This window comes from Bombilactobacillus thymidiniphilus (assembly GCF_023380245.1).
GTDB classification, from domain to species: Bacteria; Bacillota; Bacilli; order Lactobacillales; family Lactobacillaceae; genus Bombilactobacillus; species Bombilactobacillus thymidiniphilus.
Genome location: NZ_CP093365.1, coordinates 1,440,746 through 1,494,436 on the forward strand (window position 1 = coordinate 1,440,746; position 53,691 = coordinate 1,494,436).

Here is a 53,691-nt window from a genome sequence, read left to right on the forward strand (position 1 = left end):
ATTATTATTTTCAGGAATTGAGAAAGTCAGCTATGCTGGCTTTTATCGTTATTCGCAACAGGAATTAGTGCTAGGACCATTTCAAGGTCCGGTGGCATGTATGCATATTTCCTTAGGGACAGGTGTTTGTGGTGTGGCGGCTCAAACACAACAAACGCAAATTGTGCCTAATGTTCATGAATTTGCGGGACATATTGCTTGTGACGCGCAAACTAATTCAGAAATTGTCTTGCCTATTGTGTTTAAAGAAAAATTATGGGGAGTTTTAGACTTAGACAGTCCTGAACTAAACAATTTTGACGAAATTGACGCGAGGTATTTAAAGAAATTTTTGGCAATAACTTTTCATTAGTCGTTAATTTCTATATATCAAAAAAACACAGCTTTGATTAAATCTGTGTTTTTTTTTGAACAAAATAGTCATTTTTTCGCTAATTACTTGTGTTACGTTTAAGTATCTACAGGTACTAAAATGATACGTTTTACTACTGCTAAATCCTTAAGGGTACAAAAACCTCAAATCATAAAATAATCGTCATTATTTTTATTGAAAAGTGATTTTTGTACGTATAGAATCATAAAATATAATGCATAATTAGCTTTCTATAAGAATTATGAATCCATTATCAAGGTCATGATAGCAAAAATCATGTTATAAACCAACTGATTTTGCACAATAAAAAGTCCAACAGAGTACAATTCTCTATTGGACTTTTAATATAAACAAAACTCACTTAATTGCCATTTGCTTGGTTAGGATTGCTACTGGAATTATTTCCATTATTGTTAGCGGGTGGGTTAACAGGCTGTTGGTTAATGTTACCACTGTTATTGTTGTCAGCAGGTTGATTAGTGGCTTGTTGATTATTATTGTTATTTGGTTGTTGACTAGGGGCATTGTTGCCATCCGTAGTTGTAGTATTGTCACTAGTTTCGTTATCACGATCATTAGTATTACTGTGATTACGATTAGTGTTAATTTCTGCATTATCTCGATTAGTAGTAGTACCGCGCTGAATGGTATTATTTTTTGGTAAATTGGCTGGTTGAGTTCCACGAACATATAAAATATTTGTACCAGGGGCTTGCACGACACTATGCGGTCTTTTCCAGTCTGGATTAGACTTGTTAGTCGCTAGATAGCGCATCATATGCTGGTATATTTGACCAGCTATTTCTTGTTGCTTAGCGTTAATGCCTGCTTCAGTAGGATTATCATAACCTGTCCAAATGCCAATTGAATAGTGCTTGGTGAATCCTGCAAATAAAGCATCCTTGGCAGTGCCAGCTAGTCCAGGATTTTTGGCTAATTCAGCATTGCTATAATTAGTTGTTCCTGTTTTGCCGGCTTGATGTAAGCCACTGATATAAGCTTGCGAGCCCATACCATTAGGTTTAACAACATCTTTTAAAATATCGGTGATCATATAAGCAGTGGAAGTTTTCATAACACGATGCGATTTAGTATCATAATTGTGAACCAGACCATCTGTCGTTTGGATTTTAGAGACATATTGTGGCTTATAATAAGTGCCACCGTTGGCAAAACTACTATATGCAGCCGCCATTTGCAACGAAGACACATCACTACCAATACCAGCAGACAAACCTTGTTTTTGAGGCACGTTAATATCTAACTTTTGTGCAAATTTACGTGCTCTATTAAAACCAACGGTTTGCAAGGTTTTAACAGCAGGAATATTACGGGATTGGGCAAGCGCTGAACGCATTGAAATAGCACCTTGATACGTATGATCCCAATTTTGTAACGTTAAATCAGTCCCTGGGTAGGTATATGGGCTATCTTCTAAAGTATGGTTAGTATTCCATTTTAAATACTCTATTGCTGGCGCATAATCTAAAATTGGTTTCATCGTCGATCCGTTACTGCGAGTATTTTGCACGGCGCGATTCAAACCTAGCTGGACATTATCTAACTGACGTCCGCCAATCATAGCGACAACGGCACCATTATTTGGATCCACTACTGAAACGCCAGTTTGTAATTTATTATTAGGAAAGACAACGCTGTTATTATTGTTTACTAAGTTATATAAATATTTTTGGGCATCTAAATCCATATTAACGGTGATTTTTAAATTATCGCGATATGGATCATAGCCTTTCTTTTTAACATCTTGAATTACTTCTTTGATGTAAGGATCAACAATTATTTTGTTTTCACCCACTCCTGAGTTAGGCTTATATGGCTTTAAACCGTCATTAATAGGTGTTGCAATAGCTTGTTGTGCTTGTATTTGGGAAATTTTATGATTGTTTAGCATTGCCTTGATTACCAAATCTCTTCTTGATTTAGCAGCAGTGGGGTTTGCGTAGGGATTATAAGTGTTTGGTGCTTGAGGCATACCTGCCAATAGAGCCATTTGCGATAAATCTAGTTGTTTTAAATTTTTGCCAAAATAGTAATGTGCAGCAGTTTGAAAACCGTAAACACCATTAGCCATGTAAACTTTGTTCATGTAGAATTCTAGAATTTGATCTTTGGAAAAATCGCGTTCTACTTTGGCAGCAAGCCAGACCTCTTGCATTTTTCGTTTCATGGTTTGATCCGATTTTTTAGTAGAAAACACTGATAATTTAATTAATTGCTGGGTCAATGTACTGCCACCTTGCAGGTCACCCCCCCGCAAATTGTTCACAGCCGCCATTAAAATGCGTAATGGATTAACGCCAAAATGTTCTTTATAAAAATGACGATCTTCTGTTGAGACAACCGCGTTGCGCATTTGTTTAGGTACTTTATCAATCGTTACATAGGTACGATTTTGGTTACCTAAGGTAGTTATTTCGTGTCCTTTTTGATCATAAATACTAGAAGAACCGCCACTTTGTAAAACTTCCGAGCTGATATGTGGTGCGCTCATACCAAAGTACAAAAAGATACCGGAAAATCCTAAAATGACTAGTAAAAGGATACTTAATAACCATTTCCAAAAGCGATGTTTAGATTTTTTTTTGCGATTTTTTTCTTGTAGTGCGCGTTGGACACGTGAATCAGACATTATTTATCTCCTTGAATGAGTTGCTCACAAGCTGTTAAATATGGCAAAATAGGGTTGTAACCAGCATGTATTTCGATTGCTTTATTAGTAATAAATTGGAGTGACATAGATTTTTTACCACCTTGTTTAGCACGCTGCCAAAAATTAATTAGGTCGCTAGCAGGCAAGACAAAATATCTTTGTAAAGTTACAAATTTAATAATTACAAAGCAGATGCCCTTTTGGTCTAGACATTGTTGTAAATGTGTAATTTGATGCTCATGAAAATTGCTTAAAGGAATAGAAGTTTTATGTCTGGTTTCCTTAGCTTCAAAATCAATATAATAACCGCGGTAAACGCCGTTATAATCTGTAGTTGAAGCTTGCCTAAAATAAGCTTCTTTGATGACAGCACGACTTCTTTTAGGATAATCTACTTTTACGATTTGAATCGGCGTAGGCTTTTTATAGATAACGCCTAATTGATGATTACGATAGTAATTATTGCTTTCGTTAATTTCTTGTTCTAAAGTCATTCCGCGATCACCAAAAATAATCGGTTCTTTGTTAGTTTTAGCAGTTGTGGAATAACGGGATTGTCCCTTAGGGAAGTTAATGGTCAAAATATGCTCCTCCTGACTTTTAAACATTATATCATGGTAAGCTAAAAAGCGTGGTTTGGAGAAATAGCAAATGGAAACTATTAAGAATCTGTGGGTTACCGGTTATCGTTCCTATGAGTTGAATATTTTTCAAAAAGATGATCTTAAAGAAAAAGTTATTGCAGATTATTTGGAACAAACTCTGATAGAGTACTGTGAGCGTGGCTTACAGTGGGTTTTGACTGGTGGACAACTGGGAATTGATCAATGGGTTGTTCAAGTCGTTAAACGTCCAACTTTACAAGTTTATCAACTGCAGGTAGCCGTAATTTTGCCGTTTTTGAATATGGCACAAAAATGGAATGAAAAAAATCAACAAGTTTTTGAAAAAACTTTACAATTGGCGGATTTTACGACTAATTTGAGTACAACTAATTATACTAGTCCACAACAATTTAAGCAGTGGCAAATGTTTATGTTGACACATACTGCGGGGAGCTTATTAGTCTATGATCCTGAATTTCCTGGAAAATGTCAGCATGAGTATCAAGCGATGCTTAATTATCAACAAAATCATGCTTATCACTTGCAACTATTGACTTTTTATGATTTGCAAGATTTTGCTGATAATCAAACTAAATTTTAATGACTGGTGTTTTAATCGTTTAAGCTAAGCAATATTTTGCTATAATTATAGTAGTTGAATAGGAGTGCTATTAAAATGAAAGAAATTAATTTGGATCCAAAACAAATAGTTGAAAAACAATTTAAGCCTACTATGCGCGGTTATAATGGCAAGGAAGTTGATACTTTCTTAGACCAAATTATTAAGGATTATGAATCATTTGCTGATAATATTTCGGAGTTGAAAGCAGAAAATGAACGTTTAACAGCTGAAATTAAATCGCTAAAAAGTGCACCACGGCAAGTTGAACCAACTCCAGTAGAACAAGTTACGCCTGCACAGTCTGTTAGTACGCCTGATACCAATGAAAGTTCTCTGCCTGGAACCACTAATTATGACATTTTGAAGCGTCTTTCCAATCTAGAAAGACATGTTTTTGGTCAAAGTGTAGATAATAATTATACAACTACGCAAAAATCGGTTCCTAATTCTAATGATTAACTTTAAATACTAATAGTGGTGTTTTGTTATTTAACGGAGTATAATACAAAAGGCAGGTTTTGAGTAATCGCGGTTTGCTGTTGCAAATTGAGGAAAGTCCACGCCGGCATAAGCTGCAATGCTTATAGTGATCGTGTTCAGCCCAATAAGCTGGAGCATCTTTTCAGATGACGGCGACTAAAGCGCTAAGGTTCTTTATGGGACTAAGTGTGAGTAGTCATAAAGTGCCACAGAGACGCATACTTTTGGAAACAAAAGTTTGGAACGGGTAAACCCCGCGAGCAGGAAACCCAAACTTTGGTAGGGGAGTTTCGATAACGAGGAATTAAACTCAAATCGAAGACACTTTTGTGTAGATAGATGATTACTGAAGGTTGAACATAGGCCATTCAACTGGAACAAAACGTGGCTTATAGAAATCTGTTGGGCTAAAAAGACGGACATTGGTCCGTCTTTTTTTAAATTAAGGAGAGTTTTAATGAAATTATTAGCAACAATGGCTAGTGGCTTTGAAGCCGTCACTAAACAAGAATTGCATGACTTAAATTATCAGTCATTGAATGTGGAAAATGGGAAGGTTTATTTTGAAGGTGACTTTAATGATGTTGTGAAAACTAATTTATGGTTGCGTAGTGCTGATCGTATTAAGATTGTTTTAGCTGAATTTAGCGCGGTCACATTTGAGGAATTATTTGAACAGGTCAAGGCAATTGCTTGGGATCAATGGTTGCCTTTGGATGCTAGTTTTCCAGTAAAAGGTCGTAGTGTACGTTCACAGTTACATTCTGAACCAGATGTTCAAGCAATTACTAAAAAGGCCATTGTAGATAAAATGGCAAGTATCTATCATCGACGCGGTCGTTTGCCAGAAACTGGGAATTTATTTCAATTAGAAGTGCGAATTGTCAAAGATCAAGTTGAGATTACTTTAGATACTACTGGAGATTCATTGTTTAAGCGTGGTTATCGCGTAGAACATGGTGGGGCACCCTTAAAAGAAAATTTTGCAGCGGCTTTAGTTTTATTAACCCCTTGGCGCGCTACAGATCCTTTTCATGATCCAACCACCGGATCTGGCACAATTGCGATTGAAGCAGCTTTAATTGGTCGGCATATTGCACCAGGTTTGCAGCGCCATTTTGCTTTTGAAAATTTTGATTGGTTTGATCCAACAAGTTTATCGATTGCTCAAGAAGAAGCCCGAGCTAAAATTTTACCAGCTGGTCAAATGAATATTACGGCTTGTGATATTGATGGCACTATGATAGACGTGGCTAAGATAAACGCCAATAATGCTGGTGTTTTGCACGATATAATTTTTAAGCAATTAGCAGTCAAAGACAATCATCTTAGTGATCAAAATGGTATTTTAGTTGCCAACCCACCGTACGGTAAACGGATGCAGGATGCACAAAAAGTCCATCAGCTGTATCGCCAAATGGGGCAATCCTTTGGTAAATTAACAACCTGGAGTAAGTACTATCTTTCCAGTGATTTGGATTTTGCAAAATATTACGGTCAAAAGCCGACAAAGCGCCGCAAATTATATAATGGTGCCTTGCAAACTGATCTTTTTCAATATTGGGGACACCCAACTTACAAGAAATGACGGCGAATCATGTCTAAAATCAAGATGATGCACAAAATTGCAGTAATTCCAATTGAAAAAATCCATGACCATCCTGAATTGGCTAGTGGCAATTTCATGTTCATACCATAAAAGCCGACAACAATAGTCGGGATAGTTAATATTAAGGAATACACTGTTAAATAACGCATTACATCATTAGTTTCGTTATTTAATATGTTGTTATAAGTTACAGATAATTGTTGGGCAATGTCATTAATTAATTGAAAATTTTTCAAGGCTTGATTGGATTCAATTCGAGCGTTTTCTAGGTGACGTCGTGTACGGTTATCCAAGTTTAGATCATTATCATCACTATCAAAAAAATTGTAAATTTCGTCAACTAAATCGTCATTACCAGAAGTAGAGGTAACTCCAAAAGTAATGTTAGTTTGCAATTGTGCCAGCCGCCCAATAGTTTGTGTACGGTGGCTGCGATGCTGAAATCTCATTTCAATTTTTTCTTGTTCGTTGTAATGTTTCTTAACTTCGTCCAAAAAATTATCTGAAATTGTAGCAATTAAGTCAGCGAAAATTCGAAAAATTAAATTAGTTTTATCCTTGTAAAGAGTTAGAAAATGGTCGATATAGGCCATCACGTCTTCACTATAGCTATTGGTAAAGCAAATCAAATCCTGTTCATTAGCCAGTAAAGTTACTGATTGAATACTATTGGCTAATCCTTGAGCAGCACTAGGTAAGGATAAAACCATCAAATAGCTATGTGTCAAACTGTTATAAGTAACGCGTGGACGCTCAAATTTATCTAAAGCATAATTGATGATTTCGCGGGTAACGCCATATTCGCTCATTAATTGATCTTGTTCGGTAGGAGTAATATTATTCGCATTAATAATCCGCGTATGAAAGCGAGTTTGATAACTTCTAATCATTATTTTTCTCCATTATCGTCTAATTATTTAAGTTTTAATAAACATGATAAAGGCTGTGACAAAGTTTGTCACTTATCCTGAATTGGGATTATTTATGTAATATGGTAAAATAACAGCGTCTAATTTTAGCAAAATGAGGTCAGAATTATCAAAAAAATTCATTATCAATTAGCCAATGCCACCGGCGTAATTATTTGGTGTTGGGTTTTGTTCTGTTTTTTCATTGCCGGTATTATGCAACTAGAAAGTGAAACAATCAATTATTGGGCAATAGCATTATTTGTGATAGCTATTATCCTAGCCAGTTATATTTTGTTGAAGTCGACTTTGACAATTGATGCTGAACAAAAAGTCATAGTCCTTCAAGGAATCCTTCCTTTTAGTGAGCAAAAGATAGACTTGCAGCAAGTGCAAACAATTGATGTTAAGCATTTTTGTTGCAGTATTACATTTAAACATGATAATTATTTAGCTTTACATTTGTTAATTAGTTCAAAAGCAGCACGTTTTTTAGCTGATTTAAAATAGGAGCTGAGGATATGGGAACAGATATTGCTATTGCACAGTCTAATAAAATGTTGCCTATTACACAAATAGGGCAAAAGCTAGGTTTATCCGCGGATGATTTAGAACTTTATGGTAACTATAAGGCCAAATTAAGTACTAATGCCTTAGCTAAAAATGCTTCTAAGCCATTAGGTAAATTAGTTTTAATTACCGCGATGAATCCAACTCCTGCAGGCGAAGGTAAGTCGACAATTATGATTGGATTAGCAGATGCGCTCCAAAAAATTGGTCAAAAATCTATGGTTGCCATGCGTGAACCATCTTTAGGACCAGTGATGGGAATTAAAGGTGGCGCTGCTGGCGGTGGTTATGCGCAAGTAGTACCAATGGAAGATATTAATCTACATTTTACAGGTGATATGCATGCCTTGACGGCTGCTATTAACACTTTGGCAGCTTTGATTGATAGTCATTTGCAACATGGAAATCAACTACAAATAGATCCACGTACAATAACTTGGCAGAGGGCTTTGGACGTTAATGATCGAGCGTTACGCAATACGGTGATTGGCATGGGCGGAGCTACTTCTGGAGTAGTGCGGGAAGAACATTTTCAAATTACCGTAGCTTCAGAAATGATGGCAGTTTTATGTTTAGCAAAAGATCGGTCTGATTTAAAACAACGGATTAGTAACGTTTTGATTGGATATACTTTTAATAAACAGCCTGTTTTTGTGCGTGATTTAAGAGCTCAAGGAGCTTTGACGCTACTATTGAAGGATGCCATTAAACCTAATTTAGTGCAAACACTAGAACATACCCCGGTCTTAATTCACGGGGGACCGTTTGCCAATATTGCTCACGGTTGTAATAGTATTATTGCGACTGATGCGGCATTACATTTGAGCGATTATGTTTTGACTGAAGCCGGTTTTGGGGCTGATTTAGGAGCAGAGAAGTTTTTAGATATTGTGACACCTAAGCTGGCTAAAAAACCAGATGCTAGCGTTTTAGTGGCTACTATTCGTTCCTTAAAATACAATGGTGGACAAACTTTAGATCATACCCAAGAAGAAGATTTAACAGCGTTACGGGCTGGTTTTGCTAACTTGCAACGCCATATCTTGAATTTACAAAAATTTGGTTTGCCAGTTTTAGTAGCTATTAACCAATTTGCCGGCGATACACCTGCGGAAATTGACTTGCTACAAAAATTATGTAGTCAATTAGATGTTAAAGCCTATCCAGTCACCGTTTATCAAGATGGCAGTTTGGGTGCTACTGAACTAGCACAGGCGCTAGTTGATTTGCCTGACACTGCTCAATATCACCGTATGTACAGTGATCAAGAAGATATTTCGACTAAGATTAACAAAGTGGCCCGTGAAATTTATGGTGCAAAAAGTGTAGCTTTCAGCAAAAAAGCTTTGCGACAAATTAAACAAATTGAGCAACAACAGTGGTCTGATTTGCCCATTTGTATTGCTAAGACACAATATTCGTTTAGTGATGATCCAAAATTGTTGGGTGCACCAACTGATTTTGTTTTAAATGTACAAGAGGTTAATGCTAATTTGGGAGCTGGATTTTTAGTTATTTTGACCAATAACGTATTAACTATGCCTGGTTTACCAAGTCAGCCAGCGGCTTTAAAAATGGATATTGCTGCTGATGATACGATCACGGGATTGTTTTAGGTGGTAAATAAATGTCATTATATATAGTTTTATTAGTAGCGGGTATTATTATTGATCAGCTTGTTAAATGGTGGACTGTAGCTCAAGTGATGTTAGGACAAAATATTAGTATAATTCCTAACGTATTAGCAATTGATCATGTTAATAATTATGGTGCAGCTTATAATATTTTGAATAATAAGCGGTGGTTGTTTTATATTATTACGATAATTGCAGTAATTATTTTTAGTTATTTGCTGTTAAAAGGCAAGGAACGACGTCCATTGTTTTTAACTAGTATAACTTTGCTGTTGGCAGGTACGATTGGGAATGCAATTGATCGAGTATTTCGTGGGCATGTTGTGGACATGATTGCGATTAATTTGTTTAATTTACCTTTTTTGAATTTTGTCTGTAATATTGCAGATATTTTAATTACAAGTGGCGTAATTTTATTAATTGTTTATCTACTAAAGGATGAACAAAAAAAGTAGGTGTTTTTTATCGAGTCTTTTTCCTTTGTTAATCAACAGCCGGGCTTGCGATTGGATAAAGCAATCGTAAAACATGAATCTAATTATCCGCGGGCCCAAATCCAAAAATGGATTAAGAATGGTCAAGTAAAAGTGGCAGATGCAATAGTTACTAAAACTGGTTTTAATGTAAAAGTTAATGATCTAGTGATCGTTCAACCAACGGCACCACCTGCTTTAAAGGCTTATCCACAGGATATTCCTTTGGATGTCGTATATGAAGATCATGATGTTTTAGTAGTTAATAAACCGCAAGGTATGGTTGTGCATCCGGCTGCTGGACATCCGGATCAAACACTAGTTAATGCTATTTTGTATCATACTCAAATCCAAAGTAACAATGAATATCGACCGGGTATTGTACATCGCATTGATCAGGATACTTCGGGATTATTAATGATTGCTAAAACTGCTTTAGCACAAGAGTCACTTGGTCGACAATTAAAAGATAAAACGAATTTACGGCGTTATGTGGCTATTGTACATCAGCCTTTTACGGAAAAATCTGGTACAATTGAGGCGCCTATTGGTCGCAATCCACAAAATCGTAAGCAACAAGCTGTTATTGAAAATGGCAGAGCTGCTGTAACTCATTTTAAAGTTTTGCATAATTTTGCCGATTATGCTTTAATTGAGTGCCAATTAGAGACTGGACGGACGCATCAAATTCGCGTCCATCTAAAATATATTGGTCATCCAGTGGCCGGCGATCCACTTTATGGACCACGTAAGACTTTAGCTGGTAAAGGACAGTTTTTGCACGCGCAGACCTTAGGATTTTATCATCCACGGACTAATAAATGGATGGAATTTAGCATTGATCCACCTGCTATTTTTCAACAAAGATTGCAAGAGTTGCAAAGTTAAGTAGATTGACAATTGGGTAATAAATATCTAATCTTAGACTATAAACCTTTAAACTGGTTCTGTGAAACTGACAAGGTCGATTGTCGTACATTGTTGCATTCACTGAAGACTAGTGAATGCTTTTTTATTTAACTGGAGGAGTACAGGATGTGTAAGGAAATTGTTGACGGTAAAACCATGAAACGAACTCTGACACGGATTACTTATGAAATAATTGAAAAAAATAAGGGTAAGCAAGATTTGATTTTAGTTGGTATAAGAACGCGTGGCGCTTATTTGGCTCAGAGAATCCAAACTCGCTTGCGTCAATTAGAAGATTACGAGGTACCAGCTTTTTCACTAGATGTAACTAACTTTCGGGATGATGTGCAAGAAAAAAATGGGCAGCAATTAGAATTTACTGCGGATGATATTAATAATAAAAACGTTGTCTTAGTGGATGATGTTTTATATACAGGCAGAACTATTCGTGCTGCTTTAGATGCAATTATGAGTATTGGTCGTCCAGAAAAAATTTCGCTGGCTGTTTTAGTCGATCGTGGACATCGTGAATTGCCAATTCGTGCCGATTATGTGGGAAAAAATATTCCAACATCACATCAAGAGGTCATTAAGGTAGCAGTAGCAGAAGTAGATGATGGGGATAGCATCAGCATAGTTAATAGTGAGGTCTAATGACAAGATATTTAATTTTAGAAGATGGCACAGTCTTTAAGGGCGATGCTGTCGGAGCAGCAACTACTTCAACTGGGGAGTTAGTAATTACCAACAATATAGGTGGCTTTGAGCATGTCATTACGGATCAAACCTATAATGATCAAATTATTGTGTTTATGAGTCCTATGATCAGTAATCAAAGTTTAAATCGTGACGATTATGAGTCCATCACACCAAGTTGTAAGGGGGCTATTTTTAATAGCGTACCTTATCAACAAATAACATCCACTGCTAGTAACTCAATTGACACTTTTTTGAGAAAACGTCGAATACCTGGGATTACTAATGTTAATGTGCAACGTTTAGCCAGACATATTAAAGAATATGGCGCAATGAAAGCTAGTATTATGGATACGGATGACGAACATGCTATTGATCAAATTCGTGCCTTAGTTATTCCACGTGATCGCGTTAAAACTGTATCCACCAAACAACCTTATCCTAATCCAAATGTTGGTTTCAAAATTGTGGTCATTGATTTAGGATTGAAATTTTCGATTTTACGTCAGTTATCCATTCGTAAATGTGACTCTATCATTTTGCCATATAACACTACAGCTGAAGATATTTTAGAATTAGCTCCTGATGCTGTACTTTATACTAGCGGTCCGGGAAGTCCTTTGGAAATTAGTGATACCATCGAAACTTGTCGACAGATTGAAGGTAAGGTTCCAATTATGGGGATCGGTTTGGGGCATTTGGTAGTTTCTTTAGCTAATGGGGCGCAAGTTAGTCAATTAAGCGTGGGACATCATGGTTCTAACATACCAACTTTAGAAATTGCCACTGAAAATATTGAATTTTCCAATCATAATCATAATTATACGGTAGAACTGACAAAACAAGCGCGGACTAATTTTTTTATTACCTACCGTTGCGTAGTTGATAATTCGATTGAAGGCCTGCGTCATCGTTTTGATCCAACAATGACTGTACAGTTTCAACCAGAATCAGCACCTGGTACACATGATGCATTGTATATTTTTGATGAATTTATTGAAATGATCAATTCATTTTGGCAAGGTAAACAACTATGACAAAAACAATTTTAATAACTGGCACGATTACAGGCTTAATTACTAATGAAAAATTAGAACAAGAGAAAGCTTTATCAGTAGCAGTAGATTCTTTTATTAATGAGGGCTATGAAGTCTTATTATTAACAGAAAATCGTGAATCGTTATTTGATTTGCATAAAGAACATTTTCAAGTTATTTTTGCGGAATTTTCAGTATCTACTTTGCTGGCATTGGATAAGACTTATGATATTGATTTGATTTTTCCTGCTTTCAGTAGCCTTAATACTTTGAATGTTTTTCGAAACTTGCTGAGAAATGAAGAGTTTTTGGCAAGTAAGACGCATTTATTGAATTTCAATATGCAAAATTTGGATCTAAGCCTAAGCAAACGTTCCTTAAATCATTATTTGGCAAATTTTGGTTTCCGCTTAATTGAACATCAAAATGTGCATAATTTAGAAGAAGCACAACTTTTTGCAAAAGATCACAATTTTCCGATTGTTATTCGTGCTAATGATGTCGAACAAAGGATGTATTGGAATACAATTGATAATTTAGCACAGTTGCAAGACTTTTTTGTTGCGGCAGTCGAAATGAAAGAAGATAGTTTTGAGGTGGAGCGCGGAATTAAATCTTTTAAAGAAATCACTTTGGCTACTGTGCGCGATAAATTTGATAATAAGGCCTTAATTTATTCATCAGAAGATATGGATCCAATTGGCATTCACTCCAATGATTCTACTAGTATTTCGCCAATATTTTCGCTAAGTAATCATTTATTGCAGCGTTTGCGCGATGCTGTTTTGAAGTTAACTTCATTGTTGCAAACCGTTGGTATATGTACTTTTCATTTAGCAGTAGATGAAGTGACTAATGCTTTTTATGTTTTGGAAATATCGCCAATTTTCCAAAGTAAAATTTTACCGATTATTGAAAATAGTGGTTATCCATTATTAGAAGTAATTTGCCAGGTTAGTATTGGTAAACAGTTGCAAAATATTACTACTTTGTCAGGTGATCAAATTAATGCCGCTTTAGAATTGACGCCCAATCATTTAACGGCGCGTGTACCGGTTTGGCAAACACACAATAAAAAAGATTTAAATATTAATTTAGGTCCGCATCAATCTTCAACTGGTGCCATTGTTGTAAATGGCAATAATTTAGAAACTGTTGCAATGAAAGGATTTAAAGCGTTAGATTTAGTAAAAGACATCTTTTTGGAACATCCACTACACGCTTTGAGTGATGAACAATTAGAAGCAGAACTTTTTAGTAACAAAATTTCACGTATTTTGGTGATCTGTGAATCGTTGGATCGCGGTTTTGATTTAAGTGCCATTCGCAGTTTTACGCATTATAATTTGACTTATTTAGAGGCGATAGCGCATTTGTTAACTTTGGCTCGGGAATTGGCAATAAATAAAGGTGATTTACAGTTATTTACACAAAGTAAAATTTATGGCTTTACCAATTATTTGATTGCAAAGTTATGGAAGATTACGGTTCCACAAACAGAACAAATTACAGCCCAGTTAGAGAATAATACTGTACAATTAACTACACCAGCTTCTTTTGGTCTTACGGAGTCTGGACAAGTTAAAAGCTATTATACAGCTTTTTTGAATGATCAATTGACGACAAAAAAATATCAAATATTAGTCGATAATTACCAAAATGCTGATGTTATTTCGAACTATGAAATGGTGATGTTGGCACATAATTTATTGCATTCTTTTCGCAAATATGGTTATAGTGTGGCTGCTCGTGGTAATTTATTGAGCAAAATTGATTCGAAAACTACAATTGATTTTTATACTGATTCTCCCGCACTGCACTCTCACTTATATCAAAAGCATAATATAACTAATGTAAGTATTAATACTGCCGAGAATAATAAGAATTATCCAATCAGTATTTTGAATATTGGCAGTTATTTGCGTGAATTGCCTGCTAACGAAGTGTATGAAATAGTTTTTATTCAAGATACTGATCAGAAAATTTGGCTATCAGTGCCTATTCAAACTACTTTTAAAGCTTTAGGTTCTAAAAAGATAGAAATTAATTCGCTTCCTGTTTTGGCGACTGCTACTCTTAATAAAGTGGTGAACAATTATTTAAAAGAGCAACTACTTAAACTTCAGTATGGAACCATTGTGACTGATGGAAAAAAAGTTCTACATTTATTACCCGGTTTTTCAACTAATGTCGGTTTAGTTAGTCAAATTAATACGGATTTTATTACGACATTATGCCATGTCATGATTGGTGTTGATGCGCAAAATCCTAGGCAAGAAAGTAATTATTTTGGTCGAAAAGTAACAATTTTGCATCAAAATAATGGTATTTACAATAATCGCGTTAATTATTTTTCGCTAGATTAGATTTATGATTCCAACGATCTTTTTACAAGGTTGTTGGTATTTTTTTGTCTAAAAATTTAAGATAACAGTCTTTTGATGTAGCATACACAATCGACAACTAATATTTTTGTGTGTTTTTATAAGCAAATTATTTTTATTTTTTTTGTAAGCGCTATATTATGGCTTTGGATTTGGTAAATGTGTCACTTATAAATGGAGGGATAGTATGACAAAGTATCAACAAGAACAAAAAGTTCACTATAAAATGTATAAAGCAAAAAAGCACTGGGTTTTCGCGGCAATTACAACATCAACTATTTTCTTCTTTGGTGCTAATTTAAATAACATTACGACACGGGCAGCGACCTTAACTGATGGGGCGTCGGAGGATAGCAATCAAGCGACTTTGAATAATGATGATATATCGCCGACTAATACCGTAACTACCAAACAGGCGCCTGTTGCTAATGTTAACAATTCGCAAATGACTACTAGTCAATCAGCAGCAACGGCAGATTTCACAGCCGCAAATACGCCACAAAATAATGTTGCTGTCGATCCTGCTACATCTAAAACGACTAATTATTCTGCTAGTACTAGTTCTATCAACCAAACTGATACGACGTCTACCAATAATCAAACTAATTCGAGCCCAGCCTCGACAAATTTCACAAAGAATAGTTTAGGGCGTGATAACAGATATACTCCGTCAATCAAGCAAGTTTCATACAAAGATGTATTGCGTGAATCTGGTCTTGATGAAAATGGCATGGCTAATGTAACCAAAGATAATTTTTTAGATTATTTTGATTACAATGGTAGTGGCACTTACGATCCCAACACTGGCTTATTTACGTTTACACCAGACGATCGTTCACACGTTGGTAGTTTTAGTTTAAAAAATAAAATTGATTTAAGTCATGACTTTTCGTTGAATGGTCAAGTTCGTTTAGGTAGTAAACCTAGTTACTATGGTGGCGCTGATGGTGTTAGTTTTGCCTTGCATACAGGCAATACGAATGATATCGGAGCTTTTGGTGGTAACTTAGGAATTGGTGGTTTACAAAATGCACAAGGTTTCAAACTTGATACCTTCCCGAATGATGCCCAAAAACCAGATCCCACCAATAGTGATAATGAATTTGGTTGGGATGCTGATCCAGTGCCTCAAGGTTATTATGCATATGGTGGTTTTGTGACAACCGATTTTCGACCAGCTGTGGAAGGAACTGACGGGAATACTTATCCACGTTGGTGGGCTACAGTTGATAAAGATTCAGTGCAAGGCTTAGATTATACGGACATGGATAATCAGTTGCACGATTTTACAGTGACTTATACGGCAAGTACGCGCGAATTAAAAGTGACTTTTAAGCAATATAGTGGCCAGACTTTGACTTGGACTAAAACAATTCCAGATACTGATATGTATAAATCAGTTTCACTGATGATGGCAGCTTCGACTGGTTGGAATACGAATTTACAAGAGTTCAAGATTAATCAATTCCAATTCACGCCAGCACCCTTTGTGAATTTACAATATGTGGATTTAAATGGCAATCCGATTGGTGATGGAACTGTAGAACAAAAGGTGACTATCAGTAACGACGGAACAACATATAGTGCACAAAACCCACCCGAAATTTCTGGTTATGAATTTGTGAAAGTAGATGAGTCACAGGGCATCCCTGCAAGTGGTGACTTGGATGATGATACCAATGGTAAAACGGTTACCTATGTTTATAAACCAGTAGCTAAAAGTGGGACCCACATTATCACGTATGATGATAATTTAGTAGCGGGAGCCACGATTCCAGATACTGATGTCACAGTTCCAGATGAAGCAGCATCAGATCAGTTGCGTGTTACTGTGAAACGGACGATTCACTATGTCGATGGATCAACAGGTAAAAAAATTGCTGATGATAAACCGCAAACGGTTGATTATTATTTAGTTGCTGTAGTCAATGATGACGGCACATTTTTAGGTTATGATACCGATGGTGATGGAAAAGTTGATCAAACAGATCGTGATGCAGCGTTAACAGACATTGGGGCACAAGGTGATACAACCAATACTAATATTAAGAATTTTGCAGAAGTAACATCACCTAGTATTGATGGTTACAATGCGCCAGATAAGGCAACAGTTGATGCGGCTCCTGCGCAGATAAAAGATGATGATTCCAGTGATGTGACGGTTTATTATAGCAAAGCTAATCAAACAGAGTCAGGCTATGGAGTTGTAACAGGCGGTGATAATAATAATGCTTTGCCTGATGGAGTGAACGAAGATGATTTGGTAGATACAGTAACGCGGACCATTCATTATCAAGATCAAGCTCAACCAGGGATTGCAATCAGTCCAGATGTTGTTCAAAGGGTTGATTACAATTTGACGGGAATTATCGATAAAACAGATGGTAATAAATTAATCGGTTATGATACTGACAATGATGGTATCCCAGATGTTTTGATTAGTGATTATTCTAGTGTCCAAGATGCTAAAGATGCTGCGGTGACAAAAGTTGCTCAAAATTTCCAACAGCAAGAGTCGCCCAGTGTTTATGGTTATTCGACGCCTGATCATCCGTATGTTAACAGTTCCAGTGCTGTTCCAGGTGCTAGTGATGTGACAGTTTATTATGCTAAGTTACCAGTTTTGAGCAATGATGTAGTACAAATTGGTGCTGATGCAGGAATTAAAGAAGGTTATACAATTGATCCACGGGACCCTGATGGTGTCACTTGGCCAGAAGAGGCTTATGCCACTAATTTAAAGAGTGAAACGACCCGGACTATTAATTATGTGGATGCTGATAATACTGATCAAGTAGTTGCCAAACCTATCGTTCAGACCATTGATTATCAAGTGCAAGCGCAATTTACTTTGCAAGAAACTGATGGGAAAGTAACGGGCATTACTTTTGACGGTTATGTCAAACCTGATGGTTCCACAACTAAAGACAAAGATGAAGCTATTCAAGCTAATTATCCGCAAGATTTAACAGCTTCTGAAGTTATTTCACCTAATTTAAGTGCGCAAGATTATGGTGATCCAGATATTTCGACGGTGGAAGCTACTGATATTCCTTATGGTAGCCAAAATCAAACGGTTACTGTCAAATATACTAAAAATAAGATGATCTCAGTTACGGATAATCCTGATGCTGATCCAATTACTGGTAAGACACCTGTATCAGAGAACAGTGAAGTAACGATGCCTGAAGAGGCTTGGCAGATTAATTCTACAGGTAATGTTCAGCGGACGATTAATTATGTAACATCGGATGGCTCTACTCTCCCTAATGATGAAAATGGTAATAAAGTTGAGTCGGTCATTCAAACAGTGCCATATAGTTTGACGGCCATTGTCAATGAAAAGACTGGCGATTTTGTTGGTTACGATACTGATGGTGATGGTTGGGCTGATACTAAAGATAAAAAAGCGGCAGTGGAAGCTTATTTAAAGGATAATAATAGAACATTTTATGTTCAAGACTCTCCTGTGGTTCCGGGATATACGGCTGATTTGACAACGGTGCCAGTAGTAGATGCTGAACTAAATACTCCGGATGTGAAAGTTAAGTATACACCTAATAAGACCGTAACGGTTTCGGGTGAGGGTCATCAAACAGGCGATCCGATTGATGGTAGTGAGGCTACTTTACCTGCCGAAGCTGCCAGTGATGCATTGGATGGCTCAGTTGATCGGACCATTAGTTATCAATTTTCGGATGGTACACAAGCAGTGAATAATGGAGTTGCGGTTTCATCAGTACCGCAAAGTGTTGAGTATCATTTGAAGGGCATTGTTGATCAAACGACGGGTGATTTCTTAGGTTATGATACGAACGGTGATGACAAAGTAGATACAACTGATAAAACTACGGCGATTCAGGCGGCTTTGAAAAATACGCAATTTCCTAGTCAAGATTCACCGACCATTGCTGGCTATACTGCTAGTCAGGATAAGGTACCGGCTAGTCAAGAAGACAAAGATGTAATCGTTTATTATACGCATGATGATGTAGTAGCAGTAGATGGAAACGATTTAAATACTGACCAAACGACTATCGATGATGGGAATGGCGGAACAATTGATTTATCTGCTGATGCTCAATTTGATGCATTAAACGGTAAAGTTCAACAAACCATTAGTTATGTAGCTGATGATGGCTCACTGCCTGATGCCAATGCTGCTAAGTCTGATGTTCAAACACATCCGTATCATTTGGTCGCCATTGTTGATGCTAATGGTACTTTCTTGGGCTATGATACCGACGGTGATAAAACCGTGGATACTAAAGACAAGAATGAAGCCATCGATGCTTATTTCAAGCAAAATTCAGAATCATATTCCTCAATCAAGTCGCCAAAGCAATTAGGTTATACACCAAATCAAAAAGCAGTTGAAGGTAATCAAGTCGATCATGAGTCGCCGACAGTGACTGTAACTTATACTAAAGATGGTACGATACCGATTTCTGGTGGGGCTGCTCATACAGCAGATGATCCGATTGAACCTGGTAGTGACATTAAGACACCTGAAAAAGCAACGAAAGATGCTTTGACGGGTAATGCAACGCGAACCATCACTTATATAATCAGTGATGGTAAGACAAGCGCTCCTCAAAAGGTTGTTCAAACGGTGCCATATAGTTTGACCGCAATTGTGGATGAAACCAATGGTGATTTCTTAGGTTATGATACTGATGGCGATGGCGCTGTTGATACGCAAGATAAAGACACTGCTATTAACGCAGTGATTAGTAAGAAAAAATTTGTAGCAGTGAAATCACCGACAGTGCCAAATTATAGTCCAGATCAAGTATCGGTTGCTGAAACAGGAGCAACTTTTAATGCTGATCCTGTAACTGTCACTTATACACCACAGGCCACCAAGCCCTTTACTGCTAGCGATGGCAAGCAACAAAATAGTTTGATTGACGATAATAATGATGGTAGTCCTAAAGTGCCAGCACCAGCTTGGTCGACTAATTTAAAGGGTGAAGTGAAAGAAGTTGTTAATTATGTTACGCCTAATGGTGTGCAAACTCCCGATCCTGCTAACCAAACAATTGAGTATAATTTGACAGCCATTGTGAATACTGAAACAGGTGAATTCTTAGGTTATGATACAAATAGTGATGGGACAGTTGACACTGATAATCGACAAGAGGCGATTAGAGCATCTTTGGGTAATAATCAATTTTCAAGTGTTACATCACCGACAATAGATGGTTATGCTCCTGATAAGAATACAGTTGAGGATATGGATCCAACAATTAATGGCAGTGATAATACGTTAACAATTACTGTCACTTATACACCAAACAGCACTGACGGAGGGAGCGGTGACACGACGCCACCAACGCCAACACCAAATCCTACTCCTAATCCAACACCAGATTTATCATTAGTTCCTGTTCACAGTCAAGATGGAAAAACAATCACAGCACCTGATGGAACAACGATTACTTTGCCTGAAGATGCACAACCACAAGCTTTAAAACAAACTTATACTAGAACCATCAAATATCAATATGGCGATGGTACTCAAGTTAAACCTGATGAAGTGCAAACTGTGACTTATGATTTGATTGCAATGGTTAATCCAAATACGGGTGAGTTAGTTGGTTATAATACTGATGGTACTGGTCAAAATGTTAATATTCGTATTGGTAATTTCAGTAGTCCGTTTGCTGCTAAAATGGCTGCTATTCAAGATTATTTCGCTAAGAATAATTTGCAGTGGGATAAAGCTTCAGCGCCAGTTGTGGCAGGTTTTATACCCGATCAAGAGGTATCTGCCAATACTAATCCAACCGGTGATGACGCGGTAACGGTCACCTATACACGTGGTGATAACGGAATTGTAGAAGTTCAACCAAGTGATAACGTGAAGCCCGGCCAATCTATTGACAGCAGTAACCCAAGTGTTGTTTGGCCAATGGGTGTTTCGCAAGCAGATTTACAAAAAACAGTTATAAGAATTATTAAGTATCAAGATCAAGCTGGTAACACCTTGAGTGCGCCAACCGTGCAACAAGTTGTTTATCAAATTCAGGCAATTGTGAATAAAACAACAGGTGCATTGTTGGGTTATGATACAAATGGTGATGGTCAAGTTGATGCTACTGATTTGGCAAGTGCATTTGCCAAAATCAATCAAACTCAAAGCTTTGCCGCACAAAGAATACCTGATTTAAGCGCACAAGGTTATTATCCGGTCGATACCAAAGAGGTTGCTAGTGCGGTGGCAGATGCCAATGATCCAGATGTGATTACGATTGTTAACTATGCAAGAACGCAATCGAGTGATAGTTCTAATGCCGGCTTGATGCCTAGTGCTTCAAATAATAGTGGTGCCAATGGCGATGGTTCCGAAATAACAGGATCTGGTTCGATGGGATCAACGAATCAACTAAAATTTGATCCAAATGCTAAAGTTGCTGATCCAGCATTGAATAGTTCGAATCAGAAATTACCGCAAATGTCAGATAATCAACAACAAGATCGTGCAACTGCTTTGATCGGTGTTGGTTTGTTGAGTAGTTTGCTCGGTATGATCGGTTTGGATCGCAAAAAGAGAAAAGATGAAAGAGGGGAATAATTAAGCAATTATCTTGGATTTTAACGGCACTCGACCAATATTATTATTGGTTGAGTGCTTTTTTTGAGCAGTTTTATAGATTGTCCAAGCAACTAATGTTGAATCAGCTGGTAAATTAGTTGGTAAGAGAGCATTAACTTTTTTGTATCTATAAGCAATAATTAAAGAATCTATGTTGATATTAAATTAATTTAGAGAAATATTATTCGAATCAAAAAACACCTGAACAATCAATTTCGAGTATTTTTTGATTTTGTAGGTAATAGTTTAGCATCAACTAGTAATGTTTTTTGATCTGTATAGATGACAAATCCTGGTTTAGCACTATTTGGTTTATGAACGTGTTTGACCAAAGTGTAATCAATTGGAACCTTAGTTCCTTGCGCACCGACTTTGGAAAAATAAGCTGCTAGTTGAGCTGCTTGTAGTAGTGTTTCGTGACTAGGATTTAAACTTTCGATAATAACGTGTGAACCAGGTAAATTTTTGATGTGCAGCCAAGTATAGCGTTTGTCAGCCAACTTATTAGTGATGTAATCATTTTGTAAATTATTTTTACCTACGCGAATATTAGTACCATCACTCGCTACAAATAACTCGCCGGGGCGAGTTTTAACTTTTTTCTTTTTAGTATTTTTATTTTTCAAATACCCCTGCTGTTGCAGCTCCAAGATAATCTCTGCTAAATCATCCAGTCGGACATAATCCAGCTGGGCTAACAAACCTTGAAAATAGTTTAACTCCGTAGTTGCCAATTGTAATTGTTCTTGTAAATGTTTAGTGGAGTTTTTCAATTTTTGATAAGTTTTAAAATATTTTTGTGCATTTTTACTAGGTGAAAGATCGGGATGTAATTTGATTTCCAATAAATTATTGTTATCATAGTAATTCGGTAATTTAATACTGTTAAGACCACGATCTACTCTACTTAAATAAGCAGTTAATAATTCGCCCTCAATCCGATATTTTTCAGCATCTTTGGTTTTATCTAAATCTTTATTTAAACGCTTAATTTTAGTCTGGGAACGCTTAATATAACGTTTAGCAATTTGAATAATTGTACTAGCTTTTTGGCGCAAACGTTCTTGATGTGCACTTTGTTGATAAAAATTGTCCAACATGGAAGCGAAATTTGAAAAAGATTGCTCTTTATATCCGGCGCTTACTAAAGAATGGTAAGCAATTGCTGTGAAAATTTGCTGGTTTTGGCGCGTGTAAATCATGGGTTGCGGGGTATTAAAGGCAGTAAAGAAAGTATTCACTATATATAAAATGGCATTATAATCGGTTGCGCCATTTAACCTAAAGCTAAGTTCTTGGGCACTTTCTTTACTTAAGCCCATAAAATATTGTCTGATGAAAATGGCGCGTTCTGCAGTAGACATGATGTTAATTTGATTAACATGAAATTTGACGAATCTTTCACGTTCAAAGCTGTCAAAAGGATTTACTTTATCAGGTTGCGGTGGTAAACAATACTTAACTTTCGACAGCAATTCGCGATAACGATTTTGGGATTCATCAATGTGTTTAATAGCATCAACAATAATATTCTGATCTTTTTTAACTAAAATTATATTACTGTGCCGACTCATGATTTCCACGTAAAGCAAAAAAGTTTGTAAATCCCCCAGCTCATTGCGACTAACTAATTCTAATACCAAAATGCGATCGTTTTCAATTTGATAAATTTGCTTAATTACGGCACTATCTAAGTTCTTACGTAGCGCAATTAGGAAATTGGCTGGGGTCGGCGGGTTAATTGTTTTAATCTGCGTTATTTGAATGCGTGGATAAGTAGAGTTAGCAGACAGTAACAAATTATACTTTTCATGATGATTACGAATTGTTAGTAGTACTTCTTGCGCAAAAGGTTGTTGAATTTTACTAATGCGACCACCAACTAGGGTTTGTTGTAATTCATGTTGTAAAGCATGGATAAAAACACCGTCAAACGACATAAATGTAGAACTCCAATAACTAGATTTATTTTCTAAGTATCAATTTTACACTATTAGTAGTAATATGGTACAATATTTTCTATTAAAATTTGAATTATGGTTTGGTAAAAAAATGTTTGATGAAAATAATATGCGAATTGCTGTTGTTACTGACAGTTCTTCATATCTATCAAAGCAAGAAGCGCAAGAATATGGTGTTCATATTGTTTCATTACCAGTAATAATGGAGGGGCATACTTATCATGAAGGCGTAGATATTAGCACTGCCGATTTTTATGAAAAGATGCGCAATATGGATGAATTGCCGAAGACCTCACAACCTAGCTTAGGTGAAATGGACAAATTGTATGACCAGTTGGCTGATGAAGGTTATGATATTGTTATTTCAATTCATCTCGCAGCAACGATTTCTGGCTTTATTAACAGCTTACATACTTTGGCTGCTTCTAAAACCAATATTAAACTTGTTCCCTATGATTCACAAATAACGATTAGATTAATGGGTTATTTAGCTTTGCAGGCTGGTAAAATGGCACAAGAAGGTCTTAATTTAGATACGATTTTGTCGCGTTTAGATATGCTACGCGCAACAATTGATGAGAATTTCATTGTTAAGGATTTGACTAACTTGGTGAAGGGAGGACGATTATCAAATGCTTCTGCAGTAATCGGTAATATGCTCAATATCAAACCTTTATTAACTTTTGATGATGAAACAGATGAAATTGTTGCTTATGGTAAAGTTCGTTCAGAGAAGAAAGCTTACTTGAAAAGTGAAGAACGTTTTCGAAGAGCACAAGCTGAAGCTAAGTTTCCTTATCGTTTAGTAGTCTTAGATGCTAATGATCCAAAAGAAAATGATCGCTGGACGGCGCATTTACGTGAAGAATTTCCCGACATTACAATTGAGCAGAGCTATTTTGGTCCAGTTATTGGAACTCATTTAGGTGAAAAAGCAATGGCGATTGCTTGGATGAAAGATTTTGATCGAGTGTAAGCAACTAGTTAGCTAGTTGCTTTTTTGCTACCCATAGTTATTGACAAATTATTTGTACTTGTTAAGATGAGATTATATTAATTTTGGAGGTTTCTGTAATGTATAAGCCCCGTAAATTGGCGGCACTTCAGCTGTCACCTACTGCTTTGAAAGTGTTGACAGCTTGGTTAATCGAAGCTGCCAACCGTAAACAAATTGTTGAACAGACTGACTTGACTAAGAGTTCATTATTTCGTTATATCAAGCAAATTAAATCCGGCGAAAAACAAATTAGCGAATTGTTTACATTTCAGCAAATGCAGCAATTAATTGCTTTGCAAAATTCTGAGTGGAATAATTACAAAAAAGTTAAAGAAGATCCAGCTAATACTGATTTAAGCAAACAAGAAAAGCAAGTTGCTCATACACTTAAGAAACGAGGATGGTCCCTTTCGCAAAATAATCTTGATTTCGCAAAAGTCTTGCGTTTACAGGCTGGTAATCAAACAGAACAAACTAAAGGTAATGAGTTATTAGCAAGTTGGACATCAGCTAAGCGGGCACATTATCAAGAATATAAAAAGCAGGTTACTGGAAATGAGTGAATGGCAAGCAATTATTCCGCTAGCACCGTTAGCAACGCCACGACCGCAGTTTCGTCATGTTACTAGTGGTTCAAAGAGCAAGACAATCACATATTATCCTGCAAAATATACAGAATATATGAATGATGTCCAAACTTTTTTGACTGATCATCATTTGTACAATGATACTTTTGAGCAAGTTATCCATGCTCCTTTTGGTATTCTAGCGGAGATAGCCTTTTATTTACCTGTACCTAAGAATCAAAAAGACGTGAAGCAACTCATGCGCAAAACAGCACCAGATATTGACAATTTGCAAAAAGCAATTTTTGATAGTATTTTCAAAGATTTAAAGGTCCGTGATAGTCGTATAGTTGGTGTTAGTGCTATTAAAATGAATGAAAAGAATTATCCCCGTACCGAAATAAAATTAATAGGGATTGAAGATCATGAACGATAATAATACTAAAATTAAGTATCTTTTACAATGCGAGCCTGAATTACAGTTGTTGGTTAATAAGTATTTGCAATCTTTGAAGCAGTATCAAATTTTAGTGAAAATAGATCGTAAACATTATCAGCAGTTAAAAAATGATTTACAACCATTTATTGAAAAGCCTGTGGTTAAGGAGTTGTTATCGACCAGTTTAGTTGATTATAAGCATTTCCAAAAGACACCCCGTAAACCATTGACTACTAAAATTCAACATTTAGCTACGGATGATCTGGATTTTTTGGCGCAGGTTCATGTGGATCAGATTATGCCATTGCCGATTTTTCCAGAAGGAACTGAGATTATTAATTATTTACATCAAATTCGTAAACGGACCATGTATATTAAGCGCGGTTATACTATTTTGCAGTATGTGCAACCGGTTTACAAAGCACTCACTCGTCTACGACGTGGGGTTGTTAAACAGTCTGGTTATAAGGCGATGAGCAATGCTTGGCAAGCTTATCTTAAGGCATTTGATGATTTGCAGACTTACTATGAACAACATTATTTGCAAGCTGGCGGTACACCACGCAATTATCACGGACATAGCGCACATGAAAAGTAATGATTTTCTAAGATGATGCTTATCTGTAATTATAAGTTATGTGAAGTAGGCAATAGTGGATGTGATTATGTTATTTTTTGTATAAAAAGCATGTTTTAATAAAAATAATGATGATTACTTTTTGATTTGAGGTTTTTGTACCCTTAAAGATTTATCAGTAGTAAAACCGGTAAGCGATCAGATCGCAATATGCCTACGTTTTTGTATCCTTAAGGATTTATCAGTAGTAAAACATTAGCAATTATAAGACAATGTTTTGGATTATTTAATTATCTGAAATATTGTCTTTTTTATTTTTAGATTTAGATGCTAATTAATTTACTCATTTTGTATTTACAAAATGCACTTATTGGATTAAAATTCATCCTATTGGGTTAAATATAATGAATATATTTTTACTAAATAATACATAATTAACTGATAAAACAAATTATAAATCTTAATTATGAGTTGTATTAACAATTTATTGGAGGAGGGCAATATTGAGGGATAAATTGCAGAAATGGACCTGCTTTAAAAAAGCATCGTCCATTATTTTAATTTTGGATTTTTTATTATTTGGCTTACTTGGCTATTGGATGCCATTAGTAGGTGACGACCTGAATTGGTGGAGTACATGGGGACAGAATTATTTTTTTAATGGCACTTTTTTGAACTATGATGGACGCTATTTAGGCGATTTATTAATTATTTTGATGAGTCATTTACCAATTATTAGTTTTTTAATTTACGGTTTTTGTGGGAGTTTATTAGCATATCTAATAGCCAGAATTTTACGAATTATTTTCCCGCATAGCAATTATTATTTAAGATTGGTACTCAGTTCACTTGCTTTGTTGTTACTACCAAGAAGTATTTTTCGACAAATTTGGGGTTGGCATGCTGGTTTTGCTAATTATGGTCCGTCACTAATTTTTCCACTTTTTTTTATTGCTTTGACTTTAAAATATTGGAATAATAAACAACATCCGCAATTTAATCATTCTTGGCTTTTGTTCATAAGTGCTATTGCCGCACAATTTTTAGCTGAACATATTACGTTACTTAATTGTTTGAATATTGTATTGGTACTTATTTTAGGCCGGCAGCATTTGACCTCCTCATTTAAAAAGCAATATTTAAAGCCATTGGCATTGGGAAATTTTCTTGGAGCCATTTTAATGTTTTGCAATGGTGCTTATGTGCGTGTTTTAATGGGAAAAGATACTTATCGCAGTGTTGGTCAAGTACAACAAGATACACTAATTAATTACCTAAAAAATTTATTTGTGGGACGCCCACACCTTATGTTAGCTATGTTAATTTTTGTATTTGTTTTAGTAGTCTTGTGCTGGCTGAATTGGCAAAGATTCCACAATAGACTTTTGCTGGTGACAAATTGTTGGTTACTTTTATCAGCGACTGTTTCTCAAGCACCATTTATCGTAATTTCACCTTATGGACCACGTTGTCAATTTGTCTTTGTAATTTTTTTATGGCTGATAATATTGTTAAATATCTTGCCATGGTTAAATTTGGCACCACGTATTTTTTCTGTGTTAGTAACATTATTCTTCTTATTTACAGGAATTAAGTTTGATCATATTGCTTATGATTATCATCAAACTTTCGTAGTTGCAACAGCTTTAAGTATAGAGCAAGGTCGACAACATGTTAAACACACTTATGTACTGAATTATCGTGATGTTAATTTTATTTGGGCAACTAACAGTAGTTGGGATGCTAATTTCAAGGCCTATTTTGTCAATCCAGAGAGTAAAGTTGTGCCGGTTGACTATCAGACTTGGCAAGATTTAAGTCAAGGATTGAATTTAAAACAAAAGCACGATCGTTCTATATTATTGCAACGATTGAATAAATAAAATAGCTAATCCTTTGGATTGGCTATTTTTGTGAAATTAATTATACTTGTTGATTACTTTCCAGTTTTAACAAGGCTTTTTTACGGGTGAGACCGCCAGCATAGCCAGTTAATGAACCATCTTTGCCTAAAACGCGATGGCCAAGGGATGATTAAACTAATTGGATTGTGCCCTGTGGCATTGCCAACTGCGCGTGCTTTATTAATTTTAATTGCTAGTTCAGATTGTAAGCAATCAGACAACTGCTAATAAGTTGTTGCTTGCCCGTAAGGTATTTTGCTGTCTAAAAAATGTTACTTCCGGTTTAATAGGAACTGAATGTATATCAGGTTTTTGTCCTTGAAAATACCTTTATAGCCAGTTGATAGCTAGCCTAATAGGGCGGCTTTTAGATTTTTTGGCTGCAGCAAGATCATAATGGGCACCATAATTTTTTTGGTTATTAAACCATAAGCCTAACAAAGCTTTTTCATCACTTAGTAAAACGATTTTACCTAATGGGGATTGATAAATTGCTGAGTACAACATATTAGTTTTTTCCTTTACATTAAATTTGGACAAAATTAATTGACCTGAAGTGAACTTTAAGTAATATAATTTAGGCGTTGAAACGTTATGTTTTAAAATTGATCTATGTAAGGAGTGCAAAGTATGACTATTCTTGATGAAACTTATACGTTAGCTAATGGTGTTAAAATCCCTAAGTTAGGTTTTGGAACTTGGTTAATTGATAATGATAAGGTTCAAGAGCCGGTAAAGCAAGCTCTAACAGCTGGGTATTGTCATATTGATACTGCGGAGGCCTACGGCAATGAAAAAGGAATTGGTGTGGCTTTACGCGAAAGTGATATCTCTCGCGATAAGCTCTTTATAACGACTAAATTAGCGGCTGATATTAAATCTTATCCTGAAGCAGTTGAAGCTATTGATCAGTCATTGACCGATTTGGGTTTAGATTATGTTGATTTGATGATCATTCATTCACCACAACCTTGGGATAAATTTCGCAATGGTGAGCATTACTTTGCGGGAAATTTAGCTGCTTGGCAAGCTTTGGAAGATGCTTATAAGGTCGGGAAAATTAGAGCGATTGGTGTTTCCAATTTTGAAAAAACTGATTTAGACAATATTTTGACTAATGGAACAGTTAAACCGGTGGTGAATCAAGTGTTAGCACATGTTTCCAATACTCCATTTGATTTATTAGATTATTGCCAACAACATGATATATTAGTTGAAGCTTATTCACCAGTTGCACACGGAGCCATTCTCCAGAATCCAATTTTACAGCAAATGGCAGCTAAGTATGATGTCAGTGTGGCGCAGTTATGTTTGCGCTATTGTCTAGACTTAGGTATGTTGCCCTTACCTAAGTCAACAACTTCGAGTCATATTATTGCTAACACTCAGTTGAATTTTATGATTAAACAAGAAGGTCTTAAACAACTGAAGCAAATTGATCATATTCAAGATTACGGTGAGTTCAATGGCTTTCCCGTATATGAAAAGACTGACAAGTAACTGGGAGGATTATAATGGCTAAAAAACAAACTGCTGGCAGAGAACAGCTTGGTGATTTTGCACCACAATTTGCGCAACTCAATGATGATGTGTTATTTGGCGAAGTGTGGGATAAAGAAGATGAACTTAGTGCGCATGATCGTTCTTTAATTACGATTGCGGCACTAATTACGATGGGTAATACTGAGCAAATAGCAACTCATTTACAAATTGGTAAAAATAATGGTATCACTAGGCAAGAAATTGTCGCTGAAATTACGCACTTAGCTTTTTATGTTGGTTGGCCTAAAGCTTGGTCGACTTTCAATCGTGCTAAAGAAATCTGGCAATAATTAGGAGGATTCATTATGGCAGAAGATAACATTGAACAACCTGGAGTGTTCGCGACCGGATCAATGAATGATGCTTATGCGCAATATTTTATTGGACAAAGTTATAATAATTCTTTGGTGACACCTTCGGATGATGTCAGTGTTCCTGTTGCTAATGTGACTTTTGAACCGGGATGTCGCAATAATTGGCATATTCATCATCATGGCAGTCAGATTTTATTAGTAACTGGTGGTCAAGGCTGGTATCAAGAAGAAGGTAAGCCTGCTCAGTTATTAAATCCTGGTGATGTAGTGATCGCCCATGATGGTGTCAAGCATTGGCATGGGGCAACTAAAGATTCTTGGTTTAGCCATCTAGCAATTACGACTGGGGATGCTGAGTGGTTGGAACAAGTGACGGATGAATTTTATGACACTTTAGATTCGACTGTTCCAAAGGAAGGTTAATTAATTAAATGGACTATTAAGCTTTTCAAAATAGTATTTGTTTAAAGATGATAAGTGAGCTATAAATTTAAATAGCTCACTTACTACATATTTATTAAAATGTTTGACGGCAACCGGTTTACTCACAAGAGGCGATAGCGTATAAGAAAATTACGGCTTATTTTTGATATACTAATGATGGTTCTTTCATGTATGAAATATTACTTACTTAGTGTGTTGGCAGAAATTTAAAATGTATTACTTTTTTACTTACGGATAAATTCATCATTTTTAGCGGGGTGTATCGTCTTGGTAACGTTCTACATGCATGTGTAAATCATATTTTTCTCGTAATTTAGCTAAGTCTTGCATCATTTGAGAAGCATGATGCTTATCCAACGCTGCTTGATTAGACCAACTATCAATTAAGAGAATTGTTTCTGGATCGGTTAACGAGACAAAATAACCGTATTTCATATTACCAATTTCTTGTTTAATTCGCGCTACGATGCCGCTAGCAATCATTTCTTGAGCAAATTTTTGCGCTGAACCATTTTCCCAGTGTAGTATAAATTAACTGTTAAACTCATTGTTATTTACTTTACCTCCCTAATTAAATTACACTAATTATACTTTCTTAGAGTTACTTTAAGTCAACAATAATTCACAAAAAAATCAGAGATCCTAAGATAAGATATTCATAGGGGCACTTTTAATGAATCAACCACAATTTACTACAAAAATGACAGTCAGTACATTTCAAAAATATTGTTGGTATAAAAATGAGTTGGTCGCAATTTGTCAAAAATATCATTTGCCAACTTACGGTACTAAGTATGAATTAGTACAATATATAATTAGTTTTCTTGAAGGAAAATCAGCTATACAAATTAAACCATTACGTAAAAAACAACTGTGAAGCGTCTCCACTAATGTAATTACGCCTACAACTAAAATATTGGAGTCAGGTTTTAGTTTGAATCAATTGGAAAGATCTTGAAGTTTTGCTAGAAAAAAATCAGAAAGACATTATATTTTTACCAGAGTGGATCGACTACTAATGAGCTATGCACCAGGATCAGGAGTACGTCGTTGTATGAATTGAACAAATTCTATTGCATATGATGTTCATGTAAATTGGTAACAGTTTTTCTTTGTGATTATCTTCAATTTTGGCAGAAGTATTGCCATAAGGGGTATCAATAAATGGAACTAACGGACTATCAGCACCAATACTTTGCAGTTAGAAGTTACGTTCCATTTTGGAGTCAAAACCTAATAATCGTAAAGTTAATTTATCTTGAAAGTCTGGATTAACTTGGCGAACTTTTAAAACTTTACTTTCCCATAAAATAAACCCTAGATCTTGACGATCATGATATTTACCTTTGCTCATACTAGAATTTTCAATCCAAGTTGGTTCGGATAAGCTAGTGATACTTTGTGTTCACTCCATTTTTAAAGAATAGAATGACCATTATATTTGCAAAAATCAAAATGTTAAAATATTTATTTTGATAATGATGAAAAATTTTGAGCTTATAAAAATAAAAATACAGAGCTAAGTAATAAAAAAAGAGTGCAGCAGGGTATGATTCAGCAAAATTGAATTTTGTGATTTTTTAAAAATTATGCTAAAAAGTAATCTTATTTTTAATTGTTCTTCTCATTAATAAAGCTTAAATCTAAAATATTTTATTATTTTTGGTAAATATTGATAGTTTATTTATAATAATTTGATTATTTTATGCTTTAATTATTGCTAAAATTCTTCTTGATGATAAATTTTGCGTTTTATTAAAGTACAATTATTTAAAAAAAATAATTGCTGTAAAAAGAGTTTATGCAGTAACTAATCTTCAAATAATAGTGATAGTTTCAAAAAGAAATAAACGATAGTCTAACTTAAGTTCACATTTCCCCCGATGAGTCAGCTTCCTGCAGAAATTATTTCTTAATTGTGATACGTATATATTAAATTCAGTGTCACTCTTAAATTTTGCTATTCATGGCAATTAATAGTGGTAGTTAACTTTTTTATTTCAACAAGTTTTACCGAGTTTAGCCAGTATTATTATTGATGGAATAAATAATAATCCACTGAAAATTAGCACAACTAACCAGCTGCCACCGCTACTGTTGCCCGTAATATTAGGGGTGAAGTCGATCAGAGCGTGAATAATAATGGGGAGCGTTAGTCCGTTGGCGAGCACTCTAATCAAAGAAAAAAGAGTTCCAATAGCAGTAGCATAAACAATTTGTTGTAAAGTTACTTGCAAGTTTTGGTGATGAAAGAAATAATTGCTGAAGTGCAAGAGAGCAAAGATACCACTATTGTAAATTGCTGCTAATACTAGATTATTTTGCCGTTTGCTGATTAATTGAAGAAAAATATTGAATAACAATCCACGACAATAAACTTCTTCAAAAATTCCCGCAGCTAGCGCGATCAATAAAAAGTTGATTTGTTGTGGTAGCGAATACTGAAAAGTGAGCACAATATCTTCCGGAATATTTTGTACGAAAGAAATTAATACAATGAGAATTAAGACGACTAAATAACTACCCCAATGTCTGTGTTGGGGCGATGTAAGTACTAATTTAGTTGTTTTAATAATGTATAAAGCAATTAAAGCCAAAAAAACTTCAAATAAAAATCTGCTGATCCCGTAGCGTAGTGAATTTTCGGCAACGTGATGAATCAAAACATGTCCAACCATAAAATAAACCAGAATCAAGATAATTGCAGCAGTAATTTTCTTTTTTAAACTCATTATGTTTTCGCTCCAGTGTAATATTTATTACTAATTTAAAAAAATCAGCCTGCAAAATATTGCGAGCTAATTTCGCATTATTTTACTTCCGTTCAGTTATTAATATTGAGTATTCTAATAAATATAAAAAAAGAAGTGCAAGCTGATTATTTAAGACTTGTATAAAATCTAGCAATATTCATTATTTATCGTGTCTTAAAAACACAGCTTGACCTTGTTACGTAAATTGAACTACCATTCAAAGTGGAGAAAAGGAGGATTTACATCATAATGAAAAAAAGTGATCAATTTAAAATTTTGAGTGATAAAGAAAAAGAATTAATTAATGTTGAAGGAGGACATCAGTCTTATTTCCATAGATTTCTAAACGGTTTTAGTCGTTACCACTAAGTTTTCGATTGATTGTAGGATGTAACATCAGTACTGCAATTAAAGACAGTGTATTCATGATGATTGTCAGTAAGAGACTTATAGTTTCCCCTAGATTGACAACGGGATCATTAGAAAATGATTGTAGGACATATGGATCCGGTAAAACTATTACAATATTAAATATTAGAGACCCTGCAAGGAAAATTAGTAGCCAAACTAATTTCTTTTTTGTTTTAAATCTTTGCCATTCAGTAAAAAATAGTAAGTATACTATTAGTACGATTAACATTGTTGAGGAAACAAACTTAATTTGTTGAATAAGACCAAATAATTTTAAGTAGCTAAAAATTAGTAAAAAAATAAGTAAAAAATATAAAATATATTCTATATAAGTATTACGATGAGTTGCTTTCTCTTGCTTTTCATAATGTTCCGTAATAGCTGTGTCATCTTCAGTTAACTTATCTAAAGATATATTGAAAATTTTGCTTAATTCGAGCAAGGTTTTAATATCAGGTAGGCTACGATTATTTTCCCAACCGGAAATAGTTTTACGTGAAACCATCATTTTTTGTCCCAATTGTTCTTGAGTTAAATGCTTTTTTTGGCGATTATTTTTTATTTTTTCTCCAAGATCCATATTATTTTTCCATTACTATTATTTTTTTGTAAAAATTTTTAACATATCAACATATTTTTATAATATATTTTGATGATACATATATCAATAGCAATGAATAATTTTCTAATTTTCCATAATAATAATATTACACAAATAATAAAACCCAAGAGGCAGATTTTTTGAATTAGCTTCCCAGGTTTTATTATTTGTTTAATGCTGTTATTAGTAAAGATATAGATTTAATTAATTACTTTAATTACCAAAATTTGTGCCCCTTACTATTAAAGCCGTGTACAAAATCTATAGCGAATTGATACCACTTTTCACCTGCAATGTTTAAAAGATCTTTATCATCTATGGTGTTAAATTTTATGAGTTGATTCATCACTTAATTATCTCCTAACTAATTTAGTTAACCGTCATCCTCAAAATAGGAGGGGAAGAAATGCAATGCCCACTTTTGCTATATGTCCGATAGTATGTGCGGCTCTATTATAGCCTCCATTTACAGATTGTAGATTTGTATCATCAATTGCTTTGAAATTGTTTAATTGATTGGTTTTCATTTTTAACCTCTCCATGACTTTATTTGTCATAAAATACCAGAAACAAAAAAATAGATCAAAATAATCATTACTTGCTGCCATTTGGGGCGTGCTCTGAAATTTTTAAATAATTTATGAAATTTTTCTTTCATATAATATGACATGCTCTTTTCCAAGTTTGGTTCAAAATATTTAATTAATTAATCCAGATAAAAAACTACCTACAGCATCACCACATGTCCACCAAAAGCCATGTTTTTTTCCATCAATGACTAGAGATAAACTTTGAGAATTAATACTTTGAAACTTTTGTAAACTAGAATTACTTTTAAGCATATCATTACCCCCTTTCTTTTTATTTATTTCAAACTTAGTTAATATAAATATAAATTTCAAGCTGGTAATTTTAGACAATACTAGTTCATAATATAAGACTAAGACCAATGATGTTTTTTTTTATAACAGTTTTTTTGTTTATATTTTTTGTAAATATTACTTGTAAAAATTGATTAGATATATGTTTTTATAATAGCTTGATTTGTATTTCATAAGACAATTTATTTCCTGGGAAATGTGTCTTTGATAAATAGCTTGTGATTATTAAGATATCAACTACTATATTTTATGAATATTATTATGTATGAAGTAGGATTATCGTTAGTTTTGTTATTAGTGCAGTTTGTAGTCTATTTATTGGTTCTGTGTTTAGATACGATTTGTGATTCTTAACTTTTGTCATTTACTTTATTTTGGCTATTTTAAGTTATGCCAGCAAGATGGATGTTTTAGATGTTTTTTTTAAAAATTAAGCACCAAAAAATTTATTATTATGATATGAGTACTTTGACGAAACGTATTTTATTGATGGTATTTCCGTTTAGGCGACCACAAAATATTGATCTAAGTTCTATTGCATCTTATCAATTACAAGGTGACTATAATAAGTTTGAGGACATCAAATTACCTCTGCCTATGACGACCGCTTATGGTATTTTTTTCCAGCCATGTTATCAAGTAAAAATCCGATAGTTTTAAATTTGTATCTTAATGATTCAAAAGTTATCGTTATCAATTTATCGATGAACTATGTTTACCATCCTTATGAATTTAGACAGAAGATAGATTCATTAAAATCTTATTTGTCAAGCAGATAGAACAGTATAGATTAAAGAGTAAGTGTTAATGAAAATAGTGATGATTGATAGTATTTTCATTTTATAATTAAGGAGAATGTGTAATAGTGAATGAAAAAATTATTTTGATATTTAAAGGTATAATAGTTTTGTTATTGGGATATATTTTAGGTTTTATGCTCGGAGGACTATTAGGTGATCTTTTTAACTTTTCTTTGAATGACAGAATGACGATGCAAAGAGTTACTATTTCTACAATTAGAATTATTTTGGCTATTGGTATATTAAAAATAGATCTGTTTCAAAAGACTAATTTTTTAAAGTGTAGTTTGAAGATAATGGCAATAACTATTTTTATTTCTTTTATTATTAATAATAATTTCTCTTTTCATTTATTTAAGTATAATATGATTTTTGGTAATTTTTCTTATGCATTATCTGAAGAAATATTTTATCGCGCTATATTGTTTACTATTCTTTATAAAATTTTTGTAAAAAGTAAAAAATCTTTTTTGATAGCTTCTATTATTGGATCATTATTTTTTGCATTTGCACATTTTTTTAATATCATTAATAACTCTCAAAGCTTTAAATATACAATCGTACAAGTTTTTTTTGCCTTTGTTATAGGAATGTTTTTGTGTCTGTTATATAAAGTGTCTAATAATATTATTTTTCCGATACTAACTCATTTTGTTATTGACTTGGTTGCATCGTGTAGCCCCTCTGTAAATATTGACTTAAATATAATTATATCTGTCATTGTATTTTTATTAGTATCATATTTAATATATTCATTAATTTATAAAAAACTTGAAATTTAATCAATAAAAGCATATATTTTGTTGGTATTCATTTAAATAATAATCATTTATGTATTGCGCTATGACGGTGCTATCCGAATAGCATTTTTTATTTTAAAACAATACATCACGTTGCCCATCTAATAGGTGTTCATTAAATTGTTCATCAAAAAATAGTGGCAGGTCATGATCAAAGTTAGGTGCCAAAGGAGATTGTAGTAATTCTTCTTTCGTCAGCCATTTCAGATTGCCTTCACGTGATGATTTTAGCTCACCACTAAATTGGTTGGCACGATAAAAAAAGACTAGGTAGCGATGATGTTCAGCATCGTAAAATTGCTTGACACCCACTAATTTTGGCTGGGTAATCGTCAGATTAGTTTCTTCTTGCACTTCGCGGATAACGGACTCCGTAATAGATTCATGTGCTTCAATATGGCCGCCGGGGAAAGTTAAGCCTGGCCAATTAGGATCAACACGATTTAAGACTAGAATTTTGTCAGCATTGGTAATCATGCACATGTTGGTAAGGGTAACTGATTCAGTTCGATCCATTTAACTACCTCCTTTTTTATTTTTATTATAACAAAGTACAAATTTTAATTGAATTGCACAACAAAAAGGATTTGTTTTTCTCACGAAACGACAAATATTTAATGGTTAATTCTTGTTTTTTAATTTTTATTTGATACAATGAATTTGTGGCTGAGACCCCCCTCAGCCACAGCCAAACTTATTTTGCATATTTAAGTTTCCCATATTAATATTTTCCTTTTTTTGTTTCCTGTTTTTTTGTCCTTCCAATTTTGACTATATCAGTCAAATAATAACATAGGCCGTCATTAGACGGCTTTTTTATTTTCTGAAATTAAATAGTGGAGGACACAATGTTGGATCATTTCTAGTTTGTTTAGATAATGGCTTAATAGTTCCAGTTAACTCGGGGAGCTGTCTTTTTATTTTTAATTAAAAATATACTTGCTCTGGTGTCAACTCCAGAGTTTAAGATACCCTTTTATGCATGAATTGTGGAGGTAAGTTTATGGAATATAAAACATTAAATAATGGTGTTCAAATACCATCACTCGGTTTTGGTGTTTATCAGATTCCAGCAGAGCAGACTAAAACAGCCGTACTCCAGCTATTAGGACTGGTTATCGATTAGTCGATACGGCAGGAGCTTATCAAAATGAAGCTGGTGCTGCCATCAGTGTAACTAACACTGCCCATCAGATTGGTTCATCAGTAGGATTAGCTTTAATTACCTTGTTGATAGAGCCATTTCAATCTACGGCAGTAATGTATCAACATGCGATGCAAATTTCTTTAATTTTAGTTGTTTTAACTTTTATTGTTGTGTGTTTTACAATTCATTCTAAAAATAAAAAGAAGCCTAATTAATTTACGAAAATAAAAGAAGCCATTGTGCAAACTGGTTTGCCACTGGATACTACTCGTTATTATGAAAAGAGCGGTTTAATTATTCCGGTAGACCGTTATCAAGATGGGTCACACAATTTTACTGGTAAGAATATTCGCCAGTTGCTATTTGCCAAAAAGATGCGTCGCGCTGGAGTATCTGTCGTTGCTTTAAAACAATATGTTAGCTTAGTTATTGCGGGTAATGATGCCACAATTGCTTTACTTAAAGAGGTATTAAGTACACAAGCGCAGCGCATTGAACAAGAAATTAATGAATTGTCAGCTACTTTGATTTTATTGCAACATAAACTGGCTGTTTATGATACAAAAGCGCGCCAAAGTGAACAACAGTTTATTTTAGATGATGATTAAAGCTTTTGCGAGCAAAGTGTCATTTAAAAAGCCACCTAGTTAAGCTTTAAAGCTAATTAAGTGGCTCTTTATTTTTGTTTAAAAGTGAAAACTGTTGTCAATTGAGTGACTTTAAGTCAAGGACAAGTGTCGAAAAATGAAGAGATGATGATGTCATATATTCAGATAAATAAAGTTGCGCACTTTTTGACGATTTCTGCAATAGATGAAAAATGGATATTAAATTGAAACTAATTGTCCAATAACATACTGATATTTTTCAATGCAAGCATTCCTATGGAAGTGTGATATTATTGGCTTTTTTAAAGTAAATGCTCACACGCAAAGCATGAAATATGTACGCTGTTGAGCATTGGAATTAAACGGGAAGTTATTATGAAAACTAAAAAATTATTTTTAGTGGTGGACCAGTATTAGCACAGTTTTTAGGTATTTTAAAAATAAGCAACGGGTCTTAGATCAATTAGTTACCAATTATTTGTATTTGCATGATGTGAAACAGGTGATCAGTAAATTTCGACCCCAATGCCAGGTTAGTATTTTTTTAGTAAATTTGGAATGATTTTTACTTGAACAATAAATTGGAGTAAAGTTGCCTTTTGGGTGCTGTCTTTGCTGCCCAGACAGCTTAATCCTATTAATTTTTGAAGGTCCAAAGTAGTTGCTAATATGATAAACTGATTAACATAAGGAATTTATATTAAAAATAAATTGTAAAATAGATTGTTTTTTTAATTTTAATGATGTATGCTAAATTGCAGAAAGTTTCTGCTTATGCTCCTAATATAAAATTCCTGGTAGCTGGTAAATTAGATGAAAAGACAATTAAACTATGGCATCAATTTATAAATGGTTAAACAATAAAAAAAGATTATCTATTTATTTAACAACATTTTCCAATTTTAGTAAGGCAGTAGTGCTTTATTTCGCAACTATCTTCTTATATAAAATAGATAATTCTGGTGCTTCTTCAGGCTTTTTAGTACTGTTAGGTCTGCTGGCTGTTTCACTTAGCGGGATGATTGCACCTTTTTTAATTATCCATTTTAAGGGATTTAAGTTAGGTATATTACTATCGATGGTTAGTTTAGTTGCGGAGTTTTTGTTTTTTATATTTTATCAACAAAAGATTCCCCTATATTGCTGTATTGTTGTGATCAATCTGATTCAAGGAATTGAATCTGCTAATTATAATTATGAGTTGGTAGATATTTTTGAGAATGATGTTGAAGATCAGATCCAATCTAACAATGGTTATCATATTTTATTACAAACATTCACGTTGATTGCACCTATACTAGGCTATTTGCTAGTTAATTACTGCATTGTTTTAGCTAGTTGTGTAGTAGTGTTGTTTCTTCAATTGGTAGCTTTAATTGCATGGTTCATTCTTAAGAAATATGAACCACTAAATAAGAGTAATGTAGATATTCCAAAATATCCTTTCAAAAATTATCTTTTAGCCATAAAAAATAAAAATGTTGTTTTTTTAAATTTAGTTCGTAGCGCGAATGGTTTTGTTTTTAACACCTGGGAGATTGCTGCCCCCATGGTGATTATGGCAATTGCAGAAAATCAAGCGCAATTGTCATCTAAAATTCAAACTACGTATGAAACAACATTAAGTATTGCTTTCATCTTGTCAGGAGCTTTTTTGGGGTAAGATTATGACTAATGTAAAATTGTTACCTCGTTTTTACAAGTTAGTTCCTTTTGGTGGACTGTTAGCTACTATTATTGCATTAAGTTTACAAACAATGTCCTCTCTACTATTAGCTACTCTTATATTTGGTGTCAGTATTTATTTTTTTCGCGTAGGAACTGCAACGATTGGTCAAATTATTACGGACAAAGATTTAATTGCTGAATCAATTATTTTGGGAGACGTTTTTACGCGGTTTGTTAACTTTGTGGTTGGAATTGGTTTCTTTTTCATAATTAAATTTCTTGATTACAAGATTGTTGTTATATTGATATCAATTTTGGGAACAATTGGTAATGTGTTGTTTGTAGATCAGCCTATCAAAGCTTATTCAGATCTTATAAAAAGTAGAGGATCACTGTGAATGGTTTTTAAAATACTTAAGTAGTGGCAAAACAGGCTACTTGGTTGATAATTATTTGCCTGATGTGGGATAAATTATTGGTAGTGATGTTATTAACTTTATTTATTTGTTTGTCCCTATTCAGGACTGTATTTTATCGTACTGATTTTTGGAATCAGAAGTAAACCTAAAATAAAAATAGATCATAATTAATTTATAAAAATCTTGATATTAACTATAGCTTGAATTTTACAGTGTCCGGTATAATAAATTAAACAGGAGGAATATTAATGATTGGATTACACATTTTTTTCGGAGTGATGATCGTTGTGGGTGCGATTGCCACGGCAATTTCTTTCCAAGGGGACACCGCTAAACTGACTAAAGCGCAAAAGTTTTCTTTGATTCTGACAACATCTGCGATTGGGCTAACTATCGTTACGGTTATTTCAGTGTATGCATCGATTTACATTGGTTTATTACTATTATTGGCGCTAGTGGCTTCTGAGTATTTTGCCTTTGTACGGGTAGTTCATAACAAGTAGTATTGATGAAGAGCGTGCTTTTATAAAAGCGCGCTTTTTTTTACTGCTCTCAATTATGTTTTAATTTGCTATATATTACAAAATTGGAATTGACAGTAAAAATAAAGATTCTCAAGTTTAAGCTAATTTCTAAAATATAGTTAATTATTAATTAATGGGAAAATTGGGTATGGACAATGTAACCCTATTAGTAATTGATGTCCAAAAAACTTTTCGCGACGGCATTGGGGAGTGAGTAATAAAGAATTTGCTTGAAATAACGTGCATTAACTGTTACAGGCTTTTCGCCAGCGCAACGGGTTAGTTATTAATGTACATCATATTAGTGATGATCCTAAATCACGATTTTATTTTCAGAATACTGGTTTTTAGTTTTAAAAGCAGTCTGAACCTTTACCTTCAGAAATTGTTTTGGATAAAACTGTAAACAGTGCCTTTATTGGAACTAAACTAAAAAGTATTTTACTAGAATGTCAGATTGAAAAAGTATTTATCTGTGGTTTGACAACGCCACATTGTGTTTCCACTACTACGCGAATGTCTGGTAATTTGGGATTTGATACTTACTTAGTTGAAGATGCAACAGTCTCTTTTGCAATTATGGATTACCAGGGATTTCATTTGTTCGCTAAATGGCCATATCTTAAACGATAAGACATACAGTGATGCTTTGATTGTAAGCTTGATTTTAAATCAACAATGAATATATTCTTAGATATACCTAATTCATATATACGCGTTGGGTAAATATAAAAGTGTGGGAGGAATAGTAATGAATACTTCTTTTGAAACAAATTGGATCAAAGAAAATATCGAAGCTTTAGATTGTGAAAGCTTACAGTTAATTCAAGGAGCTCTAGAAAAGATTATAAGGCTGGTTATGCATGGGGGCAAGGCTGTAAGGCATCGCTGTAGATATATGGACAATTTTTAAATAATTTTGGAGGAGAAGGTTTTGTTATGGAAAATAATTATTTAGAATTATCAGATAACTCTTTGGGCGAAATTTTGGGAGTCGGACATGCTTATACCGCAGCCGCAATCCGTAGAAATAATAGGTCCATGCAATCGGCTGCAGACTTTGCTTGTGGATTTTATCATGGCTTTTTTGGCTAAATAGTTTGAATGAATTTTTATTATTGGATACTAATCTTTTTATATATATTATTATGGGATTTTATCATATTTAGGAGAATAGCTATATGAGTCATAAAAGATTAACAAACAGACTTATAGTATTACTGGTTTTAGAAGTTTTATTTGAATTTGGTATGGTGAATTTTTCGAGATATCTTCATGAAAACAGCAGTGTGCTTTTTTTATGTTTAGATAAGTTTTTATTCTTGGGTTTACTGATTCTGTTGAATAACTGGCTAACACAACGAAAAATCCCTTTTTCTTTGAAACTCAATAAAGATCAACAAAAAGGCATTTTGGTTGTTGCTGGAATTTTAATTATTATGGGTTTGATGAATGTAAAGAATTTTTTGAATGCCATCGCTGTGGGCTTTATAGCTGGTACGACTGAAGAGTATCTTTTTCGAGGAGTCGTATTGCTAACACTATTGGAATTATTTGATCATTTCCAGTATCTTGTTTGGTTCGGAGCATTTTCTGAATCTATACTCGCAAAGTTTTTCGGCAACAATAATCCAAGTTTTGCAGACGACGGCTATGGGATTTGTGTTTGCTAGTATTTTTGTTAGAACCAATAATTTACTATTTCCTATGTTATGTCATTTTAGCTTAGACTATGTGGTCACTATTCTTTGGGGAATGCAGAATAGTAGCAATATTTCGTTTGGTAGTGCTATTGGTGTGTCAGTATTTTATTTAATAGTTGGTTTGTTTATTTTGATGCCAATATTGACCGATAATAAGTTAAAAGTTGAAAAATAATGTTTTTGGGAGTGCCTGAAGGAAAAGAATGGATTGAACAACGCTTTGAAACAGCTATTTTGGTGAATCAGTGGCCGGTAAAGACTCATAGTTATTACACTACTATTGTGATTTTTAGAAAGTGGTTGAATTAAACCTGCAATTTCCTTCCTAAAATTAAAATTGTAACTTCGAAAATTGTTGACTTTTAATTTTTGGGGTCTTAATCTTAAGTTAGATATGAGTGTAATAGATAGTTATTTTTCTTAAATAATTTAAAAAATAATCCTACTCCAAAAATTTCATCAACATCTTCTGTAATTACATATTCATCTGGATCATTATCTGCTTTTAAATTACCTAATGTAAAAATAGCAGGGCTAGGTCCAGTGATTTATCTAAATTGATTACTGTAATTATTGATTTCTTTTCCTCAGATGGATAGAGGTGGACAAATGAAATTCACTGTAAATGGATTATCAAAGCGCTATAAAACATCACATATATTGACTAACGTTAATTTTGATTTTGATATGAGTGTGTGCAACATAATTGCACTAATTGGACCGAATGGCATTGGTAAAACTACACTTATGAGATTAATGGCAGGTATTACTATTCCCAATGCTGGTGATATCTCCATAGATAATTCCACTAACTTAACGTACGAAGCTTGGGCGCGAGTAAATACCATCTTTGTTCCGGCTGGTGAAAGAGGATTAAGAAACAAACTGACTATTTACCAAAATTTAGAATATTTTTCGGCTCTAAGTAATCAAAATTATCAAGAAAATGCTGATCATCTAACAAGTTTAGCCAAATTATTTAACATTACTAACTTTGTAAAAAATGATTTTGAAAAACCTCAACTGGTCAAAAGAAAAAGGCATCTTTACTAGTTGCTGCTGCCATGAATTCCAAAATGTTGTTATTAGATGAGCCCTCTAATGGCCTTGATATTGATGCTCAAAAAGAATTAATGACATTGATGTCTAAACTATCGGAACTAGAGAAAATAATTATAGTTTCGTCTCATGATCCGGAATTAATTAGTACAGTGGCGCAAAGCTATGTTTTCTTAGGAAACGGGCGCGTGCTCAAACAGACATTTGGTCAGGTTTCAAAAGAAAAATTAGTTAATAGATATCACCAATTATACGGATTGGGGGTGATAAACGATGATTAGGCAAGGCATTATAAGATTATTCCTGGTTGAATTAAAAATGGAATGGATCACCAGAATGAAATATATTATGGCGTCTATTGGTGATTTTGTGGTCTTTACAGTTACATTTCTAGCAGTGACATTTGTGGCGCCAGTTTCTGCGGTAAACAGCACCTATCATACTAATCAAGGCCTGTTACTTATTATGATTGGTTATATGTTTTGGAATTTAGGTGTTGTAGCGATGGATATTGGCACACAAGTGATTGAAAGTGCTGCCAAGAGTGGGATATTAGAAATAGAGATGTAATCTAAGTATCCACTTTGGCTACTAATATTTATCAGAAACATTGTCACAAATGCCTTTGTGGTTATGTATCTAATATTTCTTGGTGTTGCAACGTCGCTATTTACTAATTTGAAGTTTTCGACAATCTTACTTGCTATTATTTATGTCACAATATTGTCTATGCTTACCAATTTAGGTATGTTAGGTATTGGATTTATATTTGCTTCAGGATCATTGTCGTTTAAAAGAATAGGACAATGGTCTACACTACTCCAAGCAGCGATTATATTATTTTCCAATGTTGGAATACCGTTAACAACTCCACTACAATTAATTGTTCCTTTTTCAGGCGGAATAGAAATTGTGCGAAGCTTAATACTTAATAAGCCTATATCAGTTAACGAATTAATCATCACGTTAATAGTAAACATCTTATGGTTTATTGCTGGGATTGTTGTTTTGAACGTTAGTGTAAAGAATGAACGAAAAAATGGCTCATTTACGGCCTTTTGATTGTAGTAAAAACATATTGTCTAGTACAAGGAAGCAGGTAAATATTTACATGAAAAAAATTCTTTTATTTAATTCGTCAACGCATGATCCTTCTAATTCGGCCATTTTAGCCAAATTAGTCTTAAAGGGATTGGATTATCAGGATATAAATCTAAATAATGTCCAAATAGGTGATGTGCAAGATTTTCGGTTTGCGTCTAGTTGGCCTCGCCAAGATGATGATTATTATCGTATCAGTGAACAGCTCCAAGCAGCTGATGTAATTGTTTTGGCAACACCGGTCTATTGGTATGGTGTCGCTGCCACACTGAAAAGGTTCATCGATCGATGGTCCGAAAGTCTCAAAGTGGATGATAATTTTCGAGCAGCAATGCAAGGCAAACAAATTGTCTTGGTTATTGTTGGTGGCGATAATCCTATAGTTAAAGGTCAACCGATTGTTGAGCAGTTTAATTATATTTGCGAGTTTTTGGGTATGGAATTGTTGACTAGTGTAATTGGAGAAGCTAATCGACCGAATACAATTCAAAATGATTCACACGCGCTGTCTCAAGCTGAGGCGGCTAACACAATGCTTAAAAAATTGTGTCAGTAGGAAATGGAATACAATTGATTCAAAAAGCTTGTTGCTAGCAACAAGCTTTTTTATGTTCAATAATCTTTTCTTTGTGAGGGCACACCTTTTTTGTCAGTAACAATTCAGCAAAAGTCTGATATACCAACGCTGCACCTCTTAGTTGCGTTAAAGCTCGTAAGATGTTCGTGCTTTTTTTAAGTGGCAATTTCATAATCACCTTGTATTGAGAGGTGTGGTCTTTGGGAAAGGATGGAAATGATGTCCATGTTAATATGATTATTTTTTTGATTATTATGCCAGCTTTGTTAAACTTGCCGTTGTTTTTTAAAAGTCGTAATCAAATGACGACAACAGTCCAATTATTGATGATGTGCATTTATTTAATAATATTTTTATTAGCTACTACCACAATGCTTATGAATAATAATTATGATAATGACATTTGTTGTTGGCATGGTTTCTAATATTGGTGATTTGATGATGTAAAGTTATAACAAAAAGTGATTCTAGGGCAATGAATTAGAGAAGAACGAGAAAAAAGAAATTGGACACAAACTCAATGTTAGCCGCCAGTCTGTGTCTAAATAACTTATCCAGATATTGAGCGTCCAATTCAAATTAGTGATCTATTTGCGGTTAGTTTAAACAGTCTGATACGTGATGATGAAAAATTTCAGCAACAGATTAAATTTCAAAAACTACGAAATGGCATGACCTTTTGGGATTTCTTGAGTTATCGTTGGTGGATTATTTTTGTCATTGCTTGGTGTTTAGCGTGGTTACTGCCAATAGTTATTCATGCTCTGAAGTAGTAATCAATAAAAATGATTGAAAATGTATCTTAAAGCATAAAGGATATTCATGACAAAATTAATGAATTATCCTAACCAATATCAATTTACTCTCGCAGAAAATTGCCGTTTTGCACGTGCTAATTGTACATGTAAAATGCGGCTGTTTTTGACAGTACCTAAAGAATATCAGCCTAAGAATGTTACTAAAGACTAAATTTTAAAAGTGACGATTAATTTGTTAAAGGGATATGAAACGCAATTTAGATCAGGATATGTTCAAAATCGTGGAACCAACAAATTTATTGGCTACCCTATTAGAGAGTGCTTGATTAATTACAATAAGCGGGTTCCATATTATGGCACGTATCCAGAAATTAAAAGAAAAATATCAGCAGGTCGTTTATTTGTTTCGCATGGATGAAATTATGCATCGTGAATCGAAAAATTAAAACTTCATCAATATGGATCGCTAATTAACCGATCTGGTGAGCAAGTTGATGTGCATTTATAGAGATTTTAACCAGACTTCATTCTGTTTCTGGAAAATAATGAAGTCTATAGGGTATGAGTAGTGATAAGTTTGTTAGTGAATTATGGAAACAAGATTTGTTACTTTACATGTTCGATCACCAAGCTGAGATGGAATTTGAATAGGAATATGATGATGATGTGTACGTTAACGGTGCGAAATTCCACATTAAAGGTGATAGACAAAATACTATGAACAAGCTTGATCGATTAACTAGTGCTGATGATTAGTTCTAATTCTAGGATTTACATTTTTATTTTTTAATATACCATCTATCCCTTAAAGTTGAGACCGATGAGCAATTAAAAGATTCTTTTGAGTACTACGGCGGATATTAATAAATTATTTTAAAAATATTTATCTCATGTAACTATATTTATGAGCCTGATAAATAATAGTAAATTTGGATCTATTCTATTTATTTATGATTTGTTTATGGATATAACAAATGAATATAGTAAATTTAACAATTAATCAAAATATATTGAATTTGTTGATTGAAAATTGACTGGATCAAATAAATAATCATAAGTTGATATTTTTTAAATGTGTAAATTAATTAAAAATAAAGTATCTATTAAATATATATGATCTTTTGAACGATTAAGATATTTAAAAAATATTAAATGTGTTGAGTTAAATTATATCCTTCGTTTATAGTTTAACTTTTTTGTCTAAAATTTCGTTGTGTACGAAATTGCAAAATGATGTGCTGATGAAATTTAAAAATATTAGTATTAGTAGTAAAATGGTACATCTTTTTATTGAGAATCAATATGAAAACTATATATAAATATTTATAAAAAGTTCCAAAATGATACGGTATATATATATCCTATGAGCTATAGCTCATAGGATATATATATACCGTATCATTTTGGAACTTTTTATAAATATTTATATATAGTTTTCATATTGATTCTCAATAAAAAGATGTACCATTTTACTACTAATACTAATATTTTTAAATTTCATCAGCACATCATTTTGCAATTTCGTACACAACGAAATTTTAGACAAAAAAGTTAAACTATAAACGAAGGATATAATTTAACTCAACACATTTAATATTTTTTAAATATCTTAATCGTTCAAAAGATCATATATATTTAATAGATACTTTATTTTTAATTAATTTACACATTTAAAAAATATCAACTTATGATTATTTATTTGATCCAGTCAATTTTCAATCAACAAATTCAATATATTTTGATTAATTGTTAAATTTACTATATTCATTTGTTATATCCATAAACAAATCATAAATAAATAGAATAGATCCAAATTTACTATTATTTATCAGGCTCATAAATATAGTTACATGAGATAAATATTTTTAAAATAATTTATTAATATCCGCCGTAGTACTCAAAAGAATCTTTTAATTGCTCATCGGTCTCAACTTTAAGGGATAGATGGTATATTAAAAAATAAAAATGTAAATCCTAGAATTAGAACTAATCATCAGCACTAGTTAATCGATCAAGCTTGTTCATAGTATTTTGTCTATCACCTTTAATGTGGAATTTCGCACCGTTAACGTACACATCATCATCATATTCCTATTCAAATTCCATCTCAGCTTGGTGATCGAACATGTAAAGTAACAAATCTTGTTTCCATAATTCACTAACAAACTTATCACTACTCATACCCTATAGACTTCATTATTTTCCAGAAACAGAATGAAGTCTGGTTAAAATCTCTATAAATGCACATCAACTTGCTCACCAGATCGGTTAATTAGCGATCCATATTGATGAAGTTTTAATTTTTCGATTCACGATGCATAATTTCATCCATGCGAAACAAATAAACGACCTGCTGATATTTTTCTTTTAATTTCTGGATACGTGCCATAATATGGAACCCGCTTATTGTAATTAATCAAGCACTCTCTAATAGGGTAGCCAATAAATTTGTTGGTTCCACGATTTTGAACATATCCTGATCTAAATTGCGTTTCATATCCCTTTAACAAATTAATCGTCACTTTTAAAATTTAGTCTTTAGTAACATTCTTAGGCTGATATTCTTTAGGTACTGTCAAAAACAGCCGCATTTTACATGTACAATTAGCACGTGCAAAACGGCAATTTTCTGCGAGAGTAAATTGATATTGGTTAGGATAATTCATTAATTTTGTCATGAATATCCTTTATGCTTTAAGATACATTTTCAATCATTTTTATTGATTACTACTTCAGAGCATGAATAACTATTGGCAGTAACCACGCTAAACACCAAGCAATGACAAAAATAATCCACCAACGATAACTCAAGAAATCCCAAAAGGTCATGCCATTTCGTAGTTTTTGAAATTTAATCTGTTGCTGAAATTTTTCATCATCACGTATCAGACTGTTTAAACTAACCGCAAATAGATCACTAATTTGAATTGGACGCTCAATATCTGGATAAGTTATTTAGACACAGACTGGCGGCTAACATTGAGTTTGTGTCCAATTTCTTTTTTCTCGTTCTTCTCTAATTCATTGCCCTAGAATCACTTTTTGTTATAACTTTACATCATCAAATCACCAATATTAGAAACCATGCCAACAACAAATGTCATTATCATAATTATTATTCATAAGCATTGTGGTAGTAGCTAATAAAAATATTATTAAATAAATGCACATCATCAATAATTGGACTGTTGTCGTCATTTGATTACGACTTTTAAAAAACAACGGCAAGTTTAACAAAGCTGGCATAATAATCAAAAAAAAATCATATTAACATGGACATCATTTCCATCCTTTCCCAAAGACCACACCTCTCAATACAAGGTGATTATGAAATTGCCACTTAAAAAAAGCACGAACATCTTACGAGCTTTAACGCAACTAAGAGGTGCAGCGTTGGTATATCAGACTTTTGCTGAATTGTTACTGACAAAAAAGGTGTGCCCTCACAAAGAAAAGATTATTGAACATAAAAAAGCTTGTTGCTAGCAACAAGCTTTTTGAATCAATTGTATTCCATTTCCTACTGACACAATTTTTTAAGCATTGTGTTAGCCGCCTCAGCTTGAGACAGCGCGTGTGAATCATTTTGAATTGTATTCGGTCGATTAGCTTCTCCAATTACACTAGTCAACAATTCCATACCCAAAAACTCGCAAATATAATTAAACTGCTCAACAATCGGTTGACCTTTAACTATAGGATTATCGCCACCAACAATAACCAAGACAATTTGTTTGCCTTGCATTGCTGCTCGAAAATTATCATCCACTTTGAGACTTTCGGACCATCGATCGATGAACCTTTTCAGTGTGGCAGCGACACCATACCAATAGACCGGTGTTGCCAAAACAATTACATCAGCTGCTTGGAGCTGTTCACTGATACGATAATAATCATCATCTTGGCGAGGCCAACTAGACGCAAACCGAAAATCTTGCACATCACCTATTTGGACATTATTTAGATTTATATCCTGATAATCCAATCCCTTTAAGACTAATTTGGCTAAAATGGCCGAATTAGAAGGATCATGCGTTGACGAATTAAATAAAAGAATTTTTTTCATGTAAATATTTACCTGCTTCCTTGTACTAGACAATATGTTTTTACTACAATCAAAAGGCCGTAAATGAGCCATTTTTTCGTTCATTCTTTACACTAACGTTCAAAACAACAATCCCAGCAATAAACCATAAGATGTTTACTATTAACGTGATGATTAATTCGTTAACTGATATAGGCTTATTAAGTATTAAGCTTCGCACAATTTCTATTCCGCCTGAAAAAGGAACAATTAATTGTAGTGGAGTTGTTAACGGTATTCCAACATTGGAAAATAATATAATCGCTGCTTGGAGTAGTGTAGACCATTGTCCTATTCTTTTAAACGACAATGATCCTGAAGCAAATATAAATCCAATACCTAACATACCTAAATTGGTAAGCATAGACAATATTGTGACATAAATAATAGCAAGTAAGATTGTCGAAAACTTCAAATTAGTAAATAGCGACGTTGCAACACCAAGAAATATTAGATACATAACCACAAAGGCATTTGTGACAATGTTTCTGATAAATATTAGTAGCCAAAGTGGATACTTAGATTACATCTCTATTTCTAATATCCCACTCTTGGCAGCACTTTCAATCACTTGTGTGCCAATATCCATCGCTACAACACCTAAATTCCAAAACATATAACCAATCATAATAAGTAACAGGCCTTGATTAGTATGATAGGTGCTGTTTACCGCAGAAACTGGCGCCACAAATGTCACTGCTAGAAATGTAACTGTAAAGACCACAAAATCACCAATAGACGCCATAATATATTTCATTCTGGTGATCCATTCCATTTTTAATTCAACCAGGAATAATCTTATAATGCCTTGCCTAATCATCGTTTATCACCCCCAATCCGTATAATTGGTGATATCTATTAACTAATTTTTCTTTTGAAACCTGACCAAATGTCTGTTTGAGCACGCGCCCGTTTCCTAAGAAAACATAGCTTTGCGCCACTGTACTAATTAATTCCGGATCATGAGACGAAACTATAATTATTTTCTCTAGTTCCGATAGTTTAGACATCAATGTCATTAATTCTTTTTGAGCATCAATATCAAGGCCATTAGAGGGCTCATCTAATAACAACATTTTGGAATTCATGGCAGCAGCAACTAGTAAAGATGCCTTTTTCTTTTGACCAGTTGAGGTTTTTCAAAATCATTTTTTACAAAGTTAGTAATGTTAAATAATTTGGCTAAACTTGTTAGATGATCAGCATTTTCTTGATAATTTTGATTACTTAGAGCCGAAAAATATTCTAAATTTTGGTAAATAGTCAGTTTGTTTCTTAATCCTCTTTCACCAGCCGGAACAAAGATGGTATTTACTCGCGCCCAAGCTTCGTACGTTAAGTTAGTGGAATTATCTATGGAGATATCACCAGCATTGGGAATAGTAATACCTGCCATTAATCTCATAAGTGTAGTTTTACCAATGCCATTCGGTCCAATTAGTGCAATTATGTTGCACACACTCATATCAAAATCAAAATTAACGTTAGTCAATATATGTGATGTTTTATAGCGCTTTGATAATCCATTTACAGTGAATTTCATTTGTCCACCTCTATCCATCTGAGGAAAAGAAATCAATAATTACAGTAATCAATTTAGATAAATCACTGGACCTAGCCCTGCTATTTTTACATTAGGTAATTTAAAAGCAGATAATGATCCAGATGAATATGTAATTACAGAAGATGTTGATGAAATTTTTGGAGTAGGATTATTTTTTAAATTATTTAAGAAAAATAACTATCTATTACACTCATATCTAACTTAAGATTAAGACCCCAAAAATTAAAAGTCAACAATTTTCGAAGTTACAATTTTAATTTTAGGAAGGAAATTGCAGGTTTAATTCAACCACTTTCTAAAAATCACAATAGTAGTGTAATAACTATGAGTCTTTACCGGCCACTGATTCACCAAAATAGCTGTTTCAAAGCGTTGTTCAATCCATTCTTTTCCTTCAGGCACTCCCAAAAACATTATTTTTCAACTTTTAACTTATTATCGGTCAATATTGGCATCAAAATAAACAAACCAACTATTAAATAAAATACTGACACACCAATAGCACTACCAACCAAACGAAATATTGCTACTATTCTGCATTCCCCAAAGAATAGTGACCACATAGTCTAAGCTAAAATGACATAACATAGGAAATAGTAAATTATTGGTTCTAACAAAAATACTAGCAAACACAAATCCCATAGCCGTCGTCTGCAAAACTTGGATTATTGTTGCCGAAAAACTTTGCGAGTATAGATTCAGAAAATGCTCCGAACCAAACAAGATACTGGAAATGATCAAATAATTCCAATAGTGTTAGCAATACGACTCCTCGAAAAAGATACTCTTCAGTCGTACCAGCTATAAAGCCCACAGCGATGGCATTCAAAAAATTCTTTACATTCATCAAACCCATAATAATTAAAATTCCAGCAACAACCAAAATGCCTTTTTGTTGATCTTTATTGAGTTTCAAAGAAAAAGGGATTTTTCGTTGTGTTAGCCAGTTATTCAACAGAATCAGTAAACCCAAGAATAAAAACTTATCTAAACATAAAAAAAGCACACTGCTGTTTTCATGAAGATATCTCGAAAAATTCACCATACCAAATTCAAATAAAACTTCTAAAACCAGTAATACTATAAGTCTGTTTGTTAATCTTTTATGACTCATATAGCTATTCTCCTAAATATGATAAAATCCCATAATAATATATATAAAAAGATTAGTATCCAATAATAAAAATTCAATCAAACTATTTAGCCAAAAAAGCCATGATAAAATCCACAAGCAAAGTCTGCAGCCGATTGCATGGACCTATTATTTCTACGGATTGCGGCTGCGGTATAAGCATGTCCGACTCCCAAAATTTCGCCCAAAGAGTTATCTGATAATTCTAAATAATTATTTTCCATAACAAAACCTTCTCCTCCAAAATTATTTAAAAATTGTCCATATATCTACAGCATGCCTTACAGCCTTGCCCCCATGCATAACCAGCCTTATAATCTTTTCTAGAGCCTCCTTGAATTAACTGTAAGCTTTCACAATCTAAAGCTTCGATATTTTCTTTGATCCAATTTGTTTCAAAAGAAGTATTCATTACTATTCCTCCCACACTTTTATATTTACCCAACGCGTATATATGAATTAGGTATATCTAAGAATATATTCATTGTTGATTTAAAATCAAGCTTACAATCAAAGCATACGTATGTCTTATCGTTTAAGATATGGCCATTTAGCGAACAAATGAAATCCCTGGTAATCCATAATTGCAAAAGAGACTGTTGCATCTTCAACTAAGTAAGTATCAAATCCCAAATTACCAGACATTCGCGTAGTAGTGGAAACACAATGTGGCGTTGTCAAACCACAGATAAATACTTTTTCAATCTGACATTCTAGTAAAATACTTTTTAGTTTAGTTCCAATAAAGGCACTTTATCCAAAATAAGGAAAAAAGAAAAAAAAAAAAA

The 53,691-nt window shown here is 33.8% G+C and carries 63 protein-coding genes, 1 other RNA gene and 4 pseudogenes (1 of these 68 running past the window's edge); 42 read left to right on the top strand and 26 right to left on the bottom strand.

What is annotated here, in order from left to right; translation table 11 throughout:
* Positions 1-352, top strand: the 3' portion of a protein-coding gene (locus MOO47_RS07310) for a GAF domain-containing protein (RefSeq protein WP_249512793.1). The gene continues 98 nt to the left of window position 1, outside the view; 352 of the gene's 450 nt are visible here — the last part of the coding sequence; the start codon falls outside the window, past its left edge; it ends in the stop codon at positions 350-352.
* 382 nt (positions 353-734) lie between these two features.
* Here MOO47_RS07310 and MOO47_RS07315 read toward each other — a convergent pair whose 3' ends face one another.
* On the bottom strand, positions 735-3,023 hold the full coding sequence (locus MOO47_RS07315) for a transglycosylase domain-containing protein (protein WP_249512794.1): 2,289 nt from the start codon (positions 3,021-3,023) through the stop codon (positions 735-737).
* The gene (gene recU, locus MOO47_RS07320) at positions 3,023-3,652 is read right to left on the bottom strand and encodes a Holliday junction resolvase RecU (RefSeq protein WP_396022037.1); all 630 of its coding nucleotides are present in this window, start codon (positions 3,650-3,652) and stop codon (positions 3,023-3,025) included. Before recU ends, MOO47_RS07315 begins: the two co-directional genes overlap by 1 nt.
* Positions 3,653-3,695: 43 nt before the next feature.
* Between recU and MOO47_RS07325 the strand changes: the two genes are divergently transcribed.
* The 4 genes from MOO47_RS07325 to MOO47_RS07340 all read left to right on the top strand — a co-directional run bounded on the left by MOO47_RS07325 (position 3,696) and on the right by MOO47_RS07340 (position 6,339).
* The gene (locus tag MOO47_RS07325; protein ID WP_249512795.1) at positions 3,696-4,250 is read left to right on the top strand and encodes an SLOG family protein; all 555 of its coding nucleotides are present in this window, start codon (positions 3,696-3,698) and stop codon (positions 4,248-4,250) included.
* Positions 4,251-4,325: 75 nt separating this feature from the next.
* Positions 4,326-4,730 carry a cell division regulator GpsB gene (gpsB, locus tag MOO47_RS07330; protein WP_249512796.1) on the top strand — a complete coding sequence of 135 codons (405 nt, stop codon included), beginning with the start codon at positions 4,326-4,328 and terminating at the stop codon, positions 4,728-4,730.
* A gap of 55 nt (positions 4,731-4,785) precedes the next feature.
* Positions 4,786-5,148: RNase P RNA component class B (rnpB, locus tag MOO47_RS07335), an RNA gene on the top strand.
* A 60-nt stretch (positions 5,149-5,208) separates the two neighbouring features.
* Positions 5,209-6,339, top strand: a complete 1,131-nt coding sequence (locus tag MOO47_RS07340) for a THUMP domain-containing class I SAM-dependent RNA methyltransferase (protein ID WP_249512797.1) — start codon at positions 5,209-5,211, stop codon at positions 6,337-6,339.
* Here MOO47_RS07340 and MOO47_RS07345 read toward each other — a convergent pair.
* Positions 6,327-7,250, bottom strand: coding sequence for a magnesium transporter CorA family protein (locus MOO47_RS07345; protein WP_249512798.1), 924 nt, complete (start codon positions 7,248-7,250; stop codon positions 6,327-6,329). The genes MOO47_RS07340 and MOO47_RS07345 overlap by 13 nt on opposite strands.
* Before the next feature lie 156 nt (positions 7,251-7,406).
* Here MOO47_RS07345 and MOO47_RS07350 point away from each other — a divergent pair, with 156 nt between their 5' ends.
* The 8 genes from MOO47_RS07350 to MOO47_RS07385 all read left to right on the top strand — a co-directional run bounded on the left by MOO47_RS07350 (position 7,407) and on the right by MOO47_RS07385 (position 21,548).
* Complete coding sequence (locus MOO47_RS07350) at positions 7,407-7,778, top strand: EbsA family protein (protein ID WP_260523919.1); 372 nt, start codon at positions 7,407-7,409, stop codon at positions 7,776-7,778.
* A gap of 11 nt (positions 7,779-7,789) precedes the next feature.
* Positions 7,790-9,454: a formate--tetrahydrofolate ligase gene (locus MOO47_RS07355; protein WP_249512800.1), complete on the top strand. Its 1,665-nt coding sequence runs from the start codon at positions 7,790-7,792 to the stop codon at positions 9,452-9,454.
* Between the two features lie 11 nt (positions 9,455-9,465).
* Positions 9,466-9,927, top strand: a complete 462-nt coding sequence (gene lspA, locus MOO47_RS07360; RefSeq protein WP_249512801.1) for a signal peptidase II — start codon at positions 9,466-9,468, stop codon at positions 9,925-9,927.
* A gap of 9 nt (positions 9,928-9,936) precedes the next feature.
* Positions 9,937-10,833 carry an RluA family pseudouridine synthase gene (locus MOO47_RS07365; RefSeq protein WP_396022070.1) on the top strand — a complete coding sequence of 299 codons (897 nt, stop codon included), beginning with the start codon at positions 9,937-9,939 and terminating at the stop codon, positions 10,831-10,833.
* Positions 10,834-10,980: 147 nt separating this feature from the next.
* Positions 10,981-11,508, top strand: a complete 528-nt coding sequence (gene pyrR / locus MOO47_RS07370) for a bifunctional pyr operon transcriptional regulator/uracil phosphoribosyltransferase PyrR (protein WP_249512803.1) — start codon at positions 10,981-10,983, stop codon at positions 11,506-11,508.
* Positions 11,508-12,587: a carbamoyl phosphate synthase small subunit gene (locus MOO47_RS07375; RefSeq protein ID WP_249512804.1), complete on the top strand. Its 1,080-nt coding sequence runs from the start codon at positions 11,508-11,510 to the stop codon at positions 12,585-12,587. The genes pyrR and MOO47_RS07375 overlap by 1 nt, the downstream gene beginning before the upstream one ends.
* On the top strand, positions 12,584-14,953 hold the full coding sequence (locus MOO47_RS07380; RefSeq protein WP_249512805.1) for an ATP-binding protein: 2,370 nt from the start codon (positions 12,584-12,586) through the stop codon (positions 14,951-14,953). The genes MOO47_RS07375 and MOO47_RS07380 overlap by 4 nt, the downstream gene beginning before the upstream one ends.
* Positions 14,954-15,158: 205 nt before the next feature.
* Positions 15,159-21,548, top strand: a complete 6,390-nt coding sequence (locus MOO47_RS07385) for a mucin-binding protein (RefSeq protein WP_249512806.1) — start codon at positions 15,159-15,161, stop codon at positions 21,546-21,548.
* A 230-nt stretch (positions 21,549-21,778) separates the two neighbouring features.
* On the opposite strand, the gene MOO47_RS07390 is transcribed toward MOO47_RS07385, so the two are convergent.
* Positions 21,779-23,509: an Rqc2 family fibronectin-binding protein gene (locus tag MOO47_RS07390; protein ID WP_249512807.1), complete on the bottom strand. Its 1,731-nt coding sequence runs from the start codon at positions 23,507-23,509 to the stop codon at positions 21,779-21,781.
* A gap of 130 nt (positions 23,510-23,639) precedes the next feature.
* On the opposite strand from MOO47_RS07390, the gene MOO47_RS07395 reads away from it, so the two are divergent.
* The 5 genes from MOO47_RS07395 to MOO47_RS07415 all read left to right on the top strand — a co-directional run bounded on the left by MOO47_RS07395 (position 23,640) and on the right by MOO47_RS07415 (position 27,992).
* The gene (locus MOO47_RS07395) at positions 23,640-24,506 is read left to right on the top strand and encodes a DegV family protein (RefSeq protein ID WP_249513572.1); all 867 of its coding nucleotides are present in this window, start codon (positions 23,640-23,642) and stop codon (positions 24,504-24,506) included.
* Between the two features lie 98 nt (positions 24,507-24,604).
* Positions 24,605-25,090, top strand: a complete 486-nt coding sequence (locus MOO47_RS07400; protein WP_249512808.1) for a hypothetical protein — start codon at positions 24,605-24,607, stop codon at positions 25,088-25,090.
* Entirely contained in the window at positions 25,083-25,529 is a 447-nt protein-coding gene (locus tag MOO47_RS07405; RefSeq protein WP_249512809.1) for a RusA family crossover junction endodeoxyribonuclease, read from the top strand. The genes MOO47_RS07400 and MOO47_RS07405 overlap by 8 nt, the downstream gene beginning before the upstream one ends.
* Positions 25,519-26,130 carry a hypothetical protein gene (locus MOO47_RS07410; protein ID WP_249512810.1) on the top strand — a complete coding sequence of 204 codons (612 nt, stop codon included), beginning with the start codon at positions 25,519-25,521 and terminating at the stop codon, positions 26,128-26,130. The genes MOO47_RS07405 and MOO47_RS07410 overlap by 11 nt, the downstream gene beginning before the upstream one ends.
* A gap of 482 nt (positions 26,131-26,612) precedes the next feature.
* Complete coding sequence (locus MOO47_RS07415) at positions 26,613-27,992, top strand: hypothetical protein (RefSeq protein ID WP_249512811.1); 1,380 nt, start codon at positions 26,613-26,615, stop codon at positions 27,990-27,992.
* A 40-nt stretch (positions 27,993-28,032) separates the two neighbouring features.
* On the opposite strand, the pseudogene MOO47_RS07785 reads toward MOO47_RS07415, so the two are convergent.
* Positions 28,033-28,092, bottom strand: a pseudogene (locus MOO47_RS07785) (hypothetical protein); the annotation flags it as partial.
* Between the two features lie 251 nt (positions 28,093-28,343).
* Complete coding sequence (locus MOO47_RS07790; RefSeq protein ID WP_249512812.1) at positions 28,344-28,553, bottom strand: hypothetical protein; 210 nt, start codon at positions 28,551-28,553, stop codon at positions 28,344-28,346.
* A 90-nt stretch (positions 28,554-28,643) separates the two neighbouring features.
* On the opposite strand from MOO47_RS07790, the gene MOO47_RS07430 reads away from it, so the two are divergent.
* The 3 genes from MOO47_RS07430 to MOO47_RS07440 are packed head-to-tail and all read left to right on the top strand — an operon-like array spanning position 28,644 to position 30,292.
* Complete coding sequence (locus tag MOO47_RS07430) at positions 28,644-29,513, top strand: aldo/keto reductase (RefSeq protein ID WP_249512813.1); 870 nt, start codon at positions 28,644-28,646, stop codon at positions 29,511-29,513.
* Positions 29,514-29,527: 14 nt separating this feature from the next.
* A complete protein-coding gene (locus MOO47_RS07435; protein WP_249512814.1) occupies positions 29,528-29,845 on the top strand; it encodes a carboxymuconolactone decarboxylase family protein in 318 nt (105 codons plus the stop codon).
* A 15-nt stretch (positions 29,846-29,860) separates the two neighbouring features.
* The gene (locus MOO47_RS07440; protein WP_249512815.1) at positions 29,861-30,292 is read left to right on the top strand and encodes a cupin domain-containing protein; all 432 of its coding nucleotides are present in this window, start codon (positions 29,861-29,863) and stop codon (positions 30,290-30,292) included.
* Positions 30,293-30,537: 245 nt separating this feature from the next.
* Here MOO47_RS07440 and MOO47_RS07445 read toward each other — a convergent pair.
* A pseudogene (locus MOO47_RS07445) lies at positions 30,538-30,861 on the bottom strand (putative quinol monooxygenase).
* A gap of 125 nt (positions 30,862-30,986) precedes the next feature.
* Here MOO47_RS07445 and MOO47_RS07450 point away from each other — a divergent pair.
* The gene (locus MOO47_RS07450) at positions 30,987-31,190 is read left to right on the top strand and encodes an SAP domain-containing protein (RefSeq protein WP_249512816.1); all 204 of its coding nucleotides are present in this window, start codon (positions 30,987-30,989) and stop codon (positions 31,188-31,190) included.
* A 324-nt stretch (positions 31,191-31,514) separates the two neighbouring features.
* Here MOO47_RS07450 and MOO47_RS07455 read toward each other — a convergent pair whose 3' ends face one another.
* The 5 genes from MOO47_RS07455 to MOO47_RS07475 form a co-directional block, all read right to left on the bottom strand.
* Positions 31,515-31,667: a hypothetical protein gene (locus MOO47_RS07455; RefSeq protein WP_249512817.1), complete on the bottom strand. Its 153-nt coding sequence runs from the start codon at positions 31,665-31,667 to the stop codon at positions 31,515-31,517.
* Between the two features lie 646 nt (positions 31,668-32,313).
* On the bottom strand, positions 32,314-33,045 hold the full coding sequence (locus MOO47_RS07460; RefSeq protein WP_249512818.1) for a CPBP family intramembrane glutamic endopeptidase: 732 nt from the start codon (positions 33,043-33,045) through the stop codon (positions 32,314-32,316).
* A 373-nt stretch (positions 33,046-33,418) separates the two neighbouring features.
* Positions 33,419-34,057 (bottom strand): helix-turn-helix domain-containing protein, encoded by a 639-nt coding sequence (locus tag MOO47_RS07465; protein ID WP_249512819.1) that lies wholly within the window; start codon positions 34,055-34,057, stop codon positions 33,419-33,421.
* Positions 34,058-34,464: 407 nt separating this feature from the next.
* A complete protein-coding gene (locus tag MOO47_RS07470) occupies positions 34,465-34,686 on the bottom strand; it encodes a ComC/BlpC family leader-containing pheromone/bacteriocin (protein WP_249512820.1) in 222 nt (73 codons plus the stop codon).
* Between the two features lie 90 nt (positions 34,687-34,776).
* The gene (locus MOO47_RS07475) at positions 34,777-34,920 is read right to left on the bottom strand and encodes a hypothetical protein (protein WP_249512821.1); all 144 of its coding nucleotides are present in this window, start codon (positions 34,918-34,920) and stop codon (positions 34,777-34,779) included.
* A 453-nt stretch (positions 34,921-35,373) separates the two neighbouring features.
* On the opposite strand from MOO47_RS07475, the gene MOO47_RS07480 reads away from it, so the two are divergent.
* Together MOO47_RS07480 and MOO47_RS07485 are read left to right on the top strand one after the other, a co-directional pair.
* Positions 35,374-35,613 carry a hypothetical protein gene (locus tag MOO47_RS07480; protein WP_249512822.1) on the top strand — a complete coding sequence of 80 codons (240 nt, stop codon included), beginning with the start codon at positions 35,374-35,376 and terminating at the stop codon, positions 35,611-35,613.
* 211 nt (positions 35,614-35,824) lie between these two features.
* Positions 35,825-36,541, top strand: coding sequence for a CPBP family intramembrane glutamic endopeptidase (locus tag MOO47_RS07485; protein WP_249512823.1), 717 nt, complete (start codon positions 35,825-35,827; stop codon positions 36,539-36,541).
* Positions 36,542-36,634: 93 nt separating this feature from the next.
* On the opposite strand, the gene MOO47_RS07490 is transcribed toward MOO47_RS07485, so the two are convergent.
* On the bottom strand, positions 36,635-37,075 hold the full coding sequence (locus tag MOO47_RS07490; RefSeq protein ID WP_249512824.1) for an 8-oxo-dGTP diphosphatase: 441 nt from the start codon (positions 37,073-37,075) through the stop codon (positions 36,635-36,637).
* Positions 37,076-37,562: 487 nt separating this feature from the next.
* On the opposite strand from MOO47_RS07490, the pseudogene MOO47_RS07495 reads away from it, so the two are divergent.
* The 18 genes and pseudogenes from MOO47_RS07495 to MOO47_RS07570 all read left to right on the top strand — a co-directional run.
* Positions 37,563-37,717 (top strand): annotated as a pseudogene (locus tag MOO47_RS07495) (aldo/keto reductase); the annotation flags it as partial.
* 213 nt (positions 37,718-37,930) lie between these two features.
* Complete coding sequence (locus tag MOO47_RS07500; RefSeq protein ID WP_260523921.1) at positions 37,931-38,314, top strand: MerR family transcriptional regulator; 384 nt, start codon at positions 37,931-37,933, stop codon at positions 38,312-38,314.
* An 832-nt stretch (positions 38,315-39,146) separates the two neighbouring features.
* Positions 39,147-39,977 (top strand): hypothetical protein, encoded by an 831-nt coding sequence (locus MOO47_RS07505; RefSeq protein ID WP_249512826.1) that lies wholly within the window; start codon positions 39,147-39,149, stop codon positions 39,975-39,977.
* 4 nt (positions 39,978-39,981) lie between these two features.
* Positions 39,982-40,380, top strand: a complete 399-nt coding sequence (locus MOO47_RS07510) for a hypothetical protein (RefSeq protein WP_249512827.1) — start codon at positions 39,982-39,984, stop codon at positions 40,378-40,380.
* Between the two features lie 269 nt (positions 40,381-40,649).
* Positions 40,650-40,904 carry a hypothetical protein gene (locus MOO47_RS07515; protein ID WP_249512828.1) on the top strand — a complete coding sequence of 85 codons (255 nt, stop codon included), beginning with the start codon at positions 40,650-40,652 and terminating at the stop codon, positions 40,902-40,904.
* 399 nt (positions 40,905-41,303) lie between these two features.
* Positions 41,304-41,558 (top strand): annotated as a pseudogene (locus MOO47_RS07520) (isochorismatase family protein); the annotation flags it as partial.
* A gap of 118 nt (positions 41,559-41,676) precedes the next feature.
* A complete protein-coding gene (locus MOO47_RS07525) occupies positions 41,677-41,838 on the top strand; it encodes a hypothetical protein (protein WP_249512830.1) in 162 nt (53 codons plus the stop codon).
* Positions 41,839-41,864: 26 nt separating this feature from the next.
* Entirely contained in the window at positions 41,865-42,020 is a 156-nt protein-coding gene (locus tag MOO47_RS07530; RefSeq protein WP_249512831.1) for a hypothetical protein, read from the top strand.
* An 86-nt stretch (positions 42,021-42,106) separates the two neighbouring features.
* Positions 42,107-42,598, top strand: coding sequence for a hypothetical protein (locus MOO47_RS07535; protein WP_249512832.1), 492 nt, complete (start codon positions 42,107-42,109; stop codon positions 42,596-42,598).
* Entirely contained in the window at positions 42,498-42,803 is a 306-nt protein-coding gene (locus MOO47_RS07795; RefSeq protein WP_396022071.1) for a CPBP family glutamic-type intramembrane protease, read from the top strand. Before MOO47_RS07535 ends, MOO47_RS07795 begins: the two co-directional genes overlap by 101 nt.
* Positions 42,803-42,937, top strand: a complete 135-nt coding sequence (locus MOO47_RS07680) for a hypothetical protein (RefSeq protein ID WP_260523906.1) — start codon at positions 42,803-42,805, stop codon at positions 42,935-42,937. The genes MOO47_RS07795 and MOO47_RS07680 overlap by 1 nt, the downstream gene beginning before the upstream one ends.
* A 300-nt stretch (positions 42,938-43,237) precedes the next feature.
* Positions 43,238-43,681, top strand: a complete 444-nt coding sequence (locus MOO47_RS07540) for an ATP-binding cassette domain-containing protein (RefSeq protein ID WP_249512833.1) — start codon at positions 43,238-43,240, stop codon at positions 43,679-43,681.
* Positions 43,682-43,704: 23 nt separating this feature from the next.
* The gene (locus MOO47_RS07545; RefSeq protein ID WP_249512834.1) at positions 43,705-43,968 is read left to right on the top strand and encodes an AAA family ATPase; all 264 of its coding nucleotides are present in this window, start codon (positions 43,705-43,707) and stop codon (positions 43,966-43,968) included.
* A complete protein-coding gene (locus MOO47_RS07550) occupies positions 43,961-44,257 on the top strand; it encodes a hypothetical protein (RefSeq protein WP_249512835.1) in 297 nt (98 codons plus the stop codon). Before MOO47_RS07545 ends, MOO47_RS07550 begins: the two co-directional genes overlap by 8 nt.
* A gap of 63 nt (positions 44,258-44,320) precedes the next feature.
* On the top strand, positions 44,321-44,749 hold the full coding sequence (locus MOO47_RS07555) for a hypothetical protein (protein WP_249512836.1): 429 nt from the start codon (positions 44,321-44,323) through the stop codon (positions 44,747-44,749).
* Between the two features lie 49 nt (positions 44,750-44,798).
* On the top strand, positions 44,799-45,344 hold the full coding sequence (locus tag MOO47_RS07560) for a flavodoxin family protein (RefSeq protein WP_249512837.1): 546 nt from the start codon (positions 44,799-44,801) through the stop codon (positions 45,342-45,344).
* A gap of 221 nt (positions 45,345-45,565) precedes the next feature.
* Entirely contained in the window at positions 45,566-45,790 is a 225-nt protein-coding gene (locus MOO47_RS07565; protein ID WP_249512838.1) for a hypothetical protein, read from the top strand.
* Positions 45,791-46,187: 397 nt separating this feature from the next.
* The gene (locus MOO47_RS07570) at positions 46,188-46,334 is read left to right on the top strand and encodes a hypothetical protein (protein ID WP_249512839.1); all 147 of its coding nucleotides are present in this window, start codon (positions 46,188-46,190) and stop codon (positions 46,332-46,334) included.
* A 2,320-nt stretch (positions 46,335-48,654) separates the two neighbouring features.
* Here the strand turns inward: MOO47_RS07570 and MOO47_RS07575 are convergent.
* The 13 genes from MOO47_RS07575 to MOO47_RS07625 form a co-directional block, all read right to left on the bottom strand.
* Positions 48,655-48,801 (bottom strand): hypothetical protein, encoded by a 147-nt coding sequence (locus MOO47_RS07575; RefSeq protein ID WP_249512839.1) that lies wholly within the window; start codon positions 48,799-48,801, stop codon positions 48,655-48,657.
* A 397-nt stretch (positions 48,802-49,198) separates the two neighbouring features.
* On the bottom strand, positions 49,199-49,369 hold the full coding sequence (locus MOO47_RS07580; protein ID WP_249512840.1) for a hypothetical protein: 171 nt from the start codon (positions 49,367-49,369) through the stop codon (positions 49,199-49,201).
* Between the two features lie 274 nt (positions 49,370-49,643).
* Complete coding sequence (locus tag MOO47_RS07585) at positions 49,644-50,189, bottom strand: flavodoxin family protein (RefSeq protein ID WP_249512837.1); 546 nt, start codon at positions 50,187-50,189, stop codon at positions 49,644-49,646.
* A gap of 49 nt (positions 50,190-50,238) precedes the next feature.
* Positions 50,239-50,667 carry a hypothetical protein gene (locus tag MOO47_RS07590; RefSeq protein ID WP_249512836.1) on the bottom strand — a complete coding sequence of 143 codons (429 nt, stop codon included), beginning with the start codon at positions 50,665-50,667 and terminating at the stop codon, positions 50,239-50,241.
* Positions 50,668-50,730: 63 nt separating this feature from the next.
* Positions 50,731-51,027 carry a hypothetical protein gene (locus tag MOO47_RS07595; protein WP_249512835.1) on the bottom strand — a complete coding sequence of 99 codons (297 nt, stop codon included), beginning with the start codon at positions 51,025-51,027 and terminating at the stop codon, positions 50,731-50,733.
* Positions 51,020-51,283: an AAA family ATPase gene (locus tag MOO47_RS07600; protein WP_249512834.1), complete on the bottom strand. Its 264-nt coding sequence runs from the start codon at positions 51,281-51,283 to the stop codon at positions 51,020-51,022. The genes MOO47_RS07595 and MOO47_RS07600 overlap by 8 nt, the downstream gene beginning before the upstream one ends.
* A gap of 23 nt (positions 51,284-51,306) precedes the next feature.
* Entirely contained in the window at positions 51,307-51,750 is a 444-nt protein-coding gene (locus MOO47_RS07605; RefSeq protein ID WP_249512833.1) for an ATP-binding cassette domain-containing protein, read from the bottom strand.
* Positions 51,751-52,050: 300 nt separating this feature from the next.
* The gene (locus MOO47_RS07685; RefSeq protein ID WP_260523906.1) at positions 52,051-52,185 is read right to left on the bottom strand and encodes a hypothetical protein; all 135 of its coding nucleotides are present in this window, start codon (positions 52,183-52,185) and stop codon (positions 52,051-52,053) included.
* 90 nt (positions 52,186-52,275) lie between these two features.
* On the bottom strand, positions 52,276-52,494 hold the full coding sequence (locus tag MOO47_RS07800) for a CPBP family glutamic-type intramembrane protease (RefSeq protein ID WP_396022072.1): 219 nt from the start codon (positions 52,492-52,494) through the stop codon (positions 52,276-52,278).
* Complete coding sequence (locus MOO47_RS07610; RefSeq protein ID WP_249512832.1) at positions 52,394-52,885, bottom strand: hypothetical protein; 492 nt, start codon at positions 52,883-52,885, stop codon at positions 52,394-52,396. Before MOO47_RS07610 ends, MOO47_RS07800 begins: the two co-directional genes overlap by 101 nt.
* 86 nt (positions 52,886-52,971) lie before the next feature.
* Positions 52,972-53,127 carry a hypothetical protein gene (locus MOO47_RS07615; protein ID WP_249512831.1) on the bottom strand — a complete coding sequence of 52 codons (156 nt, stop codon included), beginning with the start codon at positions 53,125-53,127 and terminating at the stop codon, positions 52,972-52,974.
* Positions 53,128-53,153: 26 nt separating this feature from the next.
* Entirely contained in the window at positions 53,154-53,315 is a 162-nt protein-coding gene (locus MOO47_RS07620; RefSeq protein ID WP_249512841.1) for a hypothetical protein, read from the bottom strand.
* Positions 53,316-53,431: 116 nt separating this feature from the next.
* Positions 53,432-53,647 carry an isochorismatase family protein gene (locus MOO47_RS07625; RefSeq protein ID WP_260523922.1) on the bottom strand — a complete coding sequence of 72 codons (216 nt, stop codon included), beginning with the start codon at positions 53,645-53,647 and terminating at the stop codon, positions 53,432-53,434.
* Positions 53,648-53,691 lie beyond the last annotated feature (44 nt).

Excerpts from the sequence above, each read along its gene's own strand:
- MOO47_RS07450 (WP_249512816.1), top strand. The coding sequence starts at position 30,987 with ATGAATCAACCACAATTTACTACAAAAATGACAGTCAGTACATTTCAA.
- MOO47_RS07405 (WP_249512809.1), top strand. The coding sequence starts at position 25,083 with ATGAGTGAATGGCAAGCAATTATTCCGCTAGCACCGTTAGCAACGCCA.
- MOO47_RS07470 (WP_249512820.1), bottom strand. The coding sequence starts at position 34,686 with ATGGCAGCAAGTAATGATTATTTTGATCTATTTTTTTGTTTCTGGTAT.
- MOO47_RS07555 (WP_249512836.1), top strand. The coding sequence starts at position 44,321 with ATGTATCTAATATTTCTTGGTGTTGCAACGTCGCTATTTACTAATTTG.
- MOO47_RS07435 (WP_249512814.1), top strand. The coding sequence starts at position 29,528 with ATGGCTAAAAAACAAACTGCTGGCAGAGAACAGCTTGGTGATTTTGCA.
- MOO47_RS07480 (WP_249512822.1), top strand. The coding sequence starts at position 35,374 with ATGTTTTTTTTAAAAATTAAGCACCAAAAAATTTATTATTATGATATG.
- MOO47_RS07475 (WP_249512821.1), bottom strand. The coding sequence starts at position 34,920 with ATGCTTAAAAGTAATTCTAGTTTACAAAAGTTTCAAAGTATTAATTCT.
- MOO47_RS07325 (WP_249512795.1), top strand. The coding sequence starts at position 3,696 with ATGGAAACTATTAAGAATCTGTGGGTTACCGGTTATCGTTCCTATGAG.
- MOO47_RS07340 (WP_249512797.1), top strand. The coding sequence starts at position 5,209 with ATGAAATTATTAGCAACAATGGCTAGTGGCTTTGAAGCCGTCACTAAA.
- MOO47_RS07390 (WP_249512807.1), bottom strand. The coding sequence starts at position 23,509 with ATGTCGTTTGACGGTGTTTTTATCCATGCTTTACAACATGAATTACAA.
- MOO47_RS07505 (WP_249512826.1), top strand. The coding sequence starts at position 39,147 with ATGGCATCAATTTATAAATGGTTAAACAATAAAAAAAGATTATCTATT.
- MOO47_RS07610 (WP_249512832.1), bottom strand. The coding sequence starts at position 52,885 with ATGAGTCATAAAAGATTAACAAACAGACTTATAGTATTACTGGTTTTA.
- MOO47_RS07345 (WP_249512798.1), bottom strand. The coding sequence starts at position 7,250 with ATGATTAGAAGTTATCAAACTCGCTTTCATACGCGGATTATTAATGCG.
- MOO47_RS07530 (WP_249512831.1), top strand. The coding sequence starts at position 41,865 with ATGGAAAATAATTATTTAGAATTATCAGATAACTCTTTGGGCGAAATT.
- MOO47_RS07315 (WP_249512794.1), bottom strand. The coding sequence starts at position 3,023 with ATGTCTGATTCACGTGTCCAACGCGCACTACAAGAAAAAAATCGCAAA.
- MOO47_RS07600 (WP_249512834.1), bottom strand. The coding sequence starts at position 51,283 with ATGTTGTTATTAGATGAGCCCTCTAATGGCCTTGATATTGATGCTCAA.
- MOO47_RS07685 (WP_260523906.1), bottom strand. The coding sequence starts at position 52,185 with ATGTTTTTGGGAGTGCCTGAAGGAAAAGAATGGATTGAACAACGCTTT.
- MOO47_RS07680 (WP_260523906.1), top strand. The coding sequence starts at position 42,803 with ATGTTTTTGGGAGTGCCTGAAGGAAAAGAATGGATTGAACAACGCTTT.
- MOO47_RS07460 (WP_249512818.1), bottom strand. The coding sequence starts at position 33,045 with ATGAGTTTAAAAAAGAAAATTACTGCTGCAATTATCTTGATTCTGGTT.
- recU (WP_396022037.1), bottom strand. The coding sequence starts at position 3,652 with ATGTTTAAAAGTCAGGAGGAGCATATTTTGACCATTAACTTCCCTAAG.
- MOO47_RS07510 (WP_249512827.1), top strand. The coding sequence starts at position 39,982 with ATGACTAATGTAAAATTGTTACCTCGTTTTTACAAGTTAGTTCCTTTT.
- MOO47_RS07605 (WP_249512833.1), bottom strand. The coding sequence starts at position 51,750 with ATGAAATTCACTGTAAATGGATTATCAAAGCGCTATAAAACATCACAT.
- gpsB (WP_249512796.1), top strand. The coding sequence starts at position 4,326 with ATGAAAGAAATTAATTTGGATCCAAAACAAATAGTTGAAAAACAATTT.
- MOO47_RS07620 (WP_249512841.1), bottom strand. The coding sequence starts at position 53,315 with ATGAATACTTCTTTTGAAACAAATTGGATCAAAGAAAATATCGAAGCT.
- MOO47_RS07595 (WP_249512835.1), bottom strand. The coding sequence starts at position 51,027 with ATGATTAGGCAAGGCATTATAAGATTATTCCTGGTTGAATTAAAAATG.
- MOO47_RS07580 (WP_249512840.1), bottom strand. The coding sequence starts at position 49,369 with ATGCCAGCTTTGTTAAACTTGCCGTTGTTTTTTAAAAGTCGTAATCAA.
- MOO47_RS07465 (WP_249512819.1), bottom strand. The coding sequence starts at position 34,057 with ATGGATCTTGGAGAAAAAATAAAAAATAATCGCCAAAAAAAGCATTTA.
- MOO47_RS07385 (WP_249512806.1), top strand. The coding sequence starts at position 15,159 with ATGACAAAGTATCAACAAGAACAAAAAGTTCACTATAAAATGTATAAA.
- MOO47_RS07410 (WP_249512810.1), top strand. The coding sequence starts at position 25,519 with ATGAACGATAATAATACTAAAATTAAGTATCTTTTACAATGCGAGCCT.
- pyrR (WP_249512803.1), top strand. The coding sequence starts at position 10,981 with ATGTGTAAGGAAATTGTTGACGGTAAAACCATGAAACGAACTCTGACA.
- MOO47_RS07590 (WP_249512836.1), bottom strand. The coding sequence starts at position 50,667 with ATGTATCTAATATTTCTTGGTGTTGCAACGTCGCTATTTACTAATTTG.
- MOO47_RS07585 (WP_249512837.1), bottom strand. The coding sequence starts at position 50,189 with ATGAAAAAAATTCTTTTATTTAATTCGTCAACGCATGATCCTTCTAAT.
- MOO47_RS07490 (WP_249512824.1), bottom strand. The coding sequence starts at position 37,075 with ATGGATCGAACTGAATCAGTTACCCTTACCAACATGTGCATGATTACC.
- MOO47_RS07400 (WP_249512808.1), top strand. The coding sequence starts at position 24,605 with ATGTATAAGCCCCGTAAATTGGCGGCACTTCAGCTGTCACCTACTGCT.
- lspA (WP_249512801.1), top strand. The coding sequence starts at position 9,466 with ATGTCATTATATATAGTTTTATTAGTAGCGGGTATTATTATTGATCAG.
- MOO47_RS07540 (WP_249512833.1), top strand. The coding sequence starts at position 43,238 with ATGAAATTCACTGTAAATGGATTATCAAAGCGCTATAAAACATCACAT.
- MOO47_RS07560 (WP_249512837.1), top strand. The coding sequence starts at position 44,799 with ATGAAAAAAATTCTTTTATTTAATTCGTCAACGCATGATCCTTCTAAT.
- MOO47_RS07455 (WP_249512817.1), bottom strand. The coding sequence starts at position 31,667 with ATGAGCAAAGGTAAATATCATGATCGTCAAGATCTAGGGTTTATTTTA.
- MOO47_RS07545 (WP_249512834.1), top strand. The coding sequence starts at position 43,705 with ATGTTGTTATTAGATGAGCCCTCTAATGGCCTTGATATTGATGCTCAA.
- MOO47_RS07430 (WP_249512813.1), top strand. The coding sequence starts at position 28,644 with ATGACTATTCTTGATGAAACTTATACGTTAGCTAATGGTGTTAAAATC.
- MOO47_RS07395 (WP_249513572.1), top strand. The coding sequence starts at position 23,640 with ATGCGAATTGCTGTTGTTACTGACAGTTCTTCATATCTATCAAAGCAA.
- MOO47_RS07575 (WP_249512839.1), bottom strand. The coding sequence starts at position 48,801 with ATGACAAAATTAATGAATTATCCTAACCAATATCAATTTACTCTCGCA.
- MOO47_RS07535 (WP_249512832.1), top strand. The coding sequence starts at position 42,107 with ATGAGTCATAAAAGATTAACAAACAGACTTATAGTATTACTGGTTTTA.
- MOO47_RS07570 (WP_249512839.1), top strand. The coding sequence starts at position 46,188 with ATGACAAAATTAATGAATTATCCTAACCAATATCAATTTACTCTCGCA.
- MOO47_RS07355 (WP_249512800.1), top strand. The coding sequence starts at position 7,790 with ATGGGAACAGATATTGCTATTGCACAGTCTAATAAAATGTTGCCTATT.
- MOO47_RS07615 (WP_249512831.1), bottom strand. The coding sequence starts at position 53,127 with ATGGAAAATAATTATTTAGAATTATCAGATAACTCTTTGGGCGAAATT.
- MOO47_RS07375 (WP_249512804.1), top strand. The coding sequence starts at position 11,508 with ATGACAAGATATTTAATTTTAGAAGATGGCACAGTCTTTAAGGGCGAT.
- MOO47_RS07525 (WP_249512830.1), top strand. The coding sequence starts at position 41,677 with ATGAATACTTCTTTTGAAACAAATTGGATCAAAGAAAATATCGAAGCT.
- MOO47_RS07550 (WP_249512835.1), top strand. The coding sequence starts at position 43,961 with ATGATTAGGCAAGGCATTATAAGATTATTCCTGGTTGAATTAAAAATG.
- MOO47_RS07440 (WP_249512815.1), top strand. The coding sequence starts at position 29,861 with ATGGCAGAAGATAACATTGAACAACCTGGAGTGTTCGCGACCGGATCA.
- MOO47_RS07380 (WP_249512805.1), top strand. The coding sequence starts at position 12,584 with ATGACAAAAACAATTTTAATAACTGGCACGATTACAGGCTTAATTACT.
- MOO47_RS07515 (WP_249512828.1), top strand. The coding sequence starts at position 40,650 with ATGATTGGATTACACATTTTTTTCGGAGTGATGATCGTTGTGGGTGCG.